Here is a 50,756-nt window from a genome sequence, read left to right as displayed (position 1 = left end):
GACCGGGACGACCCGGTCCGCGCTGGGGCGCTGACGGCGGTGGGTGCCGGTGTCAGCTCCTGGTCCACTGCTGGTTGCTGCCGCCGTTGCAGTACCAGACGTCGACCGCCGTGCCGTTGCCGGTGCCCGCGCCGGCCGCGTCCAGGCAGAGCGCCGGGTTGGCGACGCTGGTCACCGAGAGGTCGGCGTTCACGTTCCACTGCTGGGCCGCGGCGCCGGTGCAGTCGGAGATGACCACGGGGTCGCCCGCCGAGGCTCCGGTGCCGCCCACCGTCATGCACTTGTTGCCGTAGACGGTGAGTTGTTTGTCCGCGGTCCAGTTCCAGGTCTGGTTGCCGCCGCCGTTGCAGTCCCAGAGGTCGAGCTGGGTGTTGTTGCCGGTGCTGAAGCCGGGCACGTCGACGCAGCGGTTCGAGCCCACTCCGCGCAGGACCTCACCGGGAGGGGCGGGCGGCAGGTCGTTGACGGGCGGGGTGGTGCCGAAGCCGTAGCCCCAGCGCAGCAGCGCGACTCCGGTGGCGCTGTTGTCGACCAGGTTGCCCTCGGCGTCCAGCGACTCGATCGAGTAGGCGTCCCCGAAGCGCAGGCCGGGCCAGTACACCAGGCCCATGCCCTTGCTGCGGGCGGTGTTGGCGACGGACGCCAGGTACGAGGTGTAGACGTTGCCGTTCCAGGCGCCGTAGTTCAGGCCGATGGTCATCGGGGAGCCGGCCTCGTCGATGACGGTCCGGCCGGCGTAGGTGCCGATCCGGGCTTCGAGGTCGGCGGTCCAGTCCGCCTGGGTGGTGTGGCTGGCCCAGTAGCCGTAGAAGTGCAGCGACAGCAGCGTGCCCTTGAGCGCGGGGGCCGCTCCGACGCCGGTGACGTTGTCGTTGTAGCCGGTGCCGCTGATCACGACCCGGCCGCGCGGGACGTCCTTGTGGCGGCCCAGCCAGCCGCTGGTGACGGAGACCCACTGGTCCAGGGTGTAGCCGTGCGGCTCGTTCATGGGCTCGAAGTAGACCCGCGGGTTGTGCTTGTACTCCCGCACCACGGTGTTCCACATGGTGTTCCAGGCGGCCGTGTCGTCGACCAGGCCGTCCTTGCTGCTGTCGGCCTCCCAGTAGCTGACGATGACCTTGTCGCCCTGGGCCGTGGCCGCGTCGATCGTCGCCCGGTACGACTTCCACCAAGCGGTGCCCACGCTGGCCGGGTTGATCGGCAGCCGCAGGGTGTTGGCGCCGAGGTTCTTCTTGAAGCCGCGCACCATCTTCACCGTGGTGCGGTACACCGTGCCGTAGCTGTCGGTCACCTTCAGCCCGCTGGGCACCACGGCGTCACTGGCGTAGTTGTCGCGCGGGTCGGCCCAGTTCACCCCGCGGAAGTCACTGGTGCCGCCCTTCGGCTTCGCCGGCGCGTACGAGTCGGCCGACGTCGTGCCGGCCGGCTGGGCGAGGGCGGGGTGGGGGGCGGTCAGCAACATGAGGGTCGCGCCGAGGCCGGCCATGAGCACACTGGCCAGTCTTCTCGACCTCGTGGGGGTCTTGGTCATGTCGTCTCCAGTGACGGAAATCGCCGGGGTGCGGGGTGCGGGTTCGCCACCTGAGCCGAGCCATGGAGGGGCTGGGGATCGTCGTACGGATGCTCCCAGACCCACGTAAACCGGCCATGGTTACGTAACCATCGCCCGGACACTCGCATGGCGGCGCTGGTGGTGACAAGACCCTGGACGGTGTGGAAAACACGGGAGTTCCTCGCGGGGGACGGAGTGGGCCGGTCTTGTGTGACCGGTCACGTGCGTGGAAGGGTTGTGAGCGGTCACATCGCGGAGTACCGACCGGACAAGGGGAATCACGTTGACCGCTGCCGTAGCCGAGCGATCCCGTATCTGGGCGTGCCCGGAACTCGGGCTGCACGCCGTCGTGGACGCCAACGGATCGGTGAGGCTGGGCGGAGCCGACCAGGACATGGCGTGTCTCCTTCCGCTGGTGGAGGTCACGGCGACTGGGCATGGGCGGCTGTGGTCGGGCGAGCGGTTCATCGAGACGGCTGTTGGGGAGCGGCTGGTCTATCGGGGGCACGAGACGGTGGGGGTGGAGGGGGGCGGGGAGCGTACGACGATCAGGCTGGCGGATGCGGTGACCGGTCTGGTGGCTGAGGTTGTGCTGGAGACGGGGGCGGGGTCGGTCGGGTCGGCGGGTCGGGTTGCCTCTGTGCGTGCGGGGTCAGTTGCTACGGCAGGCCCGGCTGACGTCGGTGGATTTCTGCGGGCCCGGGTGCGGCTGGTGAACGAGGGCGGCGGGCCGGTCCGGCTGGAGAGCGTGAGCACTCTGACGCTCGGCGGCATCGCGGAGAGCGCCCTCGACGGCCTCACCCTGCACTGGGCGGACAACGACTGGCTCGCCGAATGCCGGTGGCGGCAGGCCCCCTTCCGGGACCAGGTCGTCCCGCTGAGCAGGGCCGCCCACGGTCATGACGGCCGAGGCTGCTTCGAGCGGTACTCGCAGGGAAGCTGGTCCACCGGCCGTCACCTCCCCGTCGCCGGCCTCACCGACCGGGACGGCGGCGCCTGGCTGTGGCAGATCGAGTCCAGCGCCGGCTGGCGGTTCGAGACCGGTGAACGCCAAGGCGCCGCCTACGTCGCCCTGTTCGGCCCCGACGACGCCCACCACCAGTGGCAGCACACCCTCGCCCCCGGCCAGGAATTCACCACCGTGTCCGCCGTGCTGGTGCGGACGCGGACCGGTGGCCTGGACGCCGCGTTCGCGGTCCTGACGGACCACCGCCGGAGCGTCCGCCGCGACCACCCCGACCACCGCGCACTGCCGGTGATCTACAACGACTACATGAACACCCTCATGGGTGACCCCACCACCGAACGGCTGCTGCCGCTGATCGAGTCCGCGGCCGCCGCCGGAGCGGAGGTGTTCGTCATCGACGCGGGCTGGTACGACGACGACGCCCAGGGCTGGTGGGATGCCGTCGGAGCGTGGGAGCCCGCCCCGAACCGGTTCCCGGACGGACTCCCGGCGGTCCTGGACACCATCAGAAGCCATGGGATGACCCCGGGGCTCTGGCTCGAACCCGAAGTCGTCGGCGTCCGCAGCCCACTGGCCCGGACCCTGCCCGACGAGGCCTTCTTCCGGCGCGGGGGACTCCGTGTCACCGAGCACGGGCGGCACCACCTCGACCTGCGCCACCCGGCCGCGCGGGCCCATCTCGACGAGGTCGTGGACCGGTTGGTCGGCTCATGGGGGGTCGGCTACCTGAAGCTCGACTACAACATCAACATCGGCCCCGGCACGGAGAACGGCCCCGAAAGCCCGGGGGCGGGCCTGCTCGGACACCACCGCGCCCATCTCGACTGGCTGGCCTCGGTCCTCGACCGCCACCCCGGTCTGGTCCTGGAGAACTGCGGGTCCGGCGGTCTGCGCATGGACTACGCCCAGTTGGCCCTGACCCAGGTGCAGTCCACCAGCGACCAGCAGGACTTCCTGCGCTACCCGCCGATCGCCGCGGCGGCGCCGACCGCGGTGACACCGGAGCAGGCCGCGGTGTGGGCCTACCCGCAGCCGCACTTCAGCCCGGACGAGATCGCCTTCACGCTCACCGGCGCACTCCTGGGCCGCATCCACCTCTCCGGCTTCCTCAACCTGATGAGCGCCGAACAGTTCGCCCTGGTCCGCTCGGCGATCTCCGTGTACCGGGACATCCGGCGGGAGATCCACGACGCCCATCCCTTCTGGCCCCTCGGTCTGCCGGGCTGGGAGGACTCCTGGATCACGCACGGCCTGCACACCGCGGACGGCGCGCTGCTGACGGTGTGGCGCCGGGAGTCGCCCGACGGCGCGTCCGGCCCCGGCGTCGTCACCGTCCCCCTCCCCCGACTGCGGGGCAGCCAGGCGGCACCGGCCGTCCTCTACCCGACGGACTCCGACTGCACCACGCGCTGGGACAGCGACCGCGGACTCCTCACCGTCCACCTGCCCCGCCCCGACACGGCCGCCCTCCTCCGCCTCGCGACCGGTGCGGCAGGGTCCCAGACGGTCGCAGGGGCGTAGACCAGCGGTGCCGTGGTGTCGGGACATCGGAGGCGAGGGTGCCGTTCGCGTCGCAGGTGTTCGTCCTCGGGGTCATCCCTCCGGGCCCGCTTGGCGGTGTTCCGTGAGGGGGGCGAAAATGGGAGGCGCGCCGCCCGTAGGCGCAGGCAGGAACACAGGTGATCGTTCATGTGCCGATGGCTCGCTTACTCGGGAACGCCCCTGCTTCTCGACACCATCCTCTACAAACCGGCCCACTCGCTGATCGATCAGAGCCTCCATTCCAGGATGGGGGTCGAGACGACCAACGGCGACGGCTTCGGTGTCGGCTGGTACTCGGAGGAGAGCATCTCCACTCCGGCCCTGTTCACGGATGTCGGCCCCGCCTGGAACAACCGCAACCTCAGGGAACTCGCGGACCATGTCCGCTCCCCGTTGTTCTTCGCCCACATCCGGGCGACGACCGGCACGGCGGTGCAGCAGACGAACTGCCATCCGTTCCGGCACGGCCGCTGGATGTGGATGCACAACGGCGCCATCGCGGACTACCACCTCGTGCGCCGCGACCTGTCCCTGCTCGTCGACGCCGATCTGTACGCCGACATCGAGGGCACCACGGACTCGGAGCTCATGTTCTACCTCGCCCTCACCTTCGGCCTGGACAAGAACCCGCCGGAGGCCGTCTCCCGCATGGTGGGAGCGGTGGAGCGCGTCGGCCGCGAGCACGGTGTGGAGTTCCCGCTCCAGATGACGATCGGCGTCACCGACGGCGAGCGCGTCTGGGCCTTCCGCTATTCGAGCCAGGGCGCTTCCCGGTCGCTGTTCTACAGCACGCGCGTGGACACCCTGCGCAGGCTGCACCCCGACGCGACCTTCCTCCGGGAGGTGTCCGACGACTCCCGCCTCGTGGTCTCCGAGCCGCTCGGCGACCTGCCCGGCGCCTGGAACGAGGTCCCGGAGAGCACCTACGGCGTCATACAGGACGGGGCCGACGAGCTGCACCCGTTCGTCCCGGAACCGGTGTGACTCACCGACCGGCTCGCGTCCCGGCTCCTGTCAGCCGCTCTTGCCCCTCCTGGCGCCCGTGCTCCTCCGGCCGGGCGCGGCGGGCTCGCTCTTCTTCCGCGTCGTGGCCTTCTCCATGGCGGCGGCCGGGCGCGAGGCCGTGGTCCGGGCCGGTCCCGCCGACCACTTGAACTCGATCTCCAGCTCGACCTCGCCGTCACCGACCTCGACCTCCACCTCGGCGCGCAGGTCGTCGGGGACCCGCAGGCTCAGCGTGGTCCCGGAGCCGAGATCCAGCTCGGCGTCCCCACCCTCCCTCAGCGCGGCCGCGAGCGCGGCCAGCCGATCAGCCGCCTCGACGCGTGACAGCGAGCTCTTCTGCTCGAACTTGAGATCCTTCACAAAAGCCTCCCAACCGCGACAAACACGACATAACGCCAATTCTGCGGCAAGGGACAGGATCGGACATCCGCACGGCCGGTCGTCAGCCGTTCGCCGCCGCCTGCTTGATCGCCTCGCGGATCCGGGAGTAGGTGCCGCAACGGCAGACGTTCTCGATCTCGTCGATGTCGGCGTCCGTCGGGTGGGGCGTCTTCTTCAGCAGGGCCACCGCGGCCATGATCTGACCCGGCTGGCAGAAGCCGCACTGCGCCACATCACGGTCGAGCCAGGCCTGCTGCACGGGGTGCAGTTTGTCGCCGTCGGCCAGGCCCTCGATCGTGGTGACCTCGCGTCCCGCGCAGTCCGCGACCCGCACGACACAGGGCTGGATCTCCTCGCCGTCGAGGTGGCTCGTACAGGCACGGCAGACGCCCACACCGCAGCCGTACTTGGGTCCGGTGACGTCGAGCATGTCCCGCAGGACCCACAGGACCGGCATGTCGGACGGGGCCTCTACGGTGACCGGCTTCCCGTTGAGGAGGAAGGAGTAGGACGGCATCGGCACCTTCTCGGAGGTCGGGTTCTCGGGAGGTCGAGTACTAGGGAGGTCGGGTCCAGGGCGTCGGTCAGAAGGTGAGCGGGAAGCGGCGGGGCCTCGAACCGGTCGCCCGGGCATAGGCGTTGGCGACCGCGCCGGCCGCCGCCGGGACCCCGAGTTCGCCCGCCCCGCCCGGCTCCCCCCGGGAGGGCATGATGTGGGCCTCGAAGCGCAGCGGGGCGTGCCGCTGGCGGGCGTAGTGGAAGTCGGCGTAGCTGCTCTCGCGGACGGCGCCCCGGTCGATGTGCAGACCAGCCCGCAGGACGGTGGAGATGCCGTCGATCGCGGTGCCCATGAGCTGGGCCTCAAGTCCCCGCGGATTGACGGCCGTTCCGACGTCGGCCGCCATCACCACCTTGGTCACCCGAGGGTCTTTCGGGTCGGTTGCGTCGATCTCGACCAGGCAGGCCACACAGGAGCCGTACTCCTCGTGGACGGCGACGCCCTGCGCCTGCCCCGCCGGCAGGGTGCGGCCCCAGTCACCGGCGTCCGCGACCTTGTCGAGCACGGCTTTGACGGCCTTGTTCCTGAGGGTGGTGCGCCGGAAGGCGACCGGGTCCTTTCCGAGGCTCCTCGCGACCTCGTCGACGATGATCTCCTCCGCGGTCCGCATCGTCCCCGAGTCCACCGACCGCCAGGCGCCGAGGGGGATCGCCAGTTCCACCGATCCCGAATCCCCGGACACCCGGCCGAAGTTGTACAGACCGCTGTCACTGGGCAGCGGGCCGGCAGCCCGTGCGACGGCCGGCGTCACCGCGGTGCCGGCGCGCCCCTGAGCGGAGACGCGCCCCTGTCCGTCGTACGACTCGCTCACGGAGGCCATCGCATGGGCGAACGCCACCACCCTGCCCCCCGCGTGGCTGGCCCGGATCCGGTGGTGGCCCGCCGGGCGCATCCGGCCGTGCCGGATGTCGTCGGCGCGGCTCCACATCAGCTTGACCGGCCGGCGTGCCGCCTTGGAGATGAGGGCCGCCTCGATCGCGGCGTCGTGGTTCAGGCGCCGGCCGAAGGAGCCGCCGCCTCGTACGACGTGGACCTTCACCTTCGAAGCGGGCAGCCCGACCGCCGCGGCGATGCTGTCCCGCGCGTCCATCGGCGTCTGGGAGGAGAACCAGATCTCGGCACGGTCCGCACGGACGTCCGCCACCGCTGTCAGCACCTCCATGGGGGCGTGGCTGACGAACGCGAACTCGAACTCGCCCTCCGTCTGCGCCGATCCGCGCGGCGGGGTGCCGAGCGGTGGGACGGCGGCCCGCAGCCGCGAGCGGATCGCGGCGTCGGAGAGCGACGCGAGCGGACCCGGGGCCCAGGTGATGCGCAGGGCGTCCCTCGCCTGGAAGGCGTGGTGGAAGGACTCCGCCACCACGGCGACCCCACCGGCGGCCTGGACGACGGCGTGGACGCCCGGCATCGCGCGTGCGACCCGGGAGTCGACCGAGACGAGCTTCCCGCCGAGCGTCGGCGGCCGGGCCACGACGGTCGGCTTCGCTCCGGCCACCGTCAGGTCCCCGGTGTACTCGGCCTTGCCGGTGACGATGTCGCGGGCGTCGATCCGGGTCGTCGGGCGCCCGATCACCCGGTGCCGGGACGCGGGCTTGGGTCTGCTCGACACGGCCGGCCTGGTGATCCGGGCGGCACTCGCGGTCAGCGAACCGAAGGTGGCCGAACGCCCGTCCGGTGCGATGACCCTCGTGTTCCGGGTGTACAGGAACCGCGCGGGAAGGCGCCAGCGCCTGGCCGCCGCGGTCACCAGCTTGGCGCGTGCCAGGGCGGCCAGTTCACGGGCCGGACCGTACAGCGAACTCACCGAGCTGGAACCGCCCGTGAACTGGTTGCCCTTGGCGCGGGCGCCGGCGAGCGGGATGTCGACATCGTCGAGGCGCGCGTCCAGCTCCTCGGCGATCATCATGGCGACGGCGGTGGTGACGCCCTGCCCGACCTCGACCCGCGGCAGCCGTACGACGACCTTGTTGGCCTCGGTGACTTCGAGGACCAGCATCTCCTCGTCGGCACCGGTCACCAGGACGTCGGAGCGCCGGCGCGGTGCGGCCGCGGTGGGCTCGGCGCCCTCGGCCGGGGCCGAGTCACAGCCGAGCGGCGCGGCGACGGTGAGCGTGGACGCCGCGAGCGAGTAGACCACGAACTTCCTGCGCGACCACTGACGGGCCAATGAACGCTCCTCCCCGAGTGTCCCGGCGGTTCGACTGGTAGGAGGGAGCAGCACGCTTCGGGGTTGTCTGCGAAGACCGACCGCCTGCACGCGTCCCGCCCGGCCCGGGCCCGCCCCGCGCCGGCGGACACCGTGCTTCTACGGAGCAGTCCGGCTTCCCCGGAGTATCTCCAGACCCGCTCGGTCCGTGTCCTCCGGTACCGCGTTGAGGCGGTGGATCAGCACCCAGCGGCCGTCGTCCATCGCTCCGGCGAAGAGCGAGGCGTGGCGTGTCGCGCCGTTGTGCCACCGCAGCGGGCCGGACGTCTGCCAGCTCGGCGCGGGGTCCCCCAGCCGACGCTCGACCAGGAGCCGTACCACCAGGTCGGCCGCCGCACGGGGAGTCGCCCACAGGCCTCCCGCCGGCAGGATCGCGCCGTCCATCGTCCACGGCCTGCGGGACCGGCCCAGCAGCCCGGGGATCGGCAGCCGTCGACCGGGATCGGGGTCGACGCTCATCTCCGTGATGTCGAGGGGCCGCAGGACGTACTCGGTCACCACTTCCTCGTACGTCGTCCCTGAGGCGGCGGTCAGGGCCGCGCCGAGCACGGCGTAGCCAAGGTTGGAGTACTCCTCCACCGTGCCGGCGGGGTGCGTGACGAGCGTGTCGAGGCGGGGCAGCAGGCGGTCCAGGGCGGGTCGGTCGAACCTCGCGTACGGGTCACGACGGGAGTGCAGGCCGGGTGGCAGGCGGGGAAGGCCGGAGGTGTGCCGGGCCAGGTGCAGGAGCGTGATTCCCGTCCCCGGGGGCACCGGGAGCCACCGCTCGACGGGGTCGTCGAGCGCCAGCACCCCGGCCGCGGCCATACGGGTCAGGGCTGTACCGGTGACCACTTTGGTGAGGGAGGCGATCTGGACGAAGCGGTCGACGGCGTGACCGTTGCCTGCAACAGGCGGGCCCGCGTTGCTGAACACACAGGTCGGAAGGTGTCGCACGGCGGCCCTCAACGGGGAGCCGTCGACTCGGCCGACGGGAATTGCCACGGCACCGCTTGGAGTGTCGGTGCGGTGAGGGCCGGTAGCCGGGGTAATGCCGAGGGCGATGGCTTGACGCGGGCGTGGGTCACAGGGTCTCCGTCCAGTGGTCGACCCGCAGTCTCCGTCCGGGGCACGAGTACGGCGTCCTCTTTCGGCCACCCCTGCCTGGCTCGCGATGTTTCCACAGGTCACCACCTGCACAGGTGGGGCGGACCTGCCCTCGTGCCAGAATGGGGAATCCGCTTTCCCCTCCGGCTGCTTCGAGGTTCCCTTCGTGTCCCAGACCGTCGGCCGTGTCCCCCAGCGAAGCAACGCACGGTCCAACCGAGCGCGCATCCTGGCCACCGCGCGCCTGGAGCTGGGGCGCAATCCCGACGTCACCCTGGAGGAGCTCGCCCGCGCCTCCGGTGTCGTACGACGCACGCTGTTCGGGCACTTCCCCGGGCGGGCGGCGCTGCTGGAGGCGCTGGCCGAGGAGGCCGCGGAAGCTCTCCAGGCCGCCGTCACGGTCGGAGCGGGGTCGGATGAACCGGCCGATCGGGCCCTCGCCCACTTCTCGTTGGCGCTCTGGCCCGTGGGCGACCGCTACCGGATGCTCCTGGCGCTGGCCCGGCGGGACCTCGGCACGGAACGTGTCGCGGGGATCCTGGAACCGGCCCGGATCAGGGCCACGGCCATCGTGGAGCAAGGGCAGCGGGACGGCGTCTTCCACTCCCAGTTGCCCGCCGCGGTGCTGAGCGCGGGCCTGGAGGCGATGACGGTCGCCCTGCTGGAGGAGGTCAACACCGGGGCGCTGGAGGACGACGGCACCCGGGTCGCCGTCACCACGCTCATCGCGGCCGGGGTGCCGGAGAAGCGTGCGCGGATCGTCGTCGACGAGGTGGCGGCCGCCGAGGTGTGATGGCGCCGGCATCACACCTGACCCGGCTCAGAACAAGGCGGCTCCGAACAAAACGGCTCCGGACAAGCTCTGAACAAGCTCTGAACAGAAAAGGGAGACGGTGCCGGGTGTCCCCTCCCGGCACCGTCCCGGGGCCGTGCGCCGCTCAGGCACGGCCCGTCATGGGGGTGGAGGAGGCCGGGATCGGGTCCGGCCTCCGGCGGACACGGCTCAGGCGTCCACGGTCTCGCTCTGCACCTCGGTCGTCTGCTCCGCGGCTTCCGCCCCGTGCTTGCGGCCCGGCAGGACGGCGATGACGATCAGGGTTCCGGCGGCCATGATGATGCCGCCGATGAGGCTGGTGTGGGCGATGGCGTGGGCGAAGGACTCGTGGACCGCGCCCAGCAGGGTCTGGGCCTGCTCGGCGCCGCCCTGGGGGTTCTTGGAGACCTGCTCGGCGACCGCGATGCCGCCGCCGACCGAGTCCTTGGCGGTGTCCATGGCCGCGGCCGGGAGGTGGCCGCCGACCAGGTCGGTCAGCTTGTCCTTGTAGGACGTGGCGAGCAGCGAGCCGAGGATGGCGATGCCCAGCGAGGCGCCGAGTTCCAGGGCGGTGTCGTTGGCGCCGCCGCCGACGCCCAGCTCCGACTCGGGGAAGGACCCCATGATGGTGTCGGTGGCCGGGGACAGACTCAGGCCGATGGCGAAGCCGAGCAGCACCAGCGGGGCCACGAAGTCGGTGTAGGCCGAGCCGGAGTCGATCCGCGTGAGCAGGAAGACGCCCACGGTGCCGATCACCATGCCGGTGCCGACCACCAGCTTCACGCCCAGCTTCGGAGCCACCCTGCCGGTGACGGCGGCGCCGACGAACACGGATCCGGCCAGGGGCAGCAGGCGGATGCCGGTCTCCAGGGCGTCGTAGCCGAGGACGAACTGCAGGAACTGGGTGGAGTAGTAGATCGAGCCGAAGGTGCCGAAGAAGAAGAACAGCACCGCGAGCATCGAGCCGCCGAAGGGACGCTCGGAGAACTTGCGCACGTCCAGCATGGGGTTCGGGTGCCTCAACTCCCAGGCCACGAAGGCCAGCAGGCCCACTCCGGCGACGACGGCCGCGGTGATCGGGCCGACGCCCCAGCCGAAGTGCGGGCCCTCGATGGTCGCGTAGACCAGGCAACCGACCGACACGATCGACAGCAGACCGCCGACGTAGTCGATGCGGCCCATGCCGTCCGCCTTCGACGGCGGCACCAGCAGCAGCGCGCCGACGACGCCGAGGACGGCGATGGGGACGTTCATCAGGAAGGTCGAGCCCCAGGCGTGGTCCTCCAGGAGCCAGCCTGCGGCCAGCGGGCCGGCGGCGATGGCGAGGCCGGAGGTCGCGGACCAGGCGGTGATCGCCTTGGCGCGTTCGGCGCGCGGGAACATCGCGACCAGCAGCGACAGTGTGGCCGGCATGACGACGGCGGCACCGACGCCCATGATCGCGCGGGCCGTGATGACGAGGTTCGTCTCGTCGACCAGGCCGCCCATCACCGAACCTCCGGCGAAGACCAGCAGGCCGAGGACGAGCGCGCCACGACGGCTGTACTTGTCGCCGATCGCGCCGAGCACCAGCATCAGCGCGGCGTAGGGGACGGTGTAGCCGTCGATGACCCACTGGAGGTCACTGCTGCTCAGCCCCAGGTCCTTGGTCATGTCGGGGGCGGCCACGATCAGTGACGTGTTCGCCATGACGACGATCAGCAGGCTCAGGCACAGGACCAGCAGGGCCCACCAGCGGCGCGGATAGGGCTCGGTCATCTTCTCGACGGGTGTTTTCGCAAAGAGCGGCATGGTCGGGCTCCTGGGATGGAGGTGCAGCAGTGGCTTCGGGGGGGGTGGCGCGGGTGAGGCCGAGTGGAGAGGCCTGACGCCGAGGGCTGTTAATTACCCACTGATGTGCAGACTAGTTTATTGCCCGTCGGTGTGCAACTATCGAGTCGCCCTCCCCCGTCGACCGGAGGTCCGCCATGACCGACGCACCCGCCACAGCCCCCGGCACGGCCCTTGGCACGGCCCCCGTCACAGCCCCTGGCACCGCCCACGCCACGGCCCCCGTCACAGCCACCCCGGACCGCAGTCGCCCCCTGCTCACACGCGCCCGCATCCTCGAAGCGGCCCGGCAGGAACTCGGCCGCGCCCCCGAGAGCAGCCTCGGTGACATCGCCGAGGCGGCAGGCGTCGTACGGCGGACGGTGTACGGCCACTTCAACGGCCGGGCCGCGCTGGTGGAGGGGCTGGTGGAGGACGCCGCGCAGGCGTTGCGGCAGGCGCTCGCGGCCCAGCAGGCGCCTGCGGGGGATGCCGTCACGGAGCTGGCCCGCTTCGTCCTCGCCCTGTGGCACGTCGGCGACCGCTACCGCATCCTGCTCCGCCTCGCGCCCCAGGACCTCGGCCCCGAACGGGTCACCGAAGTCCTCGCCCCCGCCCGTGAGAGGGCGGAGGCGATCATCTCCCGGGGCCGGCGGCAGCGGGTCTTCCATGCCTACGCGCCGCCGGCCGTGCTGACCCGGGCGCTGGAGGGCTATCTGCTGGGGCTTCTGGAGTGCGTGAACAGCGGGGGCTGGAGCGACGACGGCACCGGCTCCGCGACCGCCGCCCTGATCGCGATGGGCGTGGAGGCGGAGCGCGCCGCGACGTACGTCCACGGACTCGTCCGGCCCGAGGGTGACGCCGCGTAGGCGCGCCTCCCCCGGTACCAGGCAGTACCACCCGACATCGCTCGACATCGCTCGACATCGCTCGACATCGGTCGACACCGCTCGAAGAGGAGAACCGTGTATCAGAGCCACCACGACGAGGAGCCCTCCTACAGCGACGGCTCCGTATATGTGAGCCCCCCGACCCGGACCAGGCGGCGCCTGATCATCGCCGTCGCATCCGTGGCGGCCTTGCTGGTCGGCGCCGTCGCGGTCGACCGGATCGCCGCGGCCCGGGCGGAGAGCCGTACGGCCGAGGCGTTCCAGGACGGCATGGGAACCGCCGATCGGCCGTCGGTGCACGTCAGCGGCTTCCCCGTGCTGACCCAGCTCGCCGCGGGCCGCCTCGACCATGTCGACCTCACCGCCCACGACATTCCGGCCGACGGCACCACCCGGCCGCTCCCCGTGACGAGGCTGACGGTCGGGATGGACGGGCTGAAGACCTCGGGGAGCGCCGACGAGGCTCACGCGGACAGCGTCACGGCGACCGCGTTCCTGTCCTACGCCGACGTGTCGCGCGCGCTCGGCGTGCAGGTGTCGCAGGGCGAGGAGTCCGGCCGGGTCGACGCGACGGCGAGTCTGCCGCTCGCGGGTGAGGTGACCGTGAGCGCGGCCGTCTCGGCGGCGAGCGGCAATCGCATCGCCTTCACGGACGTACGGGCGGAGCAGGGTGAACTGCTCCCCCCGCTGAAATCACTGCTCGACCGGGCCCTGGAGCAGCCCATTCCGCTGCGGAACGTCCCCGAGGGGCTGCGTCTGCGGTCGGTGACCACCACCGAGGACGGGATCGACGCCCGCTTCACCGGCCGCTCGGTCACCTTCCGCCCGGACTCGTCGTCCGCGTGAGGTCAGGCGGCGTCGGGCAAGGGGCGTCGGGCGATCTCGTGGGCTTCGTCCGCGGGCAGGCCCAGCATCCGCAGGACCATCTCGGCGAGGTTGACCGCGGCCTCGTCGCCGTCCACCTCGGGGCGGGCGAAGCGCAGTTCGACGAGGGACAGCAGGGTGCCGCCCAGTGCGGACAGGGCGACCACGGGGTCGAGGCTGGTGAAGCGACCGGAGGCGATGCCGACCTGGAGGTCGCGCAGGGCGCGTCGGGCGAGTCCGTTGTCCGAGTGGATGTGGCCGAGGCCTCGGCGGCGCAGGACCTGCATCAACTCGGGGTGGGAGTCGGCCATCCGGGCGCTGAGCCGGAAACCGGCCGCGACATGCTCCGCCGGGTCGTCGATGCCCGTCAGACCCTCGTCGAAGGACTGTCCGAACTCCTCCAGGGCGTCCACCACCGCCGCCTCGAACAACTCCGCCTTGGAGTCGAAGTGGTTGTAGAAGGAGCCGAAGCCCACGTCCGCGCGCTCGGCGATCGCCTGGATGCTCGCGCTCGTGTCGCCGCTCTCGGCGAGTATCTGCCGGGCCGCTCGCACAAGGGCCCCACGGGTCTCCGCGCGACGCCGCTCGAACCGGTTGCTGGGCAGGGCTGACGTAGACATGCGCAGAGTCTAGCCCTCGGACGATGACGATCGCAGTCCTGATGACTTCATCATTTCTCGCCGCGAACATCTTGACGACAGAACTGTCACAGTTGATGATTCCATCATTACGGCAATGTTGCTCGGAGGGCACCATGTCTGAAACCCGCGTCAACGGGGACGTCATCACGGCCCACCAGGACCTCCACAGTGAGCAGGGCGCCCTGCGCGGCGAACACCCCGGCCGCTCCCGGAACCCCGTGATCAAGGTCGCGGACCTGGCCTGGCTGGAGTTCGAGAAGCCCGACCTGGACCGGGCCGAGGTCTTCGCCCGGGACTTCGGGTTCGGGATCGCCGCGCGCACCGAGCGGGAACTGTGGCTGCGCGGCACCTTCGCCGGGTCGCCCTGCATGGTGATCCGGCGCGGTCGGACCTCCCGTTTCATCGGCCCGGCGTTCCGCGCCGCCGAGCGGGCCGACCTGGACCGGCTGGCCCGCGCGACGGGCAGGGACGTGCGGGACGCGGACGTGCCGGGCGGCGGCAAGGTCGTCGACCTGCTCGACCCCTCGGGCTTCCCCGTGCGCGTGGTGCACTGCGGCGAGCGGCTGCCCGCACTGCCGGAGCAGCAGCCGCTGCTGCTGAACTTCGGCACCGATCACCGCCGTACGAACGCCACCCAGCGCCCGCCGCGCGAGCCGTCCCGGATCCAGCGGCTGGGCCATGTGGTGCTGGAGACACGGGTGTTCACCCGCGCCCTCGACTGGTACCTGGACACCCTCGGCATGATCGTGTCCGACTTCCTGTTCCTGGACGGGCAGCGGGACCGGGGACCCACGATGGCGTTCATCCGCTGCGACCTCGGCAGCGTGCCGGCCGACCATCACACGCTCGCCATGCACCTCGGGCCGGGCACGGGGTACGTCCACTCCGCCTACCAGGTCACCGACCTGGACTCGATCGCGGCCGGTGGCGAATACCTCAAGGAGCGTGGATACAAGCGCAGTTGGGGCATCGGACGGCACATCCAGGGCAGCCAGCTCTTCGACTACTGGCGCGATCCCGACCGCTTCATGCTGGAGCACTTCGCCGACGGCGACCTGTTCTCCTGCGACGTCGAGCCCGGCTGGGCGCCGATGTCCACCAGCGGTCTCGCCCAGTGGGGCCCGCCCGCCACCCGCGACTTCCTCGGCGCGAGCCCCTCCCCGCAGCGGATCCGCGATGTCGTCGAGGCCCTGCGCGGCGACAACGAGATGGACCCGGCACGACTGTTCGGCCTGCTCAAGGCCGCCAACTCCTGAACCCCCGACTCCCTCACAAAGGCATCCCGATGAGCACCAATGTCCTGCGTACCGCCGACGGCTGGTGGGTCGTCCGCGACGACCGCGCCGTCCCCGTCGACACCAAGGCCGTCACCACCGCCGAACTGCTCGCCGACCGCGACGCCGTACGAGAGGCGGCTCTCTCGGGTGAGGCGGGCACGCCCGTCGCCGACCTGGTGGCACTGTCCCCGGTCACCACGCCCTGCCGGGTCGTCGCCCAGATGGTCAACTACCGCAGCCACGCCCGCGATTCGGGCTTCACCGGCGACATCCCGCCCGCCTTCTTCCGCAAGGCCTCCGGCTCGGTGAGCGGCCCCGGCGAGACCATCGTCCGCCCGCCGCATGTGAGGTTCCTCGACTACGAGATCGAGCTCGGGCTCGTCATGGGCGCGCCGCTGCCCGTCGGCACCGTCGTCGAGGAGCGGGACCTGCCCTCGTACGTCGCCGGGCTCGTCGTCACCAATGACGTCAGCGCCCGTGACGTCCAGCTGACCAAGACGCAGTTCTACGAGAGCAAGTCGTACCCCACGTTCACACCGACCGGTCCGTACTTGACGCTGCTGGAGCCGGAGGACTTCGCTCATCTCCTCGATCTACGGCTGAAGTTGAGCGTCAACGGCGAGCTGCGTCAGGACCGCACCCTGGCCGACATGATCGTCCGCCCGGCGCGGGCGCTGACCCTGCTGGCCCGCTTCCAGACCCTGGACGCCGGCGACCTGCTGCTCACCGGCACGCCCGGCGGCACCGCGCTGAAGGCCCCGCCGAAGGCCGTCGAGAAGATCGGCGCCCTGCTGCCGCCCGCGGTGAAGTGGAAGGCGTTCTTCAAGAGCCAGGCGAAGAACCCGCACTACCTGCACGCGGGTGACGTGATCACGGCGACGATCGCGACCCCGGACGGCCGCATCGACCTCGGCGAGCAGCGCACGCCCGTCGCGGACGCGAACTGATACCCGAGGTGAGCCGCACATGACCGTCGATGAAGCCGCACGTGTGCCCGACGTGCCTGTCGTGCCCGACGTACCTGTCGTGCCCGTCGTGATCGTCGGGGCCGGGCCGGTGGGCGTGACCGCCGCCCTCCTCCTGGCCCGGCGCGGAATCCGCAGTGTCGTCCTGGAACGCCACCGGGACGTCTACCCGCTCCCCCGCGCCGTCGCAGGCGACGACGAGATCCACCGCATCCTCCAAGCCGCGGGCGTCGGCGAGGAGTTCACCGCGATCTCGCGCCCGGCGAAGGGGCTGCGGCTGCTGGACGCCCGGCACCGGGTGATGGCCGAGTTCCGGCGCACCGGGCACGGCCTGCACGGCTATCCGCAGACCAGCATGTTCGACCAGCCCGAGCTGGAACGCGTGCTGCGCGACGCCCTGGCGAAGCGCCCTGAGTGCGAACTGCGCGGTGGCGTGGAGGTCACCGGCGTCGGCCCCGACACCGCGGGCCCGGTGCGGGTGACCTACCGGGACGAGCACGGCTGCGAGCACGAGCTGGGGGCCGAGGCAGTGCTCGGCTGCGACGGCGCCAACAGCCTGACCCGCGAGGCGATCGGCGGCGTCTGGGAAGACCTGCGCTTCGAGGAACACTGGACCGTCATCGACGCCCGCACGACAGCCGATGTCCGCTGCTGGGACGGCGTCGACCAGGTCTGCGACCCGCACCGGCCGGCCACCTTCATGCGTGTGAAGGAGAACCGCTACCGCTGGGAGTTCCGGCTCCGGGACGGCCAGGAGTCGGTCCGTGAGCTGATCGCCCCGTGGCTGCCGCCCTCGTACGACGGGGACTTCGAGGTCGTCCGCGAGACGCAGTACACCTTCCGTGCCCGCGTCGCCGACCGCTGGCGCAGCGGCCGGGTCTTCCTCCTCGGCGACGCCGCGCACCTCACGCCGCCGTTCGTCGGACAGGGACTGTGCTCGGGACTGCGGGACGCCTACAACCTCACCTGGAAACTCGCCCGCGTCCTCCAACAGGGCACGGACGAAAGGCTGTTGGAAACCTACGAGAGCGAACGCAGACCGCACGCACGGCACGTGGTGAGGCTCGCAGTCGCCATGGGCTGGGCCATGACCGGCGGCCAGGACGGCGCCGCCGCGCTCCGCCGCAGGGCGCTGGCCGCGGCCTGCCGCATACCCGGCCTGACCGAACGGACCGGCCGCGACCTCAGCCCACCCCTCACCGCCGGACCGCTCGTGCGGCGCGGCATCCGCCGACGCCTGGCGGGCACACACTGTCCGCAACCGTGGGTGACCGCCGACGGACGGCGCACCCGTCTCGATGAACTGCTCGGCGACTCCTTCACCGTCCTGACCAGCGCCGATCCCTCGCCGTCCTTGACCGCGCTCGCCCAAGGCCTAGGCATCAGGACGCTCTCCACGGCCGACCTCGGCGACGACGGCACCCTGGCCGCCTGGCTGCGCGCCGGCCGGGCGGACGCCGTCCTGCTGCGCCCCGACCGCGTCGTGATGGACGTCGTCCCGGCCGGTGCCCGCGGCTTCACGGACACCGCGGCCTGGGCGCCCCTCCTGCACACCACCCGCAGCCCCCACCCCACCCCACGGACCGCCGAGCAGAGCCTGCTGAGGAGTACGACGCGATGAGCACGCCCTTCTTCACACCCGATCCGGAGACGGCGGCCGCCAGTCGCATCGCGGACTTCGCCCGGCGTCAGGGCATCGCCCCCGACGAATACGCCGCCCTGCACCGGTGGTCGGTCACCGACCTGGAGGGCTTCTGGGCGGCGGTGTGGGAGTACTTCGACATCGACGCCGACACCCCGTACGAGCAGGTACTGGCCGACGAACGGATGCCCGGCGCCCGCTGGTTCACCGGAGCCACCCTCAACTACGCCCACCACGCCCTGCGCAACCTCACCGACGACCGGCCCGCGATCATCGCGCTGGACGAGAACGGCTCCGGCTACCAGCTGACGGGCGAGCGGTTGCGCCTGCTGGTCGCATCCGTCGCCGCGACCCTGCGCGACCTCGGTGTCGGCAAGGGCGACCGGGTCGTGGGATACCTGCCCAACACCCCTCACGCCATCGTCGCGTTCCTCGCCGCGGCGAGCCTCGGCGCGGTGTGGTCGGTGTGCGGTCAGGACTACGCCCCCAAGGCAGCCGCCGACCGGTTCGCCCAGCTCGAACCCACCGTGCTGATCGCCGCCGACGGCTACCTCTTCAACGGCACCACGCACGACCGCCGCGACGCCGTCCTCGAACTGGCCCGCACGCTACCGTCGTTGAAGGCGACCCTGCTGGTGGACCACGTGGGGTTGCCGTGGCCGTCGCAGGCGTACCCGTCGCTGGTGGTCCCCTGGGAGGACGCCTCCAGCCGTACCGAGGAACTCGCCTGCACCGCGGTGCCGTTCGACCATCCGCTGTGGGTGGTGTTCTCCTCCGGCACAACGGGTCTGCCCAAGGGCATCGTCCACGGCCACGGCGGTGTGGTGCTGGAGCATCTGAAAACCCTGGGCCTGCACTCGGACTTGGGCCCCGGCGACCGTCTGCTCTGGTACACCACCACCCACTGGATGATGTGGAACCTGGTCGCCTCCACCCTCCTCACCGGCGCGACGACCTGCACCTACGACGGCAGCCCGGCCCCCTTCGCCAAGCTCGACGTACTGTGGGAGCTGGCCGCCCGCCACCGGGTCACCGTCTTCGGCACCAGCCCCCAATACCTGCTGGGCATGGCCAAGTTCGGCATCGACCCCTCCGTCCACGACCTCTCGTCGATCCGCGTCGTCGGCTGCACCGGCTCCGCGCTGCCCGCCTCCGCCTACCCCTGGGTCCGCGAGCACGTCGGCGACCACGTTCTGCTGGCCTCCATCAGCGGCGGCACCGACATCGTCTCCGGCTTCGCGGGCAGCGCCCCCAACACCTCCGTGTGGGCAGGTGAGTTGTCCGCGCCGCACCTGGGCGTGGCGCTGGCCGCGTACGACGCCGAGGGCTTCCCCGTCATCGACCGCGTCGGCGAGCTCGTCGTCACCCGCCCCATGCCCTCGATGCCGCTGCACTTCTGGAACGACCCGGAGGGCACGCGCTACCGCGACGCCTACTTCTCGGCGTACGAGGGCGTGTGGCGGCACGGCGACTGGATCACGGTCACCGGACACGGGTCGGTGATCGTGCACGGCCGCTCCGACTCGACGCTCAACCGCAACGGCGTCCGGCTGGGCAGCGCCGACATCCACGACGTCGTCGAACGCCTCCCCGAGATCACCGAGGCCCTGGTCATCGGCGCGGAGGAGCCGGACGGCGGCTACTGGATGCCCCTGTTCGTGGTCCCGGCCGCCGGTACGGCCCTGGACGACACCCTGCGCGACCGCATCCGCGAGGCCATCCGCACCGGCGCCTCACCCCGCCACGTACCCGACGAGATCATCGAGGTGCCGGGCATCCCGCACACCCGCACCGGCAAGAAACTGGAGGTCCCGGTCAAGCGCCTGCTCCAGTGCGCCCCCGTCGAGGAGGTCGTCAACCCGGCCGCGGTGGACGAGCCCGGCCTCATCGACCACTTCGCCCGCCTGGGCGCCGAACGCCGGAACCGATCGGCATGACGGCCGTACAGATCACGCTCGCCGGGCCGCCATCCGCGTGACGGCCTCGTAGGCCAGCTGGGCGTGCAGCTCGAGCTGGGCTGGAGCACTGTCCTGACGTACGCGAAGGTGCTCAACGCCATCGGCCCCAAACGTTCGCCGCCATGGCCATGGCCCGCTCCAGCGACGTCCCCGAGTCCTCGTCCTGTCGCGTCACACCGGCCTACGCCGGTTCGGTGAACTGGTCGAACACCATCACCGCAGCCCGGGTGGCGAGGGACCAGCGGTCCTGTCCTTCCGGGTCCTCCAGGTGGGGATGTCCGGCGATCCAGCGCATGTGGAAGCCGTCGAGCAGGGCGGCGATGGTGGTGGCGAGGTGTTCGATCCTGTACGGCGCGCGCATGCGCAGCCCGTAGGCGTCCAGCAGCGCCTGGTACGCCTCGCAGGCAACCTCGGTGAACGACTCGCCGTAGTGCCCCAGGGCGTCGCGGACGCGCGGATTGGCGGCACTGGCGTAGAAGCCGAGCAGCACCCGGTAGATCGGGTCCACGCGATGGTTCTCGTGGTTGTCCGTCAGGACGTCGTTGAGAGCCTCCTGCCAGGTCGTCCCGCTGTCGACCGCCTCCTTGAAACGCCGGATGCTCTCCGACAGCCCCGGGACCAGTTCGGCCTGTCGGCTGGTCAGGTGGAAGAGGAGATCCGCCTGGAAGTCGGCCTGTGCGGGCCAGATCTGGTAGATGGAGCCGGTCGTGATCGCCGGTGCCGTGTCGTCGCCCAGCCTCTCCCGCATGATGCGGGTGGCTTCCTCGGTGACCCGCTTGACGCGGATGTGGGCAAGCGCCGCGGAGACCGCCTCCTCGCTCGTGTCGGAGGTGCCGGCGCAGACGAGCTGGGTGGCCGCTTCCAGCATGAGGGCCCGGGTCTCTTCGGGTGAGCGCCGAGGGAGCCTGCGTCTCACGGCGTGCTCCGTCATGTCCGTCCCTCCCATTGCATGATCGTTAATTCGGTGTGAACCGGGGCGTTGACAGGGCGCCAGCGTACACCTAGATTCCCGATCCGTAAGAAAGTTACGGAACTCGAAAGCGCCGATCACCTGGTCTTTCGGCGTCCTTTCGGCTGGACCGCGGCACCGGTCATCCCGGTGCGCCCTCCTGCCCTCCGCTGCCTTCCGCGCTCTCCCCGCATGCCGTGCCGGGCACCGCCCTGCCGTTTTCCGATCCTGGAGGATCCCGCATGCCCGCAATCTCACGCCCCCTCAGACTCGGCCTCGTCTCCGCCGCCATGGCGCCCCTGCTGGGCGTCGCCGCATGCGGCGGAACGGGCACCGACGCATCCTCGTCGTCCGGCGCCTCCGCGGGCGGCTCCTCCGCGGCCTCGGACTCCCGCTCGTCGAGTGACGTGGTGACCGACTACCTCGGCTACGTCGGCGGAAAGGCGGGCAAGGCCGACGCCGGCCTCGCCCCGGTCACCCTGGGCTGGGTGAACGTCGAAGGCGGCCCCGGCGGCAACCCCGAAGCCACTCTCGGTGCCCGTGCCGCGGTGACGTACGTCAACGACAGACTGGGCGGCATCGGCGGGCACCCGCTGAAGCTCAACGTCTGCACGGTGGTGTCCGCGGAGGAGGAGGGACAGAAGTGCGGCCAGCAACTGCTGGGCGCCAAGGAGGTCTCCGCCATCGGCGTCGGCAATCTCTACCTCGGAGACGCCTCCTTCAACTCCGTGATCGCGGGGAGGAAGCCGGTGCTGGTCGGAGTGGCGACGGGCCCGACCATGCCCACCGCGAAGAACACCTTCAGCACCTTCGGCGACCTGCCGCACATCTTCGGCACCTGGGGCACGTACGCCCGTGACGTGCTGAAGGCGAAGACCGCTGCGGTGATCCACACGAACACGCCCGGCGACAAGATCGCCTCCGGAGCAGCGGTGAAGGGCCTGGAAGCGGCTGGTCTGAAGGTGAAGTCCGTCGGATTCGACGCGCAGTCCACCGATCTGATCGGCCCGGTCACCGCGGCCGGGGCGAACACCGCGGATGTCGTGGTCCCCATCTCCGTCGGGGGCGGCTGCGTCGGGATCGCCAAGGCACTGAAGCAGCTCAATGTCACCAAGCCGGTGGTCTCGACGCCGCTGTGCATGTCCCCCGATGTCGCCCAGGGACTCGGAGGGGACCTGCCCACCTGGACGTACGGCGTCGCCCAGACGCTGCCCATGGACGCCACGGCCGCCGACTCCCAGGCGTTCCTCAAGGCCTCGGCTCAGGCCGGGCTGGGCGAGGGCGACCAGTCCAAGGTCTTCGCGCCGCTGGGCTGGAGCACTGTCCTGACGTACGCGAAGGTGCTCAACGCCATCGGCCCGGACAAGATCACCCCCGCGTCGGTGACCGAACAGCTCAAGAAGTTCCCCGGGCCAGTGATCATGGGCGCCGCCGAGGTCAAGTGCGGCAAGTACGCGGACGCCCCCGCCGTCTGCAACGACCAGGCGAGGTTCTACCAGTACGAGGGCAAGGGCCGGTTCAAGCCCCTGACCGACTGGATCCGCCCGCCCCAGTGAGCCCCGCCCGCCCGCGCCGCCTCCGCTGAGGCTGCACACCTCCCAGGACGCAGCCTCAGCGGCGCGGACGCACGGACTCATGACAGGAGTCATGCAGTGGAACCGATCCTGCTCTTCGCCATACTCGGCCTCGGCCAGGGGGCACTGATCGCCGGCATCGCGCTCGGCGTGGTGGTCACCTATCGGGGCTCGGGCATCATCAACCTGTCCACCGGCGCGGTCGCCATGGCCTCGGCCTATGCCTTCTGGGCCCTGACCACGGGTTTCTTCGGGCTCACGCTGCCCGTCGGACCCGCTCTCGCCGGGGCCCTCGCGGTCGCGCTCGCCATCGGAGTGCTCACAGAGGTGGCGGTCTTCAAGCCGCTGCGCACCGTCTCGCCCCTGGCCAAACTCGCGGCCTCCCTCGGCGTCCTGCTCACCCTCCAGGCCACCGTGCTCCTGGTCTTCGGGGTGCAGCCGCAGCAGGCGCCGAGCATCCTGCCGACCGGCACCGTCACCGTGCTGGGCATCACCACACCCTCCGACCGCTTCGTCCTGGCCGGCCTGGTCGTCGTGCTCTCCCTGGTCCTCGGGGCCCTGTACCGGTGGAGCCGCTTCGGCCTGGCCACCCGCGCGGCCTCGGAGAACGAACAGGCCGCTCTTCTTGCAGGGCTGTCGCCGAACAGCGTCTCGATGGCCAACACCCTCCTGGCCGCCCTGGTCGCCGGGCTGCTCGGGGTCCTGGCCGCGCCCATCGTGCAGGTCGACTCCATGACGCTCCCCCTCCAGGTGGTCCCGGCCCTGGCCGCCGCCCTCTTCGCCGGGTTCACCTCGCTGTGGATCGCCTGCACCGCGGGCATCCTCATCGGAGTGCTCCAGTCGATCGTGTACTACCTGTCCACGCAGAGCTGGTTCCCGTCCGACAACGGCAACGCCATGCCCGGCCTCCAGCAGCTCCTCGTCTTCGCCCTGATGGTCGTAGCCCTGTACCTACGCGGTGCCGGTCTGCCGCGCCGCGGTGAACTCGTCGAACAGCGGCTGCCCTCGGTGCCGTTGCCGGAGCGGCTGCTGCGTCCCGCGCTGATGTCCGCCGCGGTCGCCGCCGCCGCACTGGTGGTGCTCCCCTTCGACTTCCGCCAGGCGCTGACGAACTCGATGATCGGCATGGTCATCGTCCTGTCGTACGTCGTCATCACCGGCTACGTCGGACAGATCTCCGTGATGCAGCTCGCGCTCTCCGGAACCGCGGGCTTCGTCCTCTCCCACCTCTCGGTCGGGTGGGGCATCCCGTTCCCGTTCTCCGCCCTCGGCGCGATGGTGCTGGCCACCCTGCTCGGAGTGGCCGCGGGCGTCTCCGCCCTGCGGGTGCGGGGCGTGAGCCTGGCCGTCGTCACCCTGGCCGCGGCCCTGGCCATGGAACAGGCCCTGTTCAACAACACCTCGTTCGGCGGAACGGCCGGAGTGTCCGTACCCCCGCCGGGTCTGTTCGGGATCGACCTTGGACCGAAGGCGGACTTCCGCGGCCTGGACGGCAACGAACCCAGCCCCATGTTCGGCTTCCTTGTCCTGGCCGTCACCGTCGCCCTCGGACTGTACGTCGCCCACCTCAGGCGCACCGGACTCGGCCGGCGGATGCTCGCCGTCCGCTCCAACGAGCGCGCCGCCGCGGCAGCCGGTGTCGACGTGCGGGCCGTGAAGATCGCCGCGTTCACGATCAGTTCCTTCATCGCCAGCGCCGCCGGCACCCTCTACGGCTACAACTTCGGCTCGGTCAGCGCTGCCCGGTTCACCGCCCTCGCCGCCCTCGGCCTGATCGGTTTCGCCTACATCGGCGGCATCACCATGGTGTCCGGAGCCGTGATCGCGGGGCTGATGTCCACCGAGGCGCTGCTGCCCCACGCACTGGACAAGTGGTTCGGGATCAAGGGGACTTGGGCCCTGCTCTTCGGCGGCGTCTCCCTGATCGTGACGCTGATCGCCAACCCCGACGGCATCGCGGGCGCCGCCCACCGCCGCAGGACGGCGAAGAGGGCGAGACGCGCGCCGGCCCCGACGGGACCACCGGCCGACACCGCATCCGCGGTCGGCTCCCCGGAGATCCACCTCGGCCGCACCCCTGCCGACGTCAAGGAGGTCGCACCGTGAACGTGCTCTCTGTCCAGCAGTTGGGCGTCAGCTACGGCGGCGTCCACGCGCTCAGCGATGTCTCCCTGGAGGTCGGCGAGGGCCAACTCGTGGGGCTCATCGGCCCCAACGGGGCCGGCAAGACCACCTTCGTGGACGCGGTCACCGGTCTCGTCGCCGCCCGGGGAAGGGTGGAACTGGACGGCAGGGACCTGACCGGACGGGCGCCCCATGTACGAGCCCGCCGGGGGCTCGCCCGCACCTTCCAGAGCAGCGAACTCTTCGAGGACCTCACGGTCGCGGAGAACCTCCAGGTCACGGCGGACCCCTCGACATGGTGGACCACGCTCGGCGAGACCTTCGGCCGCCGCCCGTCCCCGAACCCCGTTGTGCCCGAGGCTCTCGCGGCCCTGGGACTCGAGGACCTGGCCGACGCCTCGGCACACGAACTGTCCCAGGGCAGCCGCAAACTCGTCGGTGTGGCACGGGCCTTGGCAGCCCGACCCCGCATCATCTGTCTCGACGAACCCGCGGCCGGCCTGGACACGACGGAGAGCGCCGCACTCGGCCGCAGACTGCGCACGGTCGCCGAGGCCGGCACCGCGCTGCTCCTCATCGACCACGACATGAGCCTCGTGATGGGCATCTGCGACCACGTCGTCGTCCTGGAGTTCGGCAAGGTGATCGCCTCCGGGACACCGGCACAGGTCCGAACCGACCCAGCCGTCATCGCCGCCTACCTCGGGGCATCCGCCGTCCAGCCCGCCACCGCGTCCGGCACCTCGGCCGGCGGCTCCGCCGAGGCCCTCACCAGCACACCGGAGACACCATGAGCACCCCCGTCCTGAAGGTGGCCGGACTCACCGCCGGATACGACGGAGCCGCCGTCGTCCGCGGGATCGACCTCGACGTGGGCGCGGGAGAGGTCGTCGCGCTCCTCGGGGCCAACGGAGCGGGGAAGACCACCACGCTCAAGACCGTCTCCGCGCTGCTGCGCCCCCTTGCCGGCAGGATCACCTTCAACGGAACGGACCTCGGCAGGATCCCGGCAGCGACCCGCGCCCGCCTCGGCATCGCCCACGTTCCGGAAGGACGAGGCATCTTCTCCGGCCTCACGGTGGCGGAACACCTGCGCCTCGGTCACCGGGGCGAGCGCCTCGACCAGGCGGCCGCCGAGCGTTACTTCCCCGCCCTGTCCCGCCTCCAGGACCGCAAGGCAGGACTGCTCTCCGGCGGCGAGCAACAGATGCTCGCCATGGGGCGAGCTCTGGCCCGCGGCCCCAGGCTGCTCCTGCTCGACGAGCTCAGCCTCGGCCTGGCACCCATCATCGTCGAGGAGCTGCTGCCCATCGTCAGGCGCTATGCCGACGACACCGGCTGCGGGGTGCTGCTCGTCGAACAGCACGTCGGCCTCGCCCTCGACATCGCCGACCGCGGCTACGTCCTCTCCCACGGCGCGATCACCGCGCACGCCCCGGCCCGGGAACTCCGGGCCGACCAGTCCCGGATCATCGCCGGCTACCTCGGCGAGCAGCACGCCTGAACCGGCGGGCGGCCGCCGGGTCCTCGGGGCTGCCCGCGTACCCAAGAAAAGGAACCCGATGTTCACCTTCGAAAGCGAAGACGGCGTCCAGATCCACGTGCACGAATGGAAGCCGCAGACACCTCCGCGAGCCGTCGTCCAGATCGCGCACGGCATGGGAGAGCACGCCGGCCGTTATGCCCCGCTCGCGGCAGCACTGACCGCTCACGGCTACGCCGTCTATGCCAACGATCACCGCGGGCACGGGCTGAGCAGACACGCCGAGCCCGGTCATCTCGGGGACGACGGCTGGAACCGGCTCGTCGGTGACATGGTCACCCTCTCCGAGGCCATCCGCGAGCGGCACCCCGGCCTGCCCCTGGTGCTGCTCGGACACAGCCTCGGTTCCTTCGCCTCGCAGCAGTACGTCCTGGACCACGCCCACCTGATCGACGCACTCGCCCTCGCCGGTACCACCGCGGTCGACGTCATGCTCGCGGCACAGGCGCGGGAGGCGGCGGAGGGGAGAGACCCGTTGCTCGCGCTCAACGAGGCGTTCCAGCCCAGCCGCACGCCGTTCGACTGGCTCAGCCGCGACGCACCGGCCGTCGACGCGTACCTCGCCGACCCCATGTGCGGCTTCAGCCTCGACGCCCAGGGCATGGCCGACATCACCGTCGCCTCGGCGTCACTCGCCCAGCCCAAGGGCATCCCGGCGGATCTGCCCATCTGCGTCCTGGTCGGGGACCAGGACCCGCTGAACGCCGAACTCTCCCGCAGCACCCTGCTCGTCGAACGCTACGCCGAGGCCGGCCTCATCGACGTGAGCTATCTCAGCTACCCCGAAGCCCGGCACGAACTGTTCCACGAGACCAACAGTCAGGAGATCGTCAGCGACCTACTGACCTGGCTGAACCGCGTCCTCCCCCGCCGACCCCGGCACTCCCCGCCCTTCCTCAGCCGCAACGGAAAGCACGCGGATGGATCACTTGGGTGAAACATGGGGCTTCTACTCTGAATGAACCGGTTGGTTCGATCGGGCTTCGCTCCGGGGACTTCAGGAGGCGCTGTGCCGGACGTCAGCTCCGCAAGTTTCATCCCGCGCAGGGTGACCGGCCCCCAGGAGGCGGCAGAGGTACTCGCCGCCGAGGGCGCGGCCATCGTGACCGGGCTGGCGGACGAGGGGAACGCGGTCGCGATGGGCCGCGCGATCATGGGGGACCGGGCGGTGCGCTGCGGCACCCAGTTCGAGGCGACGAAGGAGAGCGCCCGGGTCGAGGCGATGCAGATGAAGGCGCAGCCCGCCGACCCGCGCGGCCGTAAACGCGACGCCGCCGGCCCGTCCGAGGAGCGGATGGTCGCCCACAACGACGGCTTCGCCTTCGGTGACTACGCCCCCGACCATCTGTTCCTGTGGTGCGAGCGGCCCGCGGCCCGCGGCGGCGACTCCTTCCTGATCGACACCTCCCGGCTGCTGGACCTGCTGGCCGCCGATCCCGGCAGCGCCGCGCTCGCCGACTTCTGCCGCACGGTCGACATCGACCACTCCGAGCCCAACTACCCGCAGCACGGCTTCTCGCCGATCGTCCGGCGGACCCCGTCGGGCCGCTTCCAGGGCCGTCACCATCCCTATCTCGCGCCGGTCGAGGGGCCGTCGGAGCTGGAGCACTGGACGTATGTGCGCGCCTGGCAGGCCGCGGTCGTCGCGGCCCGTGACAGCGGGCCGATGTTCCGGGTGGGCCCGGGCGAGATGATCTGCGTCGACAACTACCGGGTGTTGCACGGCAGGGACGGGTACAGCGACCCGCTGCGCAGGGTCTGCTCGATCTGGGGCTGGAGCCAGGACGCGGTCGCGGTTCCGGACGGTCCGCTGGACATCGTCGTCCCCCGGATCCCGATGGCGTCGTGAAGTCTCCGTCGTTCCAGCGACGGCCCTGACCGCGCGACCGGCCCCACCTCCCGCGGTTCCGCAGGCGCCCGCACCGGCCCCCAAACCAAAACCGGGCATGGAATCCGTAAGTAACAAACACGGAATGGCAGGGCAATCTACGTGCGTCAGTCTCGGCTTGGTCGTCCGGCGGCAGACAGTCGGCACTGAGCACGGAGGGATGCGCGATGAGCTGTGTCAGCGCGTGCAGCACGGACCTCCGGTGCCGTGCCCACCAGTCGGCCTGGACCCGCGGACGCGTGGCGCACGGTTCACATCCGGAGTCCGAGGGCTCTCACCACTGACCTCGTACCGATGACCGCGCCCGGCTGCCCTGCCCGCTCTGCGGTTCCACGGTGCCTCCACCCCGGGATCGGCTTGTCACCGCACTCTCTCGCCTCGTACGTGTCCACGCCGCCGTACCGGCGTGCGCGCTGCACAGGTGTCTGTCCGGCCGTTCCCCGCCGCGCCACGCAGAAGGACTTCCGCATGACCACTGCTCCACCCCGCCCTGCTCTCCCCCGGGACTGCACGTTCGACGCCGACGACTGGGCGATCCTCGCCCAGCACTGGTACCCGGTCGCCCTGTCCAGCGAGATCGGCGACACCCCGACCGCCGTGCGTCTGCTCGACGAGACCCTGGTGGCCTACCGGGTGGGCGGCAGCGTGGTCGTGGCCCACGACATCTGCCCGCACCGCGGGGTGCCGCTGAGCCTGGGCGGCGGCGACGGGAACGGCATCACCTGCGCCTATCACGGGCTGCGCTTCGGCGAGGGCGGGCGGTGCGTGAAGGTGCCGGCGCACCCGGAGTCGAAGATCCCGTCGCGGCTGAACCTGCGGACCTACCCCGTCGTCGAGCGGTACGGGCTGGTGTGGACCTGCCTGCGCCCCGAGCCCGGCGCGGCCCCGGTGATCCCGGCCATGGCCCACTGGGACGAGGCGGGCTTCCAGCAGATCAACTGCCCCTGGATCGACATCGCCGCCTTCGCCGGGCGCCAGGTCGAGGGCTTCCTCGACGTCGCCCACTTCGGCTTCGTCCACCTCGACTCCTTCGGCGACCCCGACAACACCGAGGTCCCCGACTACACCCCGGTCCGCCACCGCTACGGCCACTCCGTCGACTACTGGAGCACCGTCGGCAACTACCCGCACGGCACCAAGCAGGCCCCGCCCGGCTTCCGTTGGCTGCGCCGCTTCGACGTGCACCTGCCGTTCACGGCCACGCTCGTCGTGCACTTCCCCGACGGCGGGCTGCTCAGCATCATGAACGCCGCCTCCCCCGTCTCCGCCCGCCGGACCCGCATGTTCGCGCCCATCGCCCGCAACTTCGACACGGACCAACCCGTCCAGGCCGTATACGACTTCAACCGCACGGTCTTCGAGGAGGACCGCGCCGTCGTCGAGGTCCAGAAACCCGAGAACCTCCCCCTCGACCCGAGACTCGAAGTGCACATCCCCGCCGACCGCAGCTCCATCGCCTACCGCCGCGGCCTGCGCGACCTGGGCCTGAGCCACTTCTTCACCGCGTAGGGGCCCACCGTGCAGACACTCGACGTCATCGTCCACACGATCTCCCTCGCCTCCGCCACCAGCCGCACCTACGAACTCCGGGCGGCGGACGGCGGGGACCTGCCGTCCTTCGAGGCCGGCGCCCATATCGACGTACATCTCGGGCCCTCCCTCGTCCGTCCGTACTCCCTGTGCAACTCCCCGCGGGAAAAGGGCCGTTACCTGATCTGCGTACGGCGTGACGACACCGGCCGGGGCGGCTCCCGCACCCTGCACCGCGATCTCACCGTGGGCCGACGGCTCCGGATCTCGCCCCCGCGCAACCACTTCCCGCTCGTGGCGGCCGGGCATCACGTGCTCGTCGCGGGCGGGATCGGCATCACCCCCCTGCTGTCGATGGCCGAGGCCCTGGCCGCGCGGGGCGCGTCGTTCGTCCTGCACCACTACACCTCCAGCGCGGCGGAGACCCCGCTGCTGGAGCGGCTCCAGAGCTCCGCTCCCGGCGAGCGGGCCGTGATCCACCACAGCGACCAAGGGGACACCGTCCGCGCGGGGCTGCCCCCCGAACTCCGGGTCCCCGAACCGGACACGGCCGTCTACGTCTGCGGGCCCGACGGCTTCATGACCCACGTCGTGGCCGAGGCGACCGCAGCGGGCTGGCACCCCGGGCAGCTCCACACCGAACGCTTCGCCCCGGCGGCTCCAGCCGCTGCGGGAGACGAAATGGCCACCCCGTTCACCGTACGGATCGCAAGCACCGGCACCGGCTACCGCGTCCCCGCCGACCGCACCATCGCCGAGGTCCTCACCGCCCACGGCGTCGAGGTCGAGCTCTCCTGCGAGCAGGGCATCTGCGGTGCCTGCCTCACCCCCGTCCTGGCCGGTGAACCCGACCACCGCGACGAGGTCCAGACCCCGGACGAGCGCGCGGCCGGCGACCGGATCACCATCTGCTGCTCCCGCGCCCGCACCCCCGAACTCCTCCTCGGCCTCTGACCCGGGATCCCTGATCCCGGGCCGCCGCCCGACCGGAGACCGGCCCGGCACCGTCCGGGCCTCGCCCCACCCATGTTCCTCAGGTCCGTCAGGCCGGTGCCGACCCGGCCAGTGAAAGGAAAGCGCGCCATGACCCGAAGCACGAACAGTGACAGAGCGTTCGCCGCCACCGACCGCCGTCTCTTCCTGAGGCGGGGACTCCAGTTGGGCGGTGCCGTGCTGCTCGGCGGCCCGCTGCTCGCCGCGTGCGGCGATTCCGATTCGTCGTCCTCCACCTCTCCCACGTCCTCCGGTGACAAGAGTTTCGGTGAGCTCACGCTTCGGCTGTCCTGGATCAAGAACGTCGAGTTCGCGGGCAGCTACATCGCGGACAGCAAGGGCTACTACACGGACGAGGGCTTCTCGAAGGTCACGCTGATAGGCGGCGGCCCGTCCGCGACTCCGATGGAGACGGACGTCGTCACCAAGAAGGCGCTCGTCGCGATCAGCGCCCCCGACATCACGGGCTCGGCCGTCGCCAAGGGCGCGCCGCTGAAGATCATCGGCGCGCAGTACCAGAAGAACCCGTTCTGCATCATGTCGATGGCCAAGGCCCCGATCACCAAGCCGGAGGACATGTACGGCAAGAAGATCGGCGTCCAGGCGGGCAACGAGTCCGTGTGGGCGGCGTACATCAAGGCGACCGGGCTCGACGAGTCGAAGATCACGAAGGTGCCGGTGCAGTTCGACCCGCTGCCCCTGACCCAGGGCACCGTGGACGGCTGGTTCTCCTTCGTGACGAACGAGCCGAACACCCTGCGTCTGAAGGGCTTCAAGGTCGCCACGATGCTGCTCGCCGACACCGGTTACCCGCTGGTCTCGGAGACGTACATCGTCCGCCAGGACACCATCGACAAGCAGCGCGAACTGCTCAAGGCGTTCCTGCGCGCGGAGATCAAGGGCTGGAAGGCGAACATCGCCGACCCGGCGCTCGGTGCGAAGCTCGCGGCCGAGACGTACGGCAAGGGGCTCGGGCTGACGACCGAGGAGCAGACCCTTGAGGCCAAGGACGAGAACAAGCTCATCGTGAGCGCCGACACCAAGAAGAACGGCCTGTTCACGATCACGCCGGAGCTGGTCGAGGAGAACCTCAAGACGCTGAAGTACGGCGGTCTCGACCTCACCGCCGACAAGCTCTTCGACCTCTCGATCATCGAGGAGGTCTACAAGGAGGACCCCAGCCTCGTCTGAGGCGCCGGCGGTACCGGTGCGGCCCCGTCGGCCCGCCGGTACCGGCTTCCCACCACCCGCACCGCACCCAGAGGTCATCTGATGAGTACCGCAGCAGCTGTTCCCGACGCCTCCGACGACCCCGGACAACAGGCCGGCTCCGGCACCGGGCTGTCCCTGCGCGGGCTGAGCAAGGAGTTCAAGCTCGGCCGGCAGCGCGTCCCCGCACTGGCCGGCGTCGACCTGGACACGGCCGAGGGCCAGTTCCTCACCCTGCTCGGGCCGTCGGGCTGCGGGAAGTCGACCGTGCTGCGGATCCTCGCCGGTCTCGACAGCCCGACCTCCGGTACGGCGCTCGTGCACGGCGAGGATCCGGAAGCAGCCCGGAAACGGCATCACCTGGGCATAGCCTTCCAGGACGCCGCGCTGCTGCCGTGGCGCTCGGTCGCCGCCAACATCCGGCTGCCGCTGGAGATCAGCGGCATCAAGGCCGACCCGGCCGCCATCGCCGACCTCATCAAGCTGGTCGGCCTCGAAGGCTTCGAGAAGGCCCGCCCCGCCCAGCTCTCCGGCGGCATGCGGCAGCGCGTCGCGATCGCCCGCTCGCTGGTCGTCGACCCCAAGGTGCTGCTGCTGGACGAGCCGTTCGGCGCGCTGGACGACATGACCCGCCAGCGGCTCAACCTCGAACTCCAGCGCATCTGGCAGGCCCGCGCGGTGACCACCCTGCTGGTCACCCACTCCATCAACGAGGCCGTGCTGCTCAGCGACACCGTCGCGGTCATGTCTCCCCGGCCGGGCCGGATCGTGGAGAAGGTCACCATCGACCTGCCCCGCCCCCGCACCCCCGAGATGATGCGCTCGCCCGAGTTCCACGCGTACGCCGACCAGTTGTCGGAACTCCTGTTCGGCCGCGCGGAGGCTCCCGCCGAGGCCACCGAGGTCACCGCCGAGTCCGCCGATGCCGCCCCCGAGCCCGCCGCGGAGGCGTCATGAGCGCGCGCCGCTCCGCCTGGGCCGGAGGGGCCCTCGGCATCGCCGCCCTGGTCGGGGTCTGGTCGCTGCTGTCCACCACGGTCGTCGGCACCGGGGACGGCGTGCCCACCCCCTGGGCGGTCGTGGCGAGCGTGTTCGACGACGGCTGGACCTTCTACAGCCCGCACGTCACCCAAACCGTGGGCGAGGCCCTGACCGGCTATCTGCTCGGCAACGCGCTGGCGCTGGGCCTGGCGGTGCTGGTCCTCCTGGTGCCCGTGCTGGAGCGGGTGATCACGCAGATCGCGGTGGCCTCGTACTGTCTGCCGATCGTCGCGGTCGGTCCGATCCTGTCCCTCGTCCTGGACGGCGACAAGCCGATGGCGGCGATGGCCGGGCTGTCGGTCTTCTTCACCACCCTCATCGGCGCCCTGCTCGGACTGCGCTCGGCCGACCCGGCCTCGCTGGACCTGGTACGCGCCTACGGCGGCGGCCGTTGGCAGCAGTTGCTCCGGGTCCGCCTGATCGCCGCGCTGCCCAGCACCCTGGCCGCGCTCCGGATCGCCGGTCCTGCGGCACTGCTCGGCGCGATCATCGGCGAGTACCTCGGCCGCGTCGACAGCGGCCTCGGCATCGCCATGACCATCGCCCAGCAGCAGCTCGACGTGCCCCGCACCTGGGGCATCGCCCTGGTCTCGGGCGCCGTGGCAGGCGTCGCGTACGGGGTGGTCGGGCTCGTCGCCCGCTACGCCCTGCCGTGGTCGCGCACGACGACAGTGGAAGGCGGAGGCGCATGAGCACCGTGACGGGAGCGAAGACGGGGAGGGCCCCGGCGCTGCGGTTCGCGGCGGGCGTGCTGCGCCCGCTGCTGAACGTGATCGTGACGATGGCGGCCGTCGTCGTCCTCTGGATCGTCTTCCTGAAGGTCTACGACCTGGACCCGCTGGTGGCCAAGTCGCCGGTCGACATCTTCCACTACCTGTTCACGGGCACGGACGCGGACGCCCACCGCTCGCTGGTCTCCTCGGGCCTCGGCCGCACGCTGCTGGACGCCGGGTTCGGCTTCGTGGCCGGGCTGGTGGCGGCGGTCGCGGTGGCGGTCGTGTTCGTCCTGTCCCGGAGCGTCGAGCAGGCGCTGCTGCCCGTGGCGGTCGTCCTGCGGTCGGTACCCCTGGTGGCGATGACCCCGCTCATCACCCTCGTCTTCGGCCGCGGTCTGATGGCCACCACCGTCATCAGCGGCCTGATCGTCTTCTTCCCCGCCCTGGTCACCATGGCCTTCGGCCTGCGCTCCGCCTCCCGCCAGGCGGCCGACCTGTGCCGCGCGTACGGCGCCGGTGACTGGACCGTCGCCCGCAAGGTCATGCTGCCCAGCGCGGTCCCCGCGTTCTTCGCCAGCGCCCGCGTCGGCGTGCCGGGAGCCCTGATCGGCGCGCTGCTCGCCGAATGGCTCTCCACCGGACAGGGTCTCGGCTACGCCATGCTCAAGGACTCCTCCACCTTCGACTACGACCACCTCTGGGCGTCGGTCGCGGTCCTCACCGCGGTGTCCGCACTGGCGTACAACATCATCGCGGCCGTCGAGACCGTCGCCCTGGCCCGCTTCGCGCCCAACATCCGCCCGGGCACCTGATCCCGTCCCGCCTGCAACTGGAGCCCAGTGCCCATGGACACCACCGCCTTCGCCACCTCATTCGGCGCCCAACTCCCCCCATGGGTGCTGACCGAACTGGCCGACGCGCCCGACACCCTGCCCACCGACGAGGACCGGATCCGTCTGACCAACCGCCTCGCGGACCGCAACCACCGCGAGGACACCGGCGGCCCGTTCGCCGCCCTGGTCGTGGAGACGGAGACCGGTCGGCTCCTCTCGGCGGGAGTCAACCTCGTCCTGTCCTCAGGACTCTCCTCCACCCACGCCGAGGTCGTCGCCGTCTCCCTCGCCCAGACCCGCCTGGGCGCGTGGGACCTCGGCGCACCGGGCGGCCCCGATCTCGAACTGGTCGTCAACTGGCGCCCCTGCGCGATGTGTTACGGCGCCGCGATGTGGTCCGGCATCCGCCGCCTGGTGGTCCCCGGAGAAGGCCCCGAACTGGAACAGCTCACCGGCTTCGACGAGGGCCCCATGCGCGAGGACTGGGCCGAGCAGTTCGAGCAGCGCGGCATCCAGGTCACGTCCGGCGTACTGCGCGACGAGGCGATCGCGGTCTTCCGCGCCTACGGCGAACGCGAGGACGCCGTCGTCTACAACGCCCGCGGCGCCGCGACGGCCACCTCGTAGCGGGTCCGGTCGCGCCTCCGACCTGAGTCCCACCCGGTACGGCGGCGCGGCGGGCACGTGCGGACGGCCCTCGACGGGGATCGGATTCCCACCGTCGAAGGCCGGACGCTCACCGGCCAGGACTCACACGCTGAGCGCCGCCCGTACCGTCTGTTCGGCGCCCGTGCCGCCCTCGCCCGAGGAGGTGACGCGGCCCGCCTCCAGGACGTAGTACTGCTGCGCGGCCCGCATGGCGAAGCCGACGTGTTGTTCCACGAGGAGGACCGAGAGGCCGCCGCGCCGGGTGAGGGCGAGGATCGTCTCCTCGATCTCGGCGACCACGGACGGCTGGATGCCCTCGGTCGGTTCGTCGAGCAGCAGCAGCCTCGGCCGGGTGATCAGGGCGCGGGCGATGGCGAGTTGCTGCCGCTGCCCGCCGGAGAGCAGGCCGGCGCGGCGGCCGGAGAGCTCACGCAGGACGGGGAAGAGGTCCAGGGCCTCGGCGGTCGCCTCCTTGCCGTCGGGGCGTCCGTCGGCGACGAGTTGGAGGTTCTCCGCGGTGGTCAGATGCGGGAAGGACTGCTGGCCCTGGGGGACGTACGCCATGCCGCGGGCCACGCGCTGGTGCGGGGCGAGGCGCGTGATGTCCTCGCCCTCCAGCAGGACGGCGCCGCTCTTCGGCCTGAGCAGTCCCATGGCGACCCGCAGGAGGGTGCTCTTGCCGGCGCCGTTGTGGCCGAGAACGGTGGCGACCGCGTCCTGCGGGACCGAGACCGTGACGCCGTGCAGCACGGTGGTGCGGTCGTAACCGGCCTGTACGGAACTGATCTCCAGCATGCGTCTCACGCCTCCTCGGCGACGGCGGCGGGGGATGCCGGTTCGGGTTCGGGTTCGGAGGCGCGCCCGAGGTAGACCTCCTGGACCTTGGCGTCGGCCTGCACCTCGGCGACCGTGCCCTCGCTGAGCACCCTGCCGGCGTGCAGGACGCTGACGCTGCGGGCGAAGGAGCGCATGAAGTCCATGTCGTGCTCGATGACGACGACCGTGTGGTCCTCGCTCACCCGCTGCAACAGCGCGCCGGTCGCCTCCCGTTCCTCGTGGCTCATGCCGGCCACCGGCTCGTCGAGCAGCAGCAGCCGCACGTCCTGGACGAGCAGCATGCCGATCTCCAGCCACTGCTTCTGCCCGTGCGCGAGAACGCCCGCCGGGCGCTCGCGCAGCTCGGTCAGGCCCGTCGTCTCCAGCGCCTTCGCGACCGGTTCGGGGATGTCCTTGCGGCGGCGCAGCATCGTCCACACGCCCCGCCCGGCGCCCGCCGCGATGTCGAGGTTCTGGAGCACGGTCAGTTCCTCGAAGATGCTGGCCGTCTGGAACGTACGGCCGATGCCCAGGCGGGCGATCTTCTGCACGGGCTTGCCCAGCAGGTCCTGGCCGCCGAAGCGGACCGACCCGGTGGCCTTCACCAGGCCGGTGATCGCGTCGACCAGAGTGGTCTTGCCCGCGCCGTTCGGACCGATGAGGAAGCGCAGGTCGCCGGGGCGGATGTCGAGGTCGACGCCGTCGACGGCGGTGAACCCGTCGAACGTCACCCGTAGGCCGCGGACGGTCAGTCCCTCGCCGCTCATGCTGTCTCCCCAGAGGTACGGGACCGGGTGGCGCCGCCGGTGCGGCGCTTGCGCAGGACGACGCCCAGGGAGGCCAGGCCGCCGGGCAGGAAGCCGACCGCCAGCACGAACAGCAGTCCCTGGAGGTAGGTCCACGCGGCGGGGAACTCGTCGGACAGCGTGCTCTGCGCCCAGGCCACGGCGACCGCGCCGAGCACCGCTCCCACCAGGGACGCCCGCCCGCCGACCGCCGCGCCGATGACGAAGCCGATGGAGGGCACGATGCCGATCAGGGCCGGGGAGATGATCCCGACGGCCGGGACGAAGAGGGCTCCCGCGAGACCCGCCATGCCGGCCGCCACGACGTACGCCACGAGCTTGATGTTCGCCGGGTTGTAGCCGAGGAAGCGCACCCGTTCCTCGGAGTCCCGTACGGCGACCAGGAGTTCGCCGTACCGGCTGACGAACAGCTGGCGGGCGACGGCCATCAGCAGGAGCAGCACGGCGGCGATGACGAAGTACACCATCCGCTGGTTGACCGGGTCGTCCAGCGAGTAGCCGAAGAAGCCCTGGATGTCGGTGAGGCCGTTGGTGCCACCCGTGGTCGCCTGCTGGCCGACCAGCCAGATGGAGAGGGCGGCGGCGAGTGCCTGGCTGAGGATCGCGAAGTAGGCGCCCTTGACCCTGCGCCGGAAGACGAAGAAGCCGAGCACCGCGGCGACGGCCATGGGCAGCAGCACCGTCATGGCGAGCGCGAAGCCCGGGTTGGCGAAGGGCTTCCACCACCAGGGCAGCGCGTCGCCGCTGCCGTACAGCTGCATGAAGTCCGGCAGCTTCTCGCCGTTGGCGGCGGCGTCGGTGAGCTTGAGGTGCATGGCCATGGCGTAGCCGCCGAGGCCGAAGAAGACTCCCTGGCCGAGCACCATGAGGCCGCCGCGGCCCCAGGCCAGGCTGACCCCGACGGCCACGATCGCGTAGCACAGGTACTTCGCGAGGAGGGAGAGGCGGAAGTCGGAGAGGGCGACCGGGGCGATGCCGAGCAGGAGAACCGCGCCGAGGGCGAAGCCCGCGGGCACCCGGAAGCGGTGCAGCAGGGGTGTGGAGGGCGGGGTCAGGGTGTCGGGGGGCGTGGTCGTGGTCGTCGTCATGCCAGGCTCCGGGTGCGCAGCGTGTACAGGCCCTGGGGCCGCCACTGGAGGAAGGCGACGATCGCCACCAGCACCACGACCTTGGCGACGCTGACGGTGGTCGAGTACTCCAGGACGGACTGGAGCACGCCCAGTGCGAACGCCGTGATGACGGCGCCCTTCAGCTGTCCGATGCCGCCGACGACCACGACCAGGAAGGCGTCGACGATGTAGTTGGTGCCCATCGTCGGGCCGATCGGTCCGACCAGGGTGAGCGCGACGCCGGCCACGCCGGCCAGGCCGGAGCCGATGAAGAAGGTGATCCGGTCGACCTGTCCGGTGGCGATGCCGGAGACCTCGGCGAGGTCGCGGTTCTGTACGACGGCCCGGATACGGCGGCCCAGCGGGGTGAACCGCAGGATCAGGGTCAGGCCGAGGACGCAACTGAGCGCCAGTCCCAGGATGAACAGGCGGTTGTTGGCGAAGGTGACCGAGCCGGCCGAGATGTTACCGGTGAGGATGTCGGGCGCGGCCGTCTGCACGTTGGGGGCGCCGAAGACGTCCCGGGCCAGCTGCTGGAGCATCAGCGAGACGCCCCAGGTGACCAGCAGGGTGTCCAGCGGGCGGGTGTAGAGCCGCCGGATGAGCAGCCATTCCAGCAGCGCGCCCATGGCGCCCGCGACCAGGAACGCGAGCGGCAGGGCGACGAGGAGGGAGACCCCGGCGCTGCTGATGGACTTCTGCAGGACGTACGTCGTGTAGGCGCCGGCCATGATGAACTCGCCGTGCGCCATGTTGATCACGCCCATCTGACCGAACGTCAGGGTCAGGCCGAGCGCGATGAGAAGCAGGACGGCACCGATGCTGATACCGGTGAAGGACTGGTTGAGGACGACCGTCATGAGGCGGCTCCGGGTCGGGTACGGACGTACGGGTTTGCCACGTGCGGGCTGGCCACCGGCGCGACCCGGCCCCGTGACGGAGCCGGGTCGATCCCGTGGGCGGGGCTCAGGACAGGCCGGAGGCCCAGGAGTAGCCCTTGAGGTACGGGTCCGGCTTGATCGGCTTGCCCGAGTTCCAGACCTCCTCGATCAGGCCGTCGGAGCCGACCTTGCCGATGCGGGCCGTCTTGTAGACGTGCTGAGTGGCGCCGTCGACGGTGACCTTGCCCTCGGGGGCGTCGAGGACGATGCCGTCGGAGGCGGCCTTCACCTCGGCGACGTCGAAGGAGCCGGCCTTCTCGACCATCGCCTTCCAGAGATAGACGGAGATGTAGGCGGCCTCCATCGGGTCGGAGGTCGGCTTGTCCTTGCCGTAGGCCGCCTGGTAGGCCGCGACGAACTTCTTGTTCGCGGCACCCGGGGTGGTCTCGTAGTAGTTCCAGGCCGTCAACTGGCCGTCCAGGTACTGCGTTCCGATGCTCTTGACCTCCTCCTCGGCGATCGAGACGGAGAGCACCGGCAGGCTCTTGGCCGTGAGACCGGCGGACTTGTACTCCTTGAAGAAGGCCACGTTGCTGTCACCGTTGAGGGTGTTGAACACCGCGTCGGCGCCGGAGCCCTTGACCTTGTTGACGATGGTGCTGAACTCCGTGGAGCCGAGCGGCGCGTAGTCCTCGCCGACCACCGTCAGACCCTTGGCCTTGGCGTACGCCTTGATGATCTTGTTGGCGGTCCGCGGGAAGACGTAGTCGCTGCCGACCAGGTACAGCTTGGTCAGCCCCTGCTTCTTCAGGTAGTCGAGGGCGGGCACGATCTGCTGGTTGGTGGTGGCGCCGATGTAGAAGATGTACGGCGACTGCTCCAGGCCCTCGTACTGCACGGGGTAGAAGAGCAGCGACTTGTACCGTTCGAAGACCGGCTTCACGGCCTTGCGGCTGGCCGAGGTCCAGCAGCCGAAGGTGGCCGCGACCTTGTCGTCCGTGATGAGGGCCTCGGCCTTCTCGGCGAACGTCGGCCAGTCCGAGGCGCCGTCCTGGCTGATGGGCTTGAGCTTCTTGCCCAGGACACCGCCGGAGGCGTTGATCTCCTTGATGGCGAGCAGCAGCGAGTTGTGGACCGTGACCTCGCTGATGGCCATCGTGCCCGAGAGCGAGTTGAGCAGACCGACCTTGACCGTGCTGCCGGACGTGTCCGCCGAGGCGCCGGAGCCCGACGCCGTCTCCGTGCCGGTCTTGGCGCCACAGGCGCTGAGGGCGGCGGACGCGCCGGCTGCCGATATACCGGCCAGAAGACCACGCCTGCTGATGCTGAGCCCGGACATGCACAACCTCCTTGCCCCGAAGGGCGAAGCGAAATGAGCGGAGTGGCTGGAAAGAGCCGTGGGAGGGAGGGGGAGGTACACGCTTCAGAGGCGGCGGCGTTGGCGCACGGGTTCCCCAGCCGTTCCGGGGTGGTGTCCGGGCTGGTCGCTGAAGTGCGGTCACAGCCTGCGAGCACACTGTTACCGGTGCGTTTCACGGCAATTGAAGAATGGTTTCCATTGGAAGTAAAATTGCGGGCCAAACCAAAAAGGCCCCCGCTTGAGATGCACGATTGACGGCATCACAGCGAAGGCAATTAATGCTTCCTGTGGAAAGGATCAGTTTCTCTGTTCCGCTTGTCAAGGGTCCGGTGATCACAGGTAGGCTAGGACACGGGGCGACAGCACGAGCGGAGGAGCACGATGGCGAGACAGCCGCAGGACCTGCTCTACCTGCTGACCCGGGCCGAACGCCTCGCCGTGCGCCGAGTGCAGTCCGTGCTGGACGAGTTCGACTGCTCGGTGGAGGCATGGAGGGTGCTCGACCTGCTGTCGGACGGGCAGGGGCACAACATGACGGCCCTCGCCGACCACGCCTTCCTGCCGGCCCCGAGCCTCACCAAGCTGGTCGACCAACTCGTCGACCAGAACTGGGTCTACCGCCGCGTCGACCCCACGGACCGGCGTCGGGTGCTGGCCCACCTCACTCCGCGAGGCATGCAGCGGTGGCAGTTGCTTTCCCGTGAGGTACGAGCCGGGTGGGGGGACCTGGAGCAGTCGCTCCCCGGCGAGGAACTGGACCAACTGCTCGTCCGGCTGGCCGAGGCCCTGGAGGGCCGGGGCGCCACCGCCCCCGGCGGCGTCACACCAGGTCGTGCGGAGCGCGGAGTTGGGCGAGCACGTTGAAGTCGATCCCGTCCGCCTCCGCGAGGTAGATGCGCTGGCGCACATGCCGGTCGCGGAGGTGGAGCAGCCCGCGTGGCCCCTCGTAGGAGACGGTCTCGGCGGCGGCGGAGATCGCGGCCACGTCCAGGGTGCGGGCCCGCTCGATGAGTGAGGCGAGCAGCAGCACGCCCTCGTAACAGGATTCGCCGAGGCTTCCGGGGGCCGGCGCCTCGATGCCGAAGCGGTCGGCGTACTGGCCGTGGAAGTCCAGGGTGTCCTGGTTGGCCAGCGAGGCGAAGAACCCGGCCGTGCTGAAGAGGTCACCGGTCGCCTCCGGACCGCTGGCCATCAGCATGTTCTCGTCCATGAGCGTGCTCAGCCTGAGGCAGCGCTGGTCGAGTCCGGAGGCGGCGAAGGCACGGTTGAAGCGGACCGCGTCACTGCCGACCAGCAGCATCAGCACACCGTCCGCGTCCGCGTGCTCGATGCGCCGCAGCACGTCACCGAAGTCCTCGGCGCCCAGCGGGAGATACGCCTCACCGCAGACCCGCCCGCCCCCGCACGCGCGGGCGTACCGACGGGCCTCCCGGGCGGTGCGCCGGGGCCAGACGTAGTTGTTGCCGACGACGAACCACCGGCGCACCCGCCGGGTCTCGGCCAGGAGCCGCATGGCGGGCAGCAGTTGCCAGTCGGGCGTCTCGCTGGTCAGGAAGACACCGTCGGTGCGCTCGCCGCCTTCGTACAGGGCGGTGTAGACGTACGGCACCAGGTGCGCGATACGGGGCGCCACCGCCTGTCGGACCGAGGAGATGTGCCAGCCGGTGACCCCGTGGACCACGCCCGTCGCCACCAGGGCCTCGACCTCGCCGGCGACCTTCCGGGGGTCGGCGCCACCGTCGACCTCCAGCAGCTGCAACTCCTTGCCGAGAACACCACCGGCCCGGTTGACCTCCTCGGCGGCCAGCCGCGCGCACGCCTCGCAGCCGGGACCGAAGATCCCGGCGGGCCCCTGCATCGGATACACGAGCGCGACGTTCAGGACCGACTCGTCGGCCGTGAACCACTCGGGCGTGTGGAGGCTGAGCGGCCGCTGCATGGCCACATGATTGCGGGGCGGCTGTCGGGGGCCCAAGCGTTGTCTCGGATCGAGACCTTTTTGTAGGCAGGGGGCAGGGCGGAACCCGGCGAGACTGCGCAGAGAGTGCGGCAGTGCGGGAGTCCCTGGAGGAGACCGGCATCGTCGCCGAGGCGGCAACGGTGCTGGGCGAGCGGATCCACCCGGACACCGACCGACGCGTGGGGTACATCGCGTGCGGCGGGGCTCTTGACCAACGGCGGCGGATTCTCCTTCCGCAGCGCAGGAGGCTCCGCGCCCGGCGGCGAGGAGCGGAGCCTCCGTGACACGGCGTACCGCGAGTGGCCTCCGAAGTTCGCGTCAGCGCGTGACCGAGTAGGAGTGCGCGCCGGTTCCCGCCAGGGCTCCGCTGTCGACGATCAGGTACTCGTCGCGGATCGGGCGGCCCGCGAACCAGGACTCCAGGATCTCGCGGGTGCCTGCCGCATAGCGGGCCTGCGCGGAGAGGGACGATCCGGAGATGTGCGGGGTCATGCCGTGGTGCGGCATCGTGCGCCAGGGGTGGTCGGCCGGGGCGGGCTGCGGGTACCAGACGTCGCCCGCGTACCCCGCCAACTGTCCGCTGCGCAGGGCGCGTTCGACGGCGTCCCGGTCGACGATCTTCGCCCGGGCCGTGTTGATCAGGTACGCGCCGCGCTTCATCGTCCCCAGCAGTTCGTCGCCGAACAGACCCTCGGTCTCGGGGTGCAGCGGGGCGTTGATGGTGACGACGTCGCAGTGCGGCACCATGTCGGCGGTGCTGTCGTGCCAGACCAGTCCCAGCTCTCGCTCGATGTCCTCGGACAGCCGGTGGCGGTCGGTGTAGTGCAGCTTCACGTCGAAGGGGGCGAGGCGGCGCAGGACCGCGAGGCCGATGCGTCCGGCGGCGACCGTGCCGACGTGCATGCCCTCCAGGTCGTACGAGCGGGCCACGCAGTCGGCGATGTTCCAGCCGCCGTCCAGTACCACCTGATGGGAGGGCAGGTAGTTGCGGACGAGGGAGAGCGTCATCATGACCACGTGTTCGGCGACGCTGATGCTGTTGCTGAACGTCACCTCGGCGACCGTCACGCCGTGTGCGACCGCCGCGTCCAGGTCGACGTGGTCGGAGCCGATGCCCGCGGTGACGGCGAGCTTGAGGTTCTTGGCGGCGGCGATCCGCTCCGGGGTGAGGTACGCCGGCCAGAACGGCTGCGAGATCACCACGTCCGCGTCCGCCAGCTCGCGGTCGAAGACCGAGCCGTCGCCGTCCTTGTCCGAGGTGACGACGAGGGTGTGCCCGGCCTTTTCCAGGAAGCTGCGCAGGCCGAGTTCGCCGGAGACGCTGCCCAGCAGGTGGCCCGGGGTGAAGTCGATCGACTCGGGGGTGGGGGCCGTCTGTCCTCCGGGGTAGGTGGCGATGGCCGGGACGTCGTCGCGGGCGTACGTGGTGGGGTATCCGTCGGTGGGGTCGTCGTACAGGACGCAGAGCACCTTGGCCATGTCGCGGCTCCTCAACTGGCGTTGCGGGAAGGTGCCGTTCACGATCCTCGCCGCCAAATGCCCAGGTCAAAGCGTTCCTCGCTATAGGCGTATAGGCGCCGGCTATCAGTCCCCGTCGAGATAGGTACGCAGGAGTGCGTCGAGCGCCTGGCGTACGTCTGCCTCGCGGGCGACCGCGAGCAGGGCGCCGGCGAGGACGGACGGCGGGTCGTCCGGGCCGGTCACCAGGCCCACGCGCGGCCCGTGAGCGGAGCCCTCCAGCGCCACCACCCGCATCCCCTGCGGTACGCCGAACATGTGGAGCCAGGCATGCGAGATGACGCTGGACCAGCGGCCGCCGGGCAGATGGGCGTACAGGCCGGCCACGGTGTCCGACTCGATCGCGGGAGCCGCCTTGGCGCCGTCCGCCGCGAAGCACTCGTCGATGATGCGGCGGTTGCGCATCCGCGGGCCGAGCAGGCAGAGGGGCAGGGTCGCGGCCTGAGCCCAGCGGACGTTCGGAACTCCCGCGAGTGGGCCGTCGACGGGGGTGAGGAGCACGTACCGCTCCTCGTACAGCGGCAGTCGGCTCAGGCCGGCCAGTGCCTCGTCGTCGAGGTAGGTCATGGCCGCGTCCAGCTCGAACTCGGTCAGTTTGTGCCGGATCTCCTCCGAGGACAGGGACTCGATGCTCACCCGGGCCCGGGGGTGGTTCTCGCAGAACGGGTTGGTCAGAAGGGAGGCGGTGGGCAGCGCGGTGGGGACCACTCCGAGGCGCAGCGTGCCGCTGAGGCCGTCCTTCAGTGCGGACAACTCCTGTTGCAGGCCGTCGCGTTCGGCCAGGATGCGGTGCGCCCACGCCAGTACCACCTCGCCTTCGGGGGTCAGCCCCTCGTACTTCCGGCCACGGCGCACGATCGGGACGCCCAGTTCGTGTTCGAGCCGCCGTATCGCGGCCGACAGCGATGGCTGGGAGACGTAGCATGCGGCCGCCGCGCGCACGAAGTGGCGTTCGCGGGCGAGCGCGACGAGGTACTCCAGCTGGCGCAGCAGCATGCGCGACCCCCTAGGGCTTCGGTGTGCCGATGTGCAGCATTGGGCAGGCGGCGCGCCTGTCGGGAGTGAGTCCGGAGACCGTTCGGCGGTGGGCGGACGGCGGTCGGCTGCCGATGGGCCGGGACGCGGCGGAGCGGGCGAACACGTCGTCGCGGTGCGGGGTGAGCGCCGCCAGTTCCGCCGGGGCGGACTGGACGAGGCCCGGTGCCTGGGCCGCTTCGTCCGGGAACGCCGTGGCGAAGGCGTCCACGGCCGCCTTGTCCGCCTCCAGGTGGAACTGGAGGCCCCAGGCCGATCCCCCGATCCGGAACGCTTGGACCGGGTAACGGTCGCAGGAGGCCGGCGCGGCGGCCTCGGCCGGTAGGTCCATGGTGTCGCCGTGCCAACACCCCGAGCACGGCACCTCGGCCGTCAACGCGGCCCGCAGCAAGGCCAGTTCGGCATTCCGGGAGGGGAACCGGCCGCCTCCAGGGCCGTAGCGATGGCGTACGGGCCCTCGTGCAGCATGTGTTCCAGAACCAGGACGTCGGCCGTCGGGTCGTGCTTCACCGTGCTCCTCGGGTCGCCGTCAGGTCCATGCCGCGTAGCCGCCGTCGACGCGGATCGTGTCGATGCCGCTGATGTATCGGGCTCCGCAGCGGTCCTGGGGCGGGACGAGTTGGGCTCCGGCGCGGTCGAGCGGGGTGTCGTCGAGGGTGGCGGCGAGCAGGACGGGGGCGCGGCCGAAGTCGGGGTCGATCTCCGCCCACGACAGAAGGGCGTGGTGACCGTCCGCGCCGTGGACGGCGATCAGGAAGCGGAGGCGGTCCTTTCGGCGGGTGGGGTCGAAGGCGGGGCAGGCGTCCAGGAGGACGTCGTGCAGAAGCGGGCCGGTGAAGGTGTGGCGCTGGACGCCACTGGTCGCGCACTCGAAGGTGACCTCGGCCCGGTGCTGGGGCCAGGCGAGCAGGTCGGACACCGTCAGCCGGGCCGGTCGGTCGAGATCGCCGGTGAGGACGAGTTCCGCCGCCGGGTCGGCGACCGTACGGGCAGCTGCGAGGGCCTGACTCACGGGCTACCACCTCCTGGATGACCGTACCCGAACCACCCTCATGCAGAAACGCACATGCCAGCCAGGTAGATCGCAATTACGGCTCATGCAATGGCACAGGCGACTATCACCTTGCATATGCGAAACCATCACCCAGGCATGCACACCTACCGGATCGGGGACGCGGCAGTGTTACTCGGCGTCAGCCCAGACACCGTGCGGCGTCGGGTCGACGGCGGGAAACTGACCGCCGAGCGCGACGAGCTGGGCCGTCATTCGTCCAGGGCGGCGACGAACCCGGCAGGGCCACCACGCGGGGAAACGTCGCAGTCGCCCTCGGCACCGGCGCTGGCGACCATCACCATGAATTGGCGCCACCTACGTGCGCAAGGTGCGGGCCGGCAGAGCGGGGGCGATGGCAGGCCCTCGAACGCCCCGGAAGCCACGGGGCACGCCGTGCGGTCAACGGCCGAAGCGGCCAACCGGAAAGCGACCTCTGAAGGGGAACGTCCCTCCCGGTTCACCGACGCAGCGGTTACAACGATCACCAAGGGAGAATGGTATGTGAGGGGAACGTAAAGACTGGGGGCAACTATGGTCGTGGAAGCGGTAGTTGGGGACGGCGGGAGCGGGACTCCGTTGCTGGGCCGCTCCGTCGAGCTGGCCCGGTTCGACGCGCTGCTCGACCATGCGGCGGACGGCGCGCGCGGCGCGACACGGGGCTGGGAGTTCCGTGACAGCGGCCGTTCCCGGCTCGTCGACATCACCGGTGATGCCGGCATCGGCAAGAGTCGGCTGCTCGGCGAGGTCTGCGCACGGGCGAGCCGACGCGGGATGACGGTACTGCGCGGCAGAGCCACCGAGTACGAGCGGCAGGTGCCGTTCCAGGTATTCACCGACGCGCTCGCCCACCTCGACCCGCACGCCCCGGTCGGCTTCCACGAGACCGGGACGGAGGCGGTGGCTCCGCTGCTTCGGCTGGGCGGCGCGGTCGACCGTTTCGGGCTGCACCGGTCCACGGCCGTCCTGCTCGCCCGGCTCGCCGCCTCGTCCGGGCTGCTGTTGGCCCTCGACGACCTGCACTGGGCGGACCCGGCGTCACTGGAGCTGCTGGACCATCTCGTACGCCATCCCGTGCACGCCCCCGTCGTCCTGGCCGTGACCCGTCGTGACCGCCAAGGTCCCGAGTCCCTCGCCGCCTCGCTCACCCGGGGCCGCGACACCGGCACGGTCGTCAGATTCGGCCTGAGACCTCTGAACGCACGTGACTGCGCCGAACTGGCCGGCCCCGGCCTGCCGCCCGCCGAGACCGCCGCGCTGTACGCCACGAGCGAGGGCAATCCGTTCTATTTCCTGACCCTCCTTCAGGCCCACCGCGGGAGCGCGACGCCCGAGTCCTCGGCGCCGCCCGGGCTCGGCACCCTGCTGCTGGACGAACTGACCGCACTCACCCCCTCCCGGCGCGGCATCGTCGAGGCTGTGGCGGTACTGGGCGACCATGCCAACCCGGCGATGGTGAGCCGGGTGACCGGCCACTCCGGCACCGCGTTCACTGCCGATGTCCACGCCCTCACCCGACGCGACCTGCTGCGCTCGGGCCCGCAGGGCCTGCTGACCCTGCGGCATCCGGTCGTAAGGACCCTCGTCCACGAGAGCACGCCCTTCTTGAGGCGCGTCGAGATCCACCGGCTCACCGCGCAGGAACTCGCCCGCGCCGGCGCCTCGGCCGCCGAGCGGGCCCACCACGTGGAACAGTCGCTGACCGGCTGGGACCCTGCAGCGGTGGCCGTGCTCGACGAGGCCGCCGCCCGAACCGCCCGTACGGCCCCGGCGAGCTCCGCCCACTGGCTCGATGTCGCGCTCCGTCATCTTCCGCACACTCCCGAACACACCCCCCTGCGCCGCGAGTTGGTCCTGAGGCGGGCCCGCGCGCTGGCCGCGTGCGGTGGTCTGCGCGAGAGCCGCGACCTGCTCCAGGAGCTGATCGCCACCCCGCGGCGGTCACCCGACGGCCCGGCCACCGGAGAGGACGAGGGCCTCAGAGTGCGCGCGGTCGTCCTGTGCGCGCTGGTGGAGCGTCATCTGGGGCGCTGCACTGAGGCAGTCGCCCTGCTGCGCCGGGAGCTGGCCCGCGGCCCCGCATCGGCACACGTCGTCCGTCTCGGCCTGGAGCTCGGCTCGGCCGCACCCCAGGACAGCGACACCTCGTACGCCCAGGTGCGCACGGAGGTCGAGGCGGCGCTCACGGCGGCCCGGTCCACGGGCGACGAGGTCGGGGAGGCCGGCGTCCTCGCCGTCGCCGCCCTGGGAGAGGCGTACGAGGGCAACATGACCGCCGCGCACCGGCTCGCCCGGCAGGCCGCCGCATTGGTCGACTCCCTGCCCGACAACGATCTCACCGCGCTGTGCGAACCCCTGGCCCGGCTCAGCTGGGCGGAGGCCTTCCTGGAGCATTACCCGGACGCGGAACGGCACGCGGAGCGCGGCCTGGACATCGCCCGCCGCAGCGGCCAGCTCTACGTCTTACCCCATCTGCTGCTGTGCCTGTCCCATGTCCGGGTCCAGACCTGCCGGATCTCCTCGGCGCTGGAACTCGCCGACCAGGCCGAGGACATCGCCCGCGGGATCGGCAGCGACCAGTTGCTCGCGTTCGTACTGGCGAGCAAGGCCGCGGCGCTCGTCGCCGGCTGCCCGCCGGGTGATCCGCGCCCCCTCGCCGTCGCCGAGGAGGCGGTGGCCGCGGCCGGCAGCGGGGTCGACTGGTGGGCGTCCACGGCCTGGTGCATCTTCGGCTGGGCCGCGCTCATGGCCGGCGACCCGGTCCGCGCGCGGGACGCGATGCTCCAGGCGGGCGGCCCCGAACTGCAGCGGATCCAGCCGTCGCTGCGCCCGCTGTACCTGGAGATCCTGGTCACCTCCGCACTGGTGACGGGCAGGTCCGAGGAGGCCCGCGGCTGGGCGGAGCGGGCTCGGAAGGAGGCGGAACAGCTGGGCCTGCCGATGCAGCGGGCGTCCGCGCTGCGCAGCAGCGCCCATCTGCCGCTGGCCCAGGGGGACACGGCAGCGGCGGCGGACCTGTTCGCGGAGGCGGCGGCGGAGAGCGTCCGCTGCGGCGCGGTCTTCTGGGAGGCCTACTCCCTGCTGCTCGGCGCCCCGCTGGAAGCGGTGGCGGGCCGCGGCCGGGGCGGCACGCGCGCGTGGCTCAGGGGGCGCCGGCTCGCCGAGGCGGGCGGCAGCGGCCTGCTGGTCGGCCTCGCCGACGCCACGCCTCCGCCCGGCGGCGGCGCGGAGGCCCCGTACGACTCCCCGGACCGCGCCGAACTCACCCGGCGGCTGGCCGGCCTGACCGCCCGGGAGCTGGAGATAGCCGAGTTGGTGGCGCAGGGGCTCACCAGCCAGGCCATCGCGGACCGGCTCTACGTCAGCCGGCGCACCGTCGAGACCCATGTCTCCCGCGCCTTCCGCAAGACCGGGGTCTCCTCGCGCACCGCCCTGGCCACGCTGATGGCCCGGCGCCGCGCCGGGGGCCGTTTCGGGGACACCCGCGCGGAACAGGACTGAACCCGGTCCTGCTGCCCTGGGCGGGCATCCCCCTGCCAGCCGTGGACGCCTACTTGACGTCGATGAAGTCACCGGCCGACGTCGCGGCGCCGGTCGTGGCGGTGCCGGCGAAGACGAAGCGGTAGTCGCCGTCGGAGCCGGCCTTGGTGGTGGTGCTCAGGGCGCCGGTACGGCTGGTCTTGACCGTCTTGAGAGTGCTCCAGGTGCTGCTGCCCTTCTTGCGGAACTGCAACTTCACCGGCTGGGTCGCGTATCCCGTGGTCCTGCCCGTGGACCAGTCGGCGCGGGTCAGCTTGCCGGTGACCGTGATCGTCTTGCCCTTCTTCACCGGCTCCGGGGAGGCGTTCACGGTCAGCTTGGCGGCCCGCTTGATGCTGCCCCGGGTGACGTCGTCGTCGATGCTGATGTTCAAGTAGAGGTCGTAGGCGCCCAGGAAGAGTTTCCAGGGCCCCGCGGTGCCGTTGCCGTCCTTGAAGTCGACCGCGGGGTCGATGGTGAAGACCGTCTTGCAGGCGTAGCTGTAGCCGCCCTCGACCGTGGTCTCCGTGCAGACGGGGTCGGCGTCCGTCCCCAGGGCGCCGGTGATGGTGTCCGTGCTCGAACTGTCGGTGCCCTGCCACAGGAACGCCTGGGTGAGGGCCAGCCCTTCCTCGTCGAAGGCGGTGAACGTGACGGGAACGGCCTTCTTGCCCGTCACGCCGAGAACGACGTCCTTGCCCTTGTTGACGACCCCGTCCGTGAATTTGGTGTCGCCGATCGCGTCCTGCGGCCGGACGTTGTGGGAGGCGAGGGATCTGAGAGCCGTCGCCGCATCGTGGTGCTCCGCTCCCTGGGCGGCGCCCGGAAGTACGAGCGCCGAGAGTACGAGGGCGCCGGAAAGGGCAGTGGCTGCGGTGCGCATACGCATGTGATTCCCCGAGGATGAGTGCGAAGAGGTACGAAGAGGTCAGGAGGTCGGTGTCCGCCCGGATCCCTGGAAGCGGCTCAGGACGCGGGAGAGCGGAAGACGTCGTCGATGTCGATGCTGTAGTCGGGCGTCGGGTAGAGGTCGGTCGGGTACAGGTCCGTCGAGAACGGATCCGTCGGCTCGGAGCCCGGTACGGGTACGTCGGCCGGGTCGGCGGTGGGCTTGCCGTCCGGGCTGCACACCTGCGGTGCCGAGGGCTCGGACAGTTCGTAGTCGGCGACCCGCTTCGACCGGAAGTCCACCTCGGTGCGACCCCAGCTGTCCTCGCCGCCGCTGACGTCGACCTCCTCGGGCAGCTCCTTGCTCGCCAGCGGCTTGCCCACGGTGATCGAGACGAGGGCGCCCACGCAGGGGCTGCGGTCCTCCGCGTAGAGAGACGCGGGCGAGGCGATGCTGCGGTCCGCCCGCGCGTCCACACGGAGTTCGACGTGTTTCACCCGGCGGATGTCGAAGTAGTAGCTGGGCCGCAACCCGTTCGAGAGACGTTTGCCGTCGACGCCGTCCGCGACGCCGTAGACCAGCTTCCAGAACTCGACCTGCACGGTG

Annotated in this window: 43 protein-coding genes and 2 pseudogenes (1 of these 45 only partly in view); 25 read left to right on the top strand and 20 right to left on the bottom strand. The window is 70.9% G+C overall.

The window, feature by feature from the left end; all coding sequences use genetic code 11:
* Nucleotides 1–52: 52 nt before the first annotated feature.
* Entirely contained in the window at nucleotides 53–1,531 is a 1,479-nt protein-coding gene (locus ACFULQ_RS16720) for a ricin-type beta-trefoil lectin domain protein (protein WP_383544050.1), read from the bottom strand.
* Between the two features lie 415 nt (nucleotides 1,532–1,946).
* Between ACFULQ_RS16720 and ACFULQ_RS16715 the strand changes: the two genes are divergently transcribed.
* Together ACFULQ_RS16715 and ACFULQ_RS16710 are read left to right on the top strand one after the other, a co-directional pair.
* Nucleotides 1,947–4,040, top strand: a complete 2,094-nt coding sequence (locus ACFULQ_RS16715) for a glycoside hydrolase family 36 protein (protein WP_383544058.1) — start codon at nucleotides 1,947–1,949, stop codon at nucleotides 4,038–4,040.
* Nucleotides 4,041–4,208: 168 nt separating this feature from the next.
* On the top strand, nucleotides 4,209–5,045 hold the full coding sequence (locus ACFULQ_RS16710; protein WP_383544047.1) for a class II glutamine amidotransferase: 837 nt from the start codon (nucleotides 4,209–4,211) through the stop codon (nucleotides 5,043–5,045).
* A gap of 30 nt (nucleotides 5,046–5,075) precedes the next feature.
* Here the strand turns inward: ACFULQ_RS16710 and ACFULQ_RS16705 are convergent, their stop codons facing one another.
* From ACFULQ_RS16705 to ACFULQ_RS16690, 4 genes are all read right to left on the bottom strand, one after another.
* Nucleotides 5,076–5,426 (bottom strand): amphi-Trp domain-containing protein, encoded by a 351-nt coding sequence (locus tag ACFULQ_RS16705; RefSeq protein WP_383544044.1) that lies wholly within the window; start codon nucleotides 5,424–5,426, stop codon nucleotides 5,076–5,078.
* An 82-nt stretch (nucleotides 5,427–5,508) separates the two neighbouring features.
* A complete protein-coding gene (locus ACFULQ_RS16700; protein ID WP_383544041.1) occupies nucleotides 5,509–5,964 on the bottom strand; it encodes a (2Fe-2S)-binding protein in 456 nt (151 codons plus the stop codon).
* Between the two features lie 67 nt (nucleotides 5,965–6,031).
* Nucleotides 6,032–8,143: a molybdopterin cofactor-binding domain-containing protein gene (locus tag ACFULQ_RS16695; protein ID WP_383544055.1), complete on the bottom strand. Its 2,112-nt coding sequence runs from the start codon at nucleotides 8,141–8,143 to the stop codon at nucleotides 6,032–6,034.
* A gap of 168 nt (nucleotides 8,144–8,311) precedes the next feature.
* On the bottom strand, nucleotides 8,312–9,127 hold the full coding sequence (locus ACFULQ_RS16690) for a serine hydrolase domain-containing protein (RefSeq protein WP_383544038.1): 816 nt from the start codon (nucleotides 9,125–9,127) through the stop codon (nucleotides 8,312–8,314).
* A 337-nt stretch (nucleotides 9,128–9,464) separates the two neighbouring features.
* Between ACFULQ_RS16690 and ACFULQ_RS16685 the strand changes: the two genes are divergently transcribed.
* Nucleotides 9,465–10,091 (top strand): TetR/AcrR family transcriptional regulator, encoded by a 627-nt coding sequence (locus ACFULQ_RS16685; protein WP_383544035.1) that lies wholly within the window; start codon nucleotides 9,465–9,467, stop codon nucleotides 10,089–10,091.
* A 210-nt stretch (nucleotides 10,092–10,301) separates the two neighbouring features.
* Here ACFULQ_RS16685 and ACFULQ_RS16680 read toward each other — a convergent pair whose 3' ends face one another.
* Nucleotides 10,302–11,903: an MFS transporter gene (locus ACFULQ_RS16680; protein ID WP_383544032.1), complete on the bottom strand. Its 1,602-nt coding sequence runs from the start codon at nucleotides 11,901–11,903 to the stop codon at nucleotides 10,302–10,304.
* 176 nt (nucleotides 11,904–12,079) lie between these two features.
* Here ACFULQ_RS16680 and ACFULQ_RS16675 point away from each other — a divergent pair, with 176 nt between their 5' ends.
* Complete coding sequence (locus tag ACFULQ_RS16675; RefSeq protein WP_383544029.1) at nucleotides 12,080–12,790, top strand: TetR/AcrR family transcriptional regulator; 711 nt, start codon at nucleotides 12,080–12,082, stop codon at nucleotides 12,788–12,790.
* Nucleotides 12,791–12,886: 96 nt separating this feature from the next.
* Nucleotides 12,887–13,657: a DUF2993 domain-containing protein gene (locus ACFULQ_RS16670; RefSeq protein ID WP_383544027.1), complete on the top strand. Its 771-nt coding sequence runs from the start codon at nucleotides 12,887–12,889 to the stop codon at nucleotides 13,655–13,657.
* A gap of 2 nt (nucleotides 13,658–13,659) precedes the next feature.
* On the opposite strand, the gene ACFULQ_RS16665 is transcribed toward ACFULQ_RS16670, so the two are convergent.
* Nucleotides 13,660–14,295, bottom strand: coding sequence for a TetR/AcrR family transcriptional regulator (locus ACFULQ_RS16665; protein WP_383544024.1), 636 nt, complete (start codon nucleotides 14,293–14,295; stop codon nucleotides 13,660–13,662).
* A 134-nt stretch (nucleotides 14,296–14,429) separates the two neighbouring features.
* Here ACFULQ_RS16665 and ACFULQ_RS16660 point away from each other — a divergent pair, with 134 nt between their 5' ends.
* From ACFULQ_RS16660 to ACFULQ_RS16645, 4 genes are read left to right on the top strand one after another with little or no spacing between them, the layout of a single operon-like run.
* Nucleotides 14,430–15,572 carry a VOC family protein gene (locus ACFULQ_RS16660; RefSeq protein WP_383544021.1) on the top strand — a complete coding sequence of 381 codons (1,143 nt, stop codon included), beginning with the start codon at nucleotides 14,430–14,432 and terminating at the stop codon, nucleotides 15,570–15,572.
* A 29-nt stretch (nucleotides 15,573–15,601) separates the two neighbouring features.
* The gene (locus tag ACFULQ_RS16655; RefSeq protein WP_383544018.1) at nucleotides 15,602–16,540 is read left to right on the top strand and encodes a fumarylacetoacetate hydrolase family protein; all 939 of its coding nucleotides are present in this window, start codon (nucleotides 15,602–15,604) and stop codon (nucleotides 16,538–16,540) included.
* A gap of 19 nt (nucleotides 16,541–16,559) precedes the next feature.
* Nucleotides 16,560–18,179, top strand: coding sequence for a bifunctional 3-(3-hydroxy-phenyl)propionate/3-hydroxycinnamic acid hydroxylase (locus ACFULQ_RS16650; RefSeq protein WP_383544015.1), 1,620 nt, complete (start codon nucleotides 16,560–16,562; stop codon nucleotides 18,177–18,179).
* Complete coding sequence (locus tag ACFULQ_RS16645; RefSeq protein ID WP_383544012.1) at nucleotides 18,176–20,137, top strand: acetoacetate--CoA ligase; 1,962 nt, start codon at nucleotides 18,176–18,178, stop codon at nucleotides 20,135–20,137. Before ACFULQ_RS16650 ends, ACFULQ_RS16645 begins: the two co-directional genes overlap by 4 nt.
* 202 nt (nucleotides 20,138–20,339) lie before the next feature.
* Here the strand turns inward: ACFULQ_RS16645 and ACFULQ_RS16640 are convergent, their stop codons facing one another.
* A complete protein-coding gene (locus ACFULQ_RS16640; RefSeq protein WP_383544009.1) occupies nucleotides 20,340–21,089 on the bottom strand; it encodes a hypothetical protein in 750 nt (249 codons plus the stop codon).
* A gap of 260 nt (nucleotides 21,090–21,349) precedes the next feature.
* Between ACFULQ_RS16640 and ACFULQ_RS16635 the strand changes: the two genes are divergently transcribed.
* The 13 genes from ACFULQ_RS16635 (at nucleotide 21,350) to ACFULQ_RS16575 (ending at nucleotide 35,185) form a co-directional block, all read left to right on the top strand.
* The gene (locus tag ACFULQ_RS16635; protein ID WP_383544007.1) at nucleotides 21,350–22,663 is read left to right on the top strand and encodes an ABC transporter substrate-binding protein; all 1,314 of its coding nucleotides are present in this window, start codon (nucleotides 21,350–21,352) and stop codon (nucleotides 22,661–22,663) included.
* 96 nt (nucleotides 22,664–22,759) lie between these two features.
* Nucleotides 22,760–24,787: a branched-chain amino acid ABC transporter permease gene (locus tag ACFULQ_RS16630; protein ID WP_383544004.1), complete on the top strand. Its 2,028-nt coding sequence runs from the start codon at nucleotides 22,760–22,762 to the stop codon at nucleotides 24,785–24,787.
* Nucleotides 24,784–25,599, top strand: coding sequence for an ABC transporter ATP-binding protein (locus ACFULQ_RS16625; protein ID WP_383544001.1), 816 nt, complete (start codon nucleotides 24,784–24,786; stop codon nucleotides 25,597–25,599). The genes ACFULQ_RS16630 and ACFULQ_RS16625 overlap by 4 nt, the downstream gene beginning before the upstream one ends.
* The gene (locus ACFULQ_RS16620) at nucleotides 25,596–26,309 is read left to right on the top strand and encodes an ABC transporter ATP-binding protein (RefSeq protein WP_383543998.1); all 714 of its coding nucleotides are present in this window, start codon (nucleotides 25,596–25,598) and stop codon (nucleotides 26,307–26,309) included. Before ACFULQ_RS16625 ends, ACFULQ_RS16620 begins: the two co-directional genes overlap by 4 nt.
* 58 nt (nucleotides 26,310–26,367) lie before the next feature.
* A complete protein-coding gene (locus ACFULQ_RS16615) occupies nucleotides 26,368–27,285 on the top strand; it encodes an alpha/beta hydrolase (RefSeq protein WP_383543996.1) in 918 nt (305 codons plus the stop codon).
* A 72-nt stretch (nucleotides 27,286–27,357) separates the two neighbouring features.
* Nucleotides 27,358–28,197 (top strand): TauD/TfdA family dioxygenase, encoded by an 840-nt coding sequence (locus tag ACFULQ_RS16610; protein WP_383543993.1) that lies wholly within the window; start codon nucleotides 27,358–27,360, stop codon nucleotides 28,195–28,197.
* 507 nt (nucleotides 28,198–28,704) lie between these two features.
* The gene (locus ACFULQ_RS16605; protein WP_383543990.1) at nucleotides 28,705–29,745 is read left to right on the top strand and encodes a Rieske 2Fe-2S domain-containing protein; all 1,041 of its coding nucleotides are present in this window, start codon (nucleotides 28,705–28,707) and stop codon (nucleotides 29,743–29,745) included.
* A 9-nt stretch (nucleotides 29,746–29,754) separates the two neighbouring features.
* Nucleotides 29,755–30,720 carry a PDR/VanB family oxidoreductase gene (locus ACFULQ_RS16600; protein WP_383543987.1) on the top strand — a complete coding sequence of 322 codons (966 nt, stop codon included), beginning with the start codon at nucleotides 29,755–29,757 and terminating at the stop codon, nucleotides 30,718–30,720.
* Between the two features lie 129 nt (nucleotides 30,721–30,849).
* Entirely contained in the window at nucleotides 30,850–31,950 is a 1,101-nt protein-coding gene (locus tag ACFULQ_RS16595; RefSeq protein WP_383543984.1) for an ABC transporter substrate-binding protein, read from the top strand.
* An 81-nt stretch (nucleotides 31,951–32,031) separates the two neighbouring features.
* The gene (locus ACFULQ_RS16590) at nucleotides 32,032–32,925 is read left to right on the top strand and encodes an ABC transporter ATP-binding protein (protein WP_383543981.1); all 894 of its coding nucleotides are present in this window, start codon (nucleotides 32,032–32,034) and stop codon (nucleotides 32,923–32,925) included.
* Entirely contained in the window at nucleotides 32,922–33,701 is a 780-nt protein-coding gene (locus ACFULQ_RS16585; RefSeq protein WP_383543978.1) for an ABC transporter permease, read from the top strand. The genes ACFULQ_RS16590 and ACFULQ_RS16585 overlap by 4 nt, the downstream gene beginning before the upstream one ends.
* Complete coding sequence (locus ACFULQ_RS16580) at nucleotides 33,698–34,537, top strand: ABC transporter permease (protein WP_383543975.1); 840 nt, start codon at nucleotides 33,698–33,700, stop codon at nucleotides 34,535–34,537. Before ACFULQ_RS16585 ends, ACFULQ_RS16580 begins: the two co-directional genes overlap by 4 nt.
* Nucleotides 34,538–34,570: 33 nt before the next feature.
* Entirely contained in the window at nucleotides 34,571–35,185 is a 615-nt protein-coding gene (locus ACFULQ_RS16575; RefSeq protein ID WP_383543972.1) for a nucleoside deaminase, read from the top strand.
* Between the two features lie 123 nt (nucleotides 35,186–35,308).
* Here the strand turns inward: ACFULQ_RS16575 and urtE are convergent, their stop codons facing one another.
* The 5 genes from urtE to urtA all read right to left on the bottom strand — a co-directional run bounded on the left by urtE (nucleotide 35,309) and on the right by urtA (nucleotide 40,157).
* On the bottom strand, nucleotides 35,309–36,001 hold the full coding sequence (gene urtE, locus ACFULQ_RS16570) for an urea ABC transporter ATP-binding subunit UrtE (protein WP_383543969.1): 693 nt from the start codon (nucleotides 35,999–36,001) through the stop codon (nucleotides 35,309–35,311).
* 5 nt (nucleotides 36,002–36,006) lie between these two features.
* Nucleotides 36,007–36,789 (bottom strand): urea ABC transporter ATP-binding protein UrtD, encoded by a 783-nt coding sequence (gene urtD, locus ACFULQ_RS16565; protein ID WP_383543965.1) that lies wholly within the window; start codon nucleotides 36,787–36,789, stop codon nucleotides 36,007–36,009.
* Nucleotides 36,786–37,916: an urea ABC transporter permease subunit UrtC gene (gene urtC / locus ACFULQ_RS16560; protein WP_383543962.1), complete on the bottom strand. Its 1,131-nt coding sequence runs from the start codon at nucleotides 37,914–37,916 to the stop codon at nucleotides 36,786–36,788. Before urtC ends, urtD begins: the two co-directional genes overlap by 4 nt.
* Complete coding sequence (gene urtB / locus ACFULQ_RS16555; RefSeq protein WP_383543959.1) at nucleotides 37,913–38,797, bottom strand: urea ABC transporter permease subunit UrtB; 885 nt, start codon at nucleotides 38,795–38,797, stop codon at nucleotides 37,913–37,915. Before urtB ends, urtC begins: the two co-directional genes overlap by 4 nt.
* Nucleotides 38,798–38,903: 106 nt before the next feature.
* Nucleotides 38,904–40,157: an urea ABC transporter substrate-binding protein gene (gene urtA / locus ACFULQ_RS16550; protein WP_383543956.1), complete on the bottom strand. Its 1,254-nt coding sequence runs from the start codon at nucleotides 40,155–40,157 to the stop codon at nucleotides 38,904–38,906.
* 402 nt (nucleotides 40,158–40,559) lie between these two features.
* Between urtA and ACFULQ_RS16545 the strand changes: the two genes are divergently transcribed.
* Nucleotides 40,560–41,042, top strand: a complete 483-nt coding sequence (locus ACFULQ_RS16545; protein WP_383543953.1) for a MarR family winged helix-turn-helix transcriptional regulator — start codon at nucleotides 40,560–40,562, stop codon at nucleotides 41,040–41,042.
* Here ACFULQ_RS16545 and ACFULQ_RS16540 read toward each other — a convergent pair.
* The 3 genes from ACFULQ_RS16540 to ACFULQ_RS16530 form a co-directional block, all read right to left on the bottom strand.
* Entirely contained in the window at nucleotides 40,999–42,117 is a 1,119-nt protein-coding gene (locus tag ACFULQ_RS16540; RefSeq protein WP_383543950.1) for a substrate-binding domain-containing protein, read from the bottom strand. The genes ACFULQ_RS16545 and ACFULQ_RS16540 overlap by 44 nt on opposite strands.
* Nucleotides 42,118–42,456: 339 nt before the next feature.
* The gene (locus tag ACFULQ_RS16535) at nucleotides 42,457–43,617 is read right to left on the bottom strand and encodes an NAD-dependent formate dehydrogenase (protein ID WP_383543947.1); all 1,161 of its coding nucleotides are present in this window, start codon (nucleotides 43,615–43,617) and stop codon (nucleotides 42,457–42,459) included.
* 105 nt (nucleotides 43,618–43,722) lie between these two features.
* Nucleotides 43,723–44,652 (bottom strand): LysR substrate-binding domain-containing protein, encoded by a 930-nt coding sequence (locus ACFULQ_RS16530; RefSeq protein WP_383543944.1) that lies wholly within the window; start codon nucleotides 44,650–44,652, stop codon nucleotides 43,723–43,725.
* Between the two features lie 29 nt (nucleotides 44,653–44,681).
* On the opposite strand from ACFULQ_RS16530, the pseudogene ACFULQ_RS16525 reads away from it, so the two are divergent.
* Nucleotides 44,682–44,777 (top strand): annotated as a pseudogene (locus tag ACFULQ_RS16525) (MerR family DNA-binding transcriptional regulator); the annotation flags it as partial.
* Between the two features lie 443 nt (nucleotides 44,778–45,220).
* On the opposite strand, the gene ACFULQ_RS16520 reads toward ACFULQ_RS16525, so the two are convergent.
* Together ACFULQ_RS16520 and ACFULQ_RS16515 are read right to left on the bottom strand one after the other, a co-directional pair.
* Complete coding sequence (locus tag ACFULQ_RS16520; RefSeq protein ID WP_383543941.1) at nucleotides 45,221–45,703, bottom strand: molybdopterin-dependent oxidoreductase; 483 nt, start codon at nucleotides 45,701–45,703, stop codon at nucleotides 45,221–45,223.
* Nucleotides 45,704–45,960: 257 nt separating this feature from the next.
* Nucleotides 45,961–46,047, bottom strand: a pseudogene (locus tag ACFULQ_RS16515) (pyridoxamine 5'-phosphate oxidase); the annotation flags it as partial.
* A 274-nt stretch (nucleotides 46,048–46,321) separates the two neighbouring features.
* On the opposite strand from ACFULQ_RS16515, the gene ACFULQ_RS16510 reads away from it, so the two are divergent.
* Nucleotides 46,322–49,243 carry a helix-turn-helix transcriptional regulator gene (locus ACFULQ_RS16510; protein WP_383544052.1) on the top strand — a complete coding sequence of 974 codons (2,922 nt, stop codon included), beginning with the start codon at nucleotides 46,322–46,324 and terminating at the stop codon, nucleotides 49,241–49,243.
* Nucleotides 49,244–49,292: 49 nt separating this feature from the next.
* On the opposite strand, the gene ACFULQ_RS16505 is transcribed toward ACFULQ_RS16510, so the two are convergent.
* Nucleotides 49,293–50,150 (bottom strand): hypothetical protein, encoded by an 858-nt coding sequence (locus ACFULQ_RS16505; RefSeq protein ID WP_383543938.1) that lies wholly within the window; start codon nucleotides 50,148–50,150, stop codon nucleotides 49,293–49,295.
* A gap of 77 nt (nucleotides 50,151–50,227) precedes the next feature.
* Nucleotides 50,228–50,756 carry the 3' portion of a hypothetical protein gene (locus tag ACFULQ_RS16500; protein ID WP_383543935.1) on the bottom strand. 329 nt of this gene lie beyond the right edge of the window, so only the last 529 of its 858 coding nucleotides appear in the window; its start codon lies off the right edge, out of view; it ends in the stop codon at nucleotides 50,228–50,230.

The organism is Streptomyces sp. NPDC057253 (genome assembly GCF_042669125.1).
Lineage (GTDB): Bacteria > Actinomycetota > Actinomycetes > Streptomycetales > Streptomycetaceae > Streptomyces.
This window is presented reverse-complemented; position numbering and strand designations above follow the sequence as displayed.

Coding starts and splice junctions, on each gene's coding strand:
- ACFULQ_RS16590 (WP_383543981.1), top strand. CDS start 32,032: ATGAGTACCGCAGCAGCTGTTCCCGACGCCTCCGACGACCCCGGACAA.
- ACFULQ_RS16660 (WP_383544021.1), top strand. CDS start 14,430: ATGTCTGAAACCCGCGTCAACGGGGACGTCATCACGGCCCACCAGGAC.
- ACFULQ_RS16535 (WP_383543947.1), bottom strand. CDS start 43,617: ATGGCCAAGGTGCTCTGCGTCCTGTACGACGACCCCACCGACGGATAC.
- ACFULQ_RS16650 (WP_383544015.1), top strand. CDS start 16,560: ATGACCGTCGATGAAGCCGCACGTGTGCCCGACGTGCCTGTCGTGCCC.
- ACFULQ_RS16615 (WP_383543996.1), top strand. CDS start 26,368: ATGTTCACCTTCGAAAGCGAAGACGGCGTCCAGATCCACGTGCACGAA.
- ACFULQ_RS16715 (WP_383544058.1), top strand. CDS start 1,947: ATGGCGTGTCTCCTTCCGCTGGTGGAGGTCACGGCGACTGGGCATGGG.
- urtB (WP_383543959.1), bottom strand. CDS start 38,797: ATGACGGTCGTCCTCAACCAGTCCTTCACCGGTATCAGCATCGGTGCC.
- ACFULQ_RS16675 (WP_383544029.1), top strand. CDS start 12,080: ATGACCGACGCACCCGCCACAGCCCCCGGCACGGCCCTTGGCACGGCC.
- ACFULQ_RS16680 (WP_383544032.1), bottom strand. CDS start 11,903: ATGCCGCTCTTTGCGAAAACACCCGTCGAGAAGATGACCGAGCCCTAT.
- urtD (WP_383543965.1), bottom strand. CDS start 36,789: ATGAGCGGCGAGGGACTGACCGTCCGCGGCCTACGGGTGACGTTCGAC.
- ACFULQ_RS16595 (WP_383543984.1), top strand. CDS start 30,850: ATGACCCGAAGCACGAACAGTGACAGAGCGTTCGCCGCCACCGACCGC.
- ACFULQ_RS16540 (WP_383543950.1), bottom strand. CDS start 42,117: ATGCAGCGGCCGCTCAGCCTCCACACGCCCGAGTGGTTCACGGCCGAC.
- ACFULQ_RS16710 (WP_383544047.1), top strand. CDS start 4,209: ATGTGCCGATGGCTCGCTTACTCGGGAACGCCCCTGCTTCTCGACACC.
- ACFULQ_RS16575 (WP_383543972.1), top strand. CDS start 34,571: ATGGACACCACCGCCTTCGCCACCTCATTCGGCGCCCAACTCCCCCCA.
- ACFULQ_RS16655 (WP_383544018.1), top strand. CDS start 15,602: ATGAGCACCAATGTCCTGCGTACCGCCGACGGCTGGTGGGTCGTCCGC.
- ACFULQ_RS16720 (WP_383544050.1), bottom strand. CDS start 1,531: ATGACCAAGACCCCCACGAGGTCGAGAAGACTGGCCAGTGTGCTCATG.
- ACFULQ_RS16700 (WP_383544041.1), bottom strand. CDS start 5,964: ATGCCGTCCTACTCCTTCCTCCTCAACGGGAAGCCGGTCACCGTAGAG.
- ACFULQ_RS16580 (WP_383543975.1), top strand. CDS start 33,698: ATGAGCACCGTGACGGGAGCGAAGACGGGGAGGGCCCCGGCGCTGCGG.
- ACFULQ_RS16585 (WP_383543978.1), top strand. CDS start 32,922: ATGAGCGCGCGCCGCTCCGCCTGGGCCGGAGGGGCCCTCGGCATCGCC.
- ACFULQ_RS16505 (WP_383543938.1), bottom strand. CDS start 50,150: ATGCGTATGCGCACCGCAGCCACTGCCCTTTCCGGCGCCCTCGTACTC.
- ACFULQ_RS16635 (WP_383544007.1), top strand. CDS start 21,350: ATGCCCGCAATCTCACGCCCCCTCAGACTCGGCCTCGTCTCCGCCGCC.
- ACFULQ_RS16530 (WP_383543944.1), bottom strand. CDS start 44,652: ATGCTGCTGCGCCAGCTGGAGTACCTCGTCGCGCTCGCCCGCGAACGC.
- urtA (WP_383543956.1), bottom strand. CDS start 40,157: ATGTCCGGGCTCAGCATCAGCAGGCGTGGTCTTCTGGCCGGTATATCG.
- ACFULQ_RS16645 (WP_383544012.1), top strand. CDS start 18,176: ATGAGCACGCCCTTCTTCACACCCGATCCGGAGACGGCGGCCGCCAGT.
- ACFULQ_RS16665 (WP_383544024.1), bottom strand. CDS start 14,295: ATGTCTACGTCAGCCCTGCCCAGCAACCGGTTCGAGCGGCGTCGCGCG.
- ACFULQ_RS16620 (WP_383543998.1), top strand. CDS start 25,596: ATGAGCACCCCCGTCCTGAAGGTGGCCGGACTCACCGCCGGATACGAC.
- ACFULQ_RS16545 (WP_383543953.1), top strand. CDS start 40,560: ATGGCGAGACAGCCGCAGGACCTGCTCTACCTGCTGACCCGGGCCGAA.
- ACFULQ_RS16640 (WP_383544009.1), bottom strand. CDS start 21,089: ATGACGGAGCACGCCGTGAGACGCAGGCTCCCTCGGCGCTCACCCGAA.
- urtE (WP_383543969.1), bottom strand. CDS start 36,001: ATGCTGGAGATCAGTTCCGTACAGGCCGGTTACGACCGCACCACCGTG.
- urtC (WP_383543962.1), bottom strand. CDS start 37,916: ATGACGACGACCACGACCACGCCCCCCGACACCCTGACCCCGCCCTCC.
- ACFULQ_RS16605 (WP_383543990.1), top strand. CDS start 28,705: ATGACCACTGCTCCACCCCGCCCTGCTCTCCCCCGGGACTGCACGTTC.